The sequence below is a fragment of the Sphaerisporangium dianthi genome, assembly GCF_042654065.1.
GTDB classification, from domain to species: domain Bacteria; phylum Actinomycetota; class Actinomycetes; order Streptosporangiales; family Streptosporangiaceae; genus Sphaerisporangium; species Sphaerisporangium dianthi.
Genome location: NZ_JBHSFP010000007.1, coordinates 230,686 through 288,356, shown reverse-complemented (window position 1 = coordinate 288,356; position 57,671 = coordinate 230,686). Strand labels below are relative to the sequence as shown.

Here is a 57,671-nt window from a genome sequence, read left to right as displayed (position 1 = left end):
GGAACTCGGCGTAGCCGGCGTAGTCGGCGGCCAGGGTGCCGCGCGACTCATCGATGAGGCGCAGGGAACGTTCCCAATCGCCGGCGACCATGGCCTGCCAGCTCGGCTCGTAGGGCTCGTGGAAGTGCTGGGCGCGTTCGAGCTTCCACACCACGCCCTGGGCGCTCTCGTAGGCAGCCCTGAACTCGGGGCCGTACGCCTCTGGGGGCAGGACGACCGCGTCGACGTCGCGGGCCCGCTGGAGAACACGGCCATCGAGATGATTTTCCGTGACCGGGCCCATGAACCACTCCTCGTCGTCGGGTGCGGAGCCCGTGGCGGTTCCACGAGGCCGGCGGCGCCCTGATCGCGGGCAACGTGCGCCACCATGCCCGGACGTGCGCGAGCCGAAACCCGGGAATGACGACGGTCGGGAAGACAGGCCGATCATGAAACGGCTGACTGGAGGCGTCAAGGCCCAAATCGCGAAGCGGCCGCGCGCGGCCGGTCCGCGGAACGTTCCCGTGGAGGCGCGTCCCGTGGCGTCACGAGCCCGGCGAGCCGGTGACGCGCCCGGCTCGCCGGTGCGGCGGCCGGGGCGTCACCGGCTCGAAACGAGGGGCGTCGGCGGCTCGCAACGCCGGGGTGTCGCCGGCTCGCAACGCCGGGGTGTCGCCGGCTCATGACGCCGGGGCGGCCGGCACGGCGACGGCGGGGCGCGGCCGGCTCAGAGGCGGCGGCCGACGCGCGGCCGGCGGTGGTGGCGGCGGTGGGCCAGCCCCAGCACGGCCATGACGATCCAGATGAGGAACAGCACCTTCAGCACCCCCAAGATCGGCGCCACGGACCCGGAGACCACGGCGGCGATCAGGACGACCGCGAGGATCACGAGCGGTACCGGCGGCCCGCCGTGGCGCCGGCCCCGCCGGCCCATGTGCTCACGGCGGACGGCGGCCATGTGCTCGGCCCAGACCGCCGGGCCGGCCTGCGGCGGCGGCCAGCCGCCGCCCGGCCACCCCTGAGGCCCGTGGCCGTCGCCGGGCCGCAGGCCGGCCCGGCCCCCCCATGGGCCGGGCCATGGGCCGTGGTGGCCCTCCATCGCGGGAGCGCGGCCCTGCGCGGCGGAGCGGTGGGCGGCGGACCCGGGAAGGTCGGCCGTCACCTGCCGCAGTTCGCCCGCGGTGCGGGCGGCGAGGGCCGTGTCGAGCCGCTCGTCAAGCTCTTCGTGGGTGAGCCGGCCCTGCGCGAAGTGCTCGCGCAGGGCGGCCGCCACCTCGTCGCGCTCCGCGTCGCCGATGCGCAGATCGTCCCGCGATGTCATCGAGGCTCACTCCTCCGGGGTGTCGCCGTCGGCCAGGATCTGGTAGAGCTTGCGCCGGGTGTCGGCCAGGATGGCCTTCGCCTGGACGACCTGGGCGTCACTCCCAGTCTGCGCGATCTGGAAGAGCGCCGCGGCGGCCTGGCGGCTCAGATCGAACAGTTCGTAGACGCCTTCCTCGAGGTTCGGCGTCATCTCCTCCCATGGGGAGCGCACCTCGTCGGGGTGCTCGGCCACGTAGGCCAGGCCCGCCTCGGTGAGCTGGAAGGTCTTGCGGCCCTCGGTCTCCTCGGCCCGCACGAGCCCCTCGTCGGCGAGCTGCTGGAGCGCCGGGTACACCGCGCCGGGGCTGGGCTTCCAGCCGCCCTCGCTGCGCTCGGCGATCGCCTGGATGATCTGGTAGCCGTTGCGCGGCTCCTCGGCCAGCAGCGCCAGGATCGCGGCGCGGACGTCGCCGCGCTTGGCCTTGCGCCCGCCTCTGCCGAACGGCGGCCGGCCGCCGCCGAACCCGAACGGGAAGCCCGGCCGGAACGGCCCCGGGCCGAAGTCCCAGGGGCCCGGCCCTCTGCGGCCGCCCCGGGAGCCCCGGTGGCGGCGGTCCTGGCCCGGGCCGTCCTCGTCGTCGCCGTGCCGGCCGTGGTGGTGGTGATGGGCCTGCCGCAAGGCGGCGATGGCGCCCAGGGCGCCGAGCGTCGGGTGTCTCATGCCGTGCGGGAATCCCCAGGGCGCGTCGCCCATCGCGAATGCCGTCATCGCGCTCTCCTCTCGTGACGATCGACCGTCGACCGTTCTCGATGCTTCAAAGATATATCGCGAACGTTCTAAGAGCAACCCTTGAGAAGACGTGCGGAGAGGCCGCCGGACGGCCGTGGGGTGGGGCCGCGGGGGCGGCCGGCGGCCACCGTGGCGCGGAGGCCGCGAAATGAGTGACGCACATCACGCTCACCGGGGAACACATGCCGAGATGCGAGCGTTATCAGGAGTCGGACGGGTCGTTCCGCTCTGAGAGGGCTGGGGGGTGCTCTTGGAGCGGAACGGCCCCGTCCTTTTCTTTTTTTCAGGGCCGCTGATGTGCTGACCGCATGGCCGGACGCGAGGCGACACGCCGCATGCCGGGCAGGACACCTCCGCCGTTTGACGGGGGTTTTGCCGTAGGGTGCCGCATCGTGATCTACGCATGATGGGGCATACACACGCGCTGAGCGGAGCGGCGGCCTGGCTGCTGGTCGCTCCCGGCCTCGTCGCGCTGCCGGGCCTGACGGCGCTGTCCGGGCTCACCGGCGACCTGACGCCGATCGTGGCCAACGCGCTGTCCCCGGCCGAGGTGGTCGCCGGCGCCCTGGTGTGCGCGGGGGCGGCGATGCTGCCCGATCTCGACCATCCGCACGCGACGATCGCCCAGACGTTCGGACCGGCCACCTGGGTGCTGAGCAAGGCGGTCAACTGGGCCAGCGGCGGCCACCGGCACGCGACCCACTCGCTGGTGTTCGCGATCGCCGCCGGCCTCGGCGCGCACCTGCTCGCCGACCGCTTTCCCATCGGGCGCGACATCGTGGTGATCTTGATGATCGGCCTCGCGCTGAGGGCGGTGGGCATCGGCATTCCCGGCAAGACCATCACCTCGGCGATGGTCAACATCGGCCTCACCGCCATGGCGTTCATCCTGCTCCGCTCCGCCCACGTCGGATACCTGTGGCTGGGCTTCGCGATCACCTTCGGCTGCCTCGCGCACGTCGTCGGCGACTGCCTGACCGAGCGCGGATGCCCGGTGCTGTGGCCGCTGCGGCACCGGTGGCTGCTGCCGTGGAAGATCGGCATCAAGACCGGCAGGGCGTTCGAGATCAAGATCCTTGGCCCGGTGCTGTCGGTGATCGTGATCGGCCTGTTCGCCGCGCGGCTCATGCCGTCCCTCTAGGCCGCACGCGCCTCCTCCCGAGACGGCCGTCCGTCCTCGCGCCGTCCCCGATCCCGGCCGCGGCCCCATGTTACTTTGAAGTAACTTGATGTCGAGATATGTCAGGCGATATCTTGATGTCGAGAGATCCGTGCGAGCGGACGTGGCTGAGCCGACCCGACTGGCGGCGGCACTCCACCGGTGCGGCAGGATCTATGGGGCGAACCAGGCACAGTCTGCGACCCATCATCAGTGGCGATGAGCGTGAAATGAGGGAGGCGAGTCTCCGTGTCCGCGAACAGCTTCGGCAGCCGTGACACCCTCCGCGTCGGTGACGCGGCATACGAGATCTACCGGCTGGACGCCGTCGAGGGGTCGGCGCGCCTCCCGTACAGCTTGAAGATCCTTCTTGAGAACCTGCTGCGCACCGAGGACGGCGCCAACATCACGGCCGACCACATCCGCGCCCTCGGCGGCTGGGACCCGGCGGCGGCCCCCAGCGTGGAGATCCAGTTCACGCCCGCGCGCGTGATCATGCAGGACTTCACCGGCGTGCCCTGCGTCGTCGACCTCGCCACCATGCGCGAGGCCGTGCGCGACCTGGGCGGCGACCCCGCGAAGATCAACCCGCTGGCGCCGGCCGAGATGGTCATCGACCACTCGGTCATCGTCGACTTCTTCGGCGGCCCCGACTCCTTCCGGCGCAACGTCGAGCGCGAGTACGAGCGCAACCACGAGCGCTACCAGTTCCTGCGGTGGGGCCAGACGGCGTTCGACGAGTTCAAGGTCGTCCCGCCGGGCACCGGCATCGTGCACCAGGTGAACATCGAGCACCTCGCCCGGGTCGTGATGACGCGAAACGCCGAGACCGGCGGCGAGGCGGTGCTCGCCGCCTACCCCGACACCTGCGTCGGCACCGACTCCCACACCACCATGGAGAACGGCCTCGGCGTGCTCGGCTGGGGCGTCGGCGGCATCGAGGCCGAGGCCGCGATGCTCGGCCAGCCGATCTCCATGCTGATCCCCCGGGTGGTGGGCTTCAAGCTGACCGGCGAGCTGCCGGCCGGGGCGACCGCCACCGACCTGGTGCTGCGCATCACCGAGATGCTCCGGCAGCACGGCGTCGTCGGCAAGTTCGTGGAGTTCTACGGCGACGGCGTCGCCGCGGTGCCGCTGGCCAACCGCGCGACGATCGGCAACATGAGCCCCGAGTTCGGCTCCACCTGCGCGATCTTCCCGATCGACGGCGAGACGGTGAAGTACCTCAAGCTCACCGGCCGCCCCGCCGAGCAGGTCGCCCTGGTCGAGGCCTACGCCAAGGAGCAGGGGCTCTGGCACGACCCGTCCGCCGAGCCGGTCTTCTCCGAGTACATCGAGCTGGACCTGTCGACGGTCGTCCCCTCCATCGCCGGGCCCAAGCGCCCGCAGGACCGCATCGCGCTGACCTCGGCCAAGGAGACCTGGCGCCGTGACGTGCGCGTCTTCGTCCCCGACGACGAGGGCGCGGACGAGGAGGGCAAGGAGTCCTTCCCCGCCTCCGACGCGCCGGCCTCCAACGCCCAGGCCGACGGGCACGACAAGCGGCAGGACAGGCCGCACGCCGCGGCGCCGGCCGCCGAGACGCTCGACCGGCCGAACAGCCCCGTCCCGGTGAGCCTCGCCGACGGCGGCTCCTTCGAGCTCGACCACGGGGCCGTGGTGATCGCCGCCATCACCTCCTGCACCAACACCTCCAACCCCTACGTCATGATCGGCGCGGCGCTGCTCGCCAGGAACGCCGTGGACAAGGGCCTCACCCGCAAGCCGTGGGTGAAGACCTCCCTGGCGCCCGGCTCGCAGGTCGTCACCGGCTACTTCGAGCGCTCGGGCCTGACGCCCTACCTGGACAAGCTCGGGTTCAACCTGGTCGGCTACGGCTGCACCACGTGCATCGGCAACTCCGGCCCGCTTCCGGAGGAGATCTCGGCCGCCGTCCAGGACAACGACCTGGCCGTCACCGCGGTGCTGTCCGGCAACCGCAACTTCGAGGGCCGCATCAACCCCGACGTCAAGATGAACTACCTGGCCTCCCCGCCGCTGGTCGTCGCCTACGCCCTGGCCGGCACGATGGACATCGACCTGGACACCGAGCCGCTCGGCACCGGCACCGGCGGCGAGCCGGTGTTCCTCAAGGACATCTGGCCGTCCATGGAGGAGATCTCGGAGGTGGTCGGCTCCTCCATCGGCGAGGACATGTTCCGGCGCGACTACGCCGACGTGTTCAAGGGCGACGACACCTGGCGGTCGCTGCCGATCCCGACCGGCGACACCTTCGAGTGGGACCCGGCCTCGACCTACGTGCGCAAGGCGCCGTACTTCGACGGCATGCCGAGCAAGCCCGAGCCGGTGACCGACATCGCCGGGGCCCGCGTGCTCGCGCTGCTCGGCGACTCGGTGACCACCGACCACATCTCCCCGGCCGGTTCGATCAAGGCCGACTCGCCCGCGGGTCTGTACCTCAAGGCCAACGGCGTCCAGCTCAAGGACTTCAACTCCTACGGCTCCCGCCGTGGCAACCACGAGGTGATGATCAGGGGCACCTTCGCCAACATCCGCCTGCGCAACCAGATCGCGCCGGGCACCGAGGGCGGCTTCACCCGCGACTTCACCGAAGAGGGCGGCCCGGTCTCGGCCATCTACGACGCCTCGGTGAACTACCAGGCGGCCGGCATCCCGCTGGTCGTGCTGGCCGGCAAGGAGTACGGCTCGGGCTCCTCGCGCGACTGGGCGGCCAAGGGCACGGCGCTGCTCGGCGTCCGCGCAGTGATCGCCGAGTCCTACGAGCGCATCCACCGCTCGAACCTGATCGGCATGGGCGTGCTGCCGCTGCAGTTCCCCGAGGGCGAGAGCGCCGCCTCGCGCGGTCTCACGGGCGAGGAGACCTTCGACATCACCGGTGTCGAGCAGCTCAACGCGGGCTCCACGCCGGCCACCGTCACGGTCAAGGCGGGGGACAAGGAGTTCCAGGCCGTCGTGCGCATCGACACGCCCGGCGAGGCGGAGTACTACCGCCACGGCGGCATCATGCAGTACGTCCTGCGCTCGCTGCTCGCCAAGAGCTGAGCTCCGCCGCCCGGCCCACGGGCCGGGCGGCGCACGGGCCTCCCCGCCGCCCGGAGACTCGATTCCGGTCCGCCGATAACCCGTTGCGCCAGGTGGGCGGCCCCCGTCTACTGTGCGACGCATGGGCGTTGAGGTGTTCTATGTACTGATCGGCGGGCTGGCGGTGTTCGTCGGCGCCGTCGTGCAAGGAGGGGTCGGTTTCGGGCTCGGGCTGGTGGCGGCGCCGATCATCGCGGTGCTCGACCCGACCGTGATGCCGGGGGCCGTCCAGATCGTCAACCTCACGCTGCCGCTGTTCACCCTGGCCGCCGAATGGCGCACGATCGACTGGAGAGGGCTGGCGTACGCGCTCCTCGGCCGGCTGCCCGGCAGCGCCGTCGGCGCGTTCGTCGTCGTGTACGTCAGCACCCAGGCGCTGGGCGTCCTCGTCGGCGTCATGGTGCTGGTCGCGGTGGCGGTCACCGCCTCGTCGGTGGCGATCCCGCGCAACGGGGCCACGCTGGCCGGCGCGGGGTTCGTGTCCGGCGTCACCGGCACGGCGACCGGCATCGGCGGCCCGCCCATGGGCATCGTCTACCAGCACGCCAAGGGGCCGCAGATCCGCGCGACGCTCGCCCTGTACTTCGTCCTGTCCGCCGGGCAGAGCCTCGGGCTGCTCGCCGTCGTCGGCAAGCTGCCCGCCCGATCGGCGCTGGCCGGAGCGGTGCTGATCCCGTTCATGATCGCCGGCTTCGCGGCGTCCGGCCCCCTGCGGCGGTTCCTGGACGGCGGGCGGGTCAGGGCCGGAATCCTCGCGGTAGCGACCATGTCAGCCCTTGTCTTGATAGGGCAGAGCCTGGCCAGTTAAGGGCACGTTTCCCGATTGTTACCGGCGACAACAAACTTAGGCCGCCTCAGGTCTGGCATCCGGACGTGGGACGGAATACGTTGCCGCAAACAACATTCAAACAACGGCCAAACCCGAGACCCGGTCACGGCCGTGATCTCCCCGGCCAGAGCTCGGCCGGGCACCTCCCAAACAGACCCCCTGTGCCACGCCGTCAGTGGCCATCTCTGTAGAAAGGACCCGGTGCACCCATGCGCAAAGGGATCCTCGGCCTGACCGCCGCCGCGGCGGCACTGTCTCTCGGTCTCACCGCCTGCGGGGGCGACAGCGGTGGCACCGAGGCGGCCCCGAGCGGCGCCGCCTCGTCGTCCGAGGCCGCCAAGCCCGGCAAGATCGGTGTCATCCTCCCCGACAGCAAGTCCTCCCCCCGCTGGGAGACCGCGGACCACAAGTACCTCGAAGAGGCGTTCAAGACCGCCGGGGTGGCCTACGACATCCAGAACGCGCAGAACGACAAGACCGCGTTCCAGACCATCGCGGACCAGATGATCACCAACGGCGCCACGGTGCTGCTGATCGTCAACCTGGACAGCGGCACCGGCAAGGCCGTCATCGACAAGGCCAAGGCGCAGGGCGTCCCGGTCATCGACTACGACCGCCTGACGCTCGGCGGCGGCGCCTCGTACTACGTCAGCTTCGACAACGTCAAGGTCGGCCAGCTGCAGGGCGAAGGCCTGGTGAAGTGCCTGACCGACAAGAAGGTCGAGAAGCCCATCGTCGCCGAGCTGAACGGCTCGCCCACCGACAACAACGCGACGCAGTTCAAGGAGGGCTACGACGGCGTCCTCAAGCCCAAGTACGACGCGGGCGAGTACCAGAAGGGCCCCGACCAGTCCGTTCCCGACTGGGACCCGGTGAAGGCCGGCACGATCTTCGAGCAGATGCTGACCTCCGAGTCCAAGATCGGCGGCGTCCTCGCCGCCAACGACAACCTGGGCAACGCGGCCATCACCGTGCTCAAGAAGCAGAAGCTCAACGGCAAGGTCCCGGTCACCGGGCAGGACGCCGGCGTCCAGGGCCTGCAGAACATCCTCGTCGGTGACCAGTGCATGACGGTCTACAAGGCGGTCAAGAAGGAAGCGGACGCCGCGGCCGAGCTGGCCGTCGCCCTGGCCAAGGGCGAGAAGCCGACCGTCAGCGGCACGACCAAGGACACCCAGACCGGTCAGGACGTCCCCGCCGTCCTGCTGGACCCGCTGTCGGTCACCTTCGACAACGTCAAGGACGTCGTCGCCGACGGGTTCGTCACCAAGGAAGAGCTGTGCAAGGGCGAGTACGCCGACAAGTGCACCGAGGCCGGGATCCAGTAGGACCCAGGTCCGATACGGCTCGCGCTCCGGGGAGGCCTCCACAAGGGGCCTCCCCGCCGGGGTGCGCGTGGCGTACCGTCAATCTCTGAGGAGCAACGTGTCATCCCAACCCGTCCTGGAGATCCGCGGGCTCGACAAGAGCTTCGGTCCCGTGCAGGTCCTGCACGATGTCGCCTTCTCCGCCTACGCCGGTGAGGTCACCGCGCTGGTCGGCGACAACGGCGCGGGCAAGTCCACCATGGTCAAGTGCATCGGCGGCACCTACGCCAGCGACGCAGGGGAATTCCTGTTCGACGGCCGGCCGGTGCACGTCACCAGCCCCCGCGACGCCGCCGAGCTCGGCATCGAGATCGTCTACCAGGACCTCGCGCTCTGCGACAACCTCGACATCGTCCAGAACATGTTCCTCGGCCGTGAGAAGAAGAGCGGCCTGGTCCTGGACGAGGCGACGATGGAGGAGATGGCGGCCAAGACGCTCGACAGCCTCTCGGTCCGCACCGTCAAGTCGATCCGCCAGCTCGTGTCGAGCCTGTCCGGCGGCCAGCGGCAGACGGTGGCCATCGCCAAGGCCGTGCTGTGGAACAGCAAGGTCGTCATCCTGGACGAGCCCACCGCCGCGCTGGGCGTCGCCCAGACCGCCCAGGTGCTGGAGCTGGTGCGCCGCCTCGCCGACAACGGCCTGGCCGTGATCCTCATCTCGCACAACATGAACGACGTCTTCGCCGTCTCCGACCGCGTCGCTGCGCTCTACCTCGGGCGCATGGCCGCGCAGGTGAAGACGGCCGACGTCACCCACTCGCAGATCGTCGAACTGATCACCTCCGGGCGCAGCGGCGAGCTCGGCCTGCAGAACCTCAACGGAGTCACCGCATGAGCACGACGACGCTTCCCGGTCAGAAGACAGCCGCGCCGCCTCCGAGCATCGGCGGCAACTTCCGGGCCTACATCGGCCGGGTGCGGGGCGGCGACATGGGCGCGCTGCCCGCCATCCTCGGGCTGCTCGTGCTCTGCGCGGCCTTCGCGTGGCTGCGGCCGGTGTTCCTCTCGGCGATCAACTTCGCCAACCTGTTCACCCAGGGCGCCGCGATCAGCGTGATCGCCATGGGGCTGGTGTTCGTCCTTCTGCTCGGTGAGATCGACCTTTCCGCGGGGTACACCAGCGGCGTCTGCGCGGCGGTGCTCGCGGTCCTGCTGACGAGCCAGGGCCTGCCCTGGTACGTGGCGATCCCCGCCTCGATCGGCACCGGCGTGCTGATCGGCTTCCTGCTGGGCACGCTGGTCGCCAAAGTCGGCATACCGTCGTTCGTGGTGACCCTGGCGGCCTTCCTCGGTTTCCAGGGCCTGCTGCTGGTGCTCGTCAACGAGGGCAACAACATCGCCATCCGCGAGCCGATCATCATCGCGATCGAGAACAGGTACCTGCCGCCGGCCCTCGGCTGGATCCTGTACGCGGTGTGCGTGGTCGCGTACGCCGGCATCCAGCTCGTGCGGGCGCGCCGCCGCGCCGGCCGCGGCCTCGCCGCCGACCCGCTCGGCCTCATCGCCGTCCGGGTGGGCGCCCTGGTGGTCCTCGGCGGGCTCGCGGTCTACGCGCTCAACCTCGAGCGCAGCCGCAACGCGCTGCTCGTGTCGCTCAAGGGCGTGCCGATCGTCGTGCCCATCGTGCTCGCCCTGCTGATCTTCTGGACGTTCGTCCTGCGCCGCACCGCCTACGGGCGCCACATCTACGCGGTCGGCGGCAACGCCGAGGCGGCCCGCCGGGCGGGCATCAACGTGGACCGCATCAGGGTCAGCGCCTTCGTCATCTGCTCCGGCATGGCCTCGATCGGCGGCATCATCCTGGCGTCCCAGGCCAGCTCGGTCGACCCCAGCACGGGCGGCAGCGACGTGCTGCTGTTCGCGGTCGGCGCCGCCGTCATCGGCGGCACGAGCCTGTTCGGCGGCAAGGGCAGGGTGCTGGACGCCATCCTCGGCGGCGCCGTGGTCGCGGTGATCAACAACGGTATGGGCCTGATGGGCTACAGCGCCAGCGTGAAGTACATCGTGACAGGGCTGGTGCTGCTGCTGGCCGCGGGCGTGGACGCGCTGTCCCGTAAGCGGGCGGCAGCCTCTGGGCTGAGGTGATCCACGGTCCGGTGCCCCCTCACCTCCCACCCGGACCGGACGAGCAACAGGCGAAGGACCATCGATGATGCGCGCGGGCCCCTCACAGGAGGAGATCCGGCGCCACAACCTCGGCGTCCTGCTGCGCCACGTCCACCTGGACGGCCCGACCTCCCGTGCCGAGCTGACCACCAGGATGGGGCTCAACCGCAGCACCATCATGGCCCTCACCGCGGACCTGACGGCGGCGGGGCTGGTGCGGGAGGAGCTGCCGAGAGAGACCGGCAAGGCGGGACGCCCCTCGCTGGTGGTGCGTCCCGAGTCGGCGCGCGTGTACGTGCTCGCGTTCGACATCGGCGTCGACCGCCTGGTGGCCGCCAGGGTCGGGCTGGGCGGGGTGGTCCTCGACCGGCGCGAGGCCACCAGGGAGCGCGGCGTCTTCGTCATGGAGGACGAGGTGGAACGCCTGGCCGCGTTCACCGGCCAGATGCTGAAGAACACCGGTCCCGACGCCGTGTGCGTCGGCGCCGGCGCGGCCTTCGCCGGTGGCGTGCGCCGTTCCGATGGCTTCGTCCGCTTCAGCCCCAACCTGGGCGTGGCGGACATCCCCCTGGGCGAGGAGCTCGAACGCAGGCTCGGGCTCGGGGTGCCGGTCGCCGTCGGCAACGACGCCAACCTCGGCGCGCTCGCCGAGCAGGCGCGCGGGGTCGGCGTCGGATGCCGAGACCTCATCTACCTGCACGGGGACGTCGGCATCGGCGGCGGCATCATCACCGGAGGCCAGCTGCTCGGCGGGAACGGCGGCTACGGCGGCGAGGTCGGCCACATGGTGGTGAACGCGGGCGGGCGGCCCTGCGGCTGCGGGTCGCACGGCTGCCTGGAGGCCGAGGTGGGGGAGCGCGCGCTGCTGGAGGCGGCCGGCCGGTTCGGCCCGCAGATCGGGCGCGACGCCGTGCGCGCCGTCGTCGACGTCGCCGACCGGGGGGACGTCGTCGCCCAGGAGGCGCTGGCGCGCGTGGGCGACTGGCTCGGCCTCGGCGTGGCCAACCTCGTGAACATCTTCAACCCCGAGATCGTCATCTTCGGCGGCATGTTGCGCGAGATCTACCTGGGCGCGGCGGCGCAGGTGCGCAGCCGCATCACCACCGACGTGCTGCGCGCCTGCCGTGAGAGCCTGCGCCTGCGCACGCCGCTGCTCGGCGAGGACACCACGCTGGTGGGCGCGGCGGAGCTGGCGTTCGCCCAGGTGCTCGCCGACCCGCTGGACGCCCTCGCCCGCGTCGGATCCTGACCTGCGCCACGCGAGTGGCACGGGGGCGCCGCGCTAGGCGGGGGTGGAGGCCACCATCGCGGCACCGGCGGCCCAGGTGTTGCAGGCGCCGGGGCCGGCGGCCTTGAAGCCGCGGCTCAGCCAGTTGGCGATGTTGCGTCCCTTGCCGTGGTCGCGCACCTTCGCGCGCTCGTCGCCGCTCTCGCGGGTGGCCTCCAGCAGGTAGTCCCAGTCGTCGGAGGTGCGGTCCAGAGAGTTCCAGATGCTGCCCACGAAGGCCCCGGCGAGGCACTCGGCCTGCAGTTCGAGCCTGCGGTACTGCTCGTAGTACTCCGGCTTGCCGCGGTAGGTCAGGCTGTTGAACGCCGCCTCGATGCCGGCCAGGTTCTGCACGTGGTGCCCGTACTCGTGGGCGATCACGTCCAGCAGGAACAGGTCCTCGGCCTGCTCGGTGAGGTGCTTGTCGAGCATGATGACGATCCGCCGCTGCGAGGGGCAGTACAGCCCCTGGGCGTTCTTCGGCCACTTGTGACCGCAGACGCGCCCCGGCCGGGTGATGAACTGCACACCGGGCTTGGAGAAGCGGATGCGCGCCTTGGCGAGCTGGGCCTTCCACGCCTCGCCGAGGCAGTCCAGCAGCGGCAGCACGTACCTCCTGGCGGAGCTCACGCTGCCCGGCGTCACGGGCTTCTCCGGGCAGTCCGCCGTGGGAAGCCTGCCGGAGGTGTAGAGGGGACTGCGGGTCAGGGCGGCGCGGTTGACCGGGTAGGAGGCCGCGGCCGCGGGGGCGCCGTGCGTCGAGGCCGCGAGACACAGAGCCGTCAGTAGTCCGGCCGACAGCGTGGTGGAGCGCTTTCGACTGATCACAGCAGAGGAGAGTAGCCGCTATGTGCGCGTAAGAGCCGACAAACGAGGCAGATCGCAGACCGGCCCGCCGGGGGACGCCCGCGTCCGGCGGCCCGCCGCGGTTCTAGGCGACCGCGGCGGCGGAGGCGGTCCAGGTGTTGCAGACGGAGGGCGAGGCGGCGCGGAACCCGCGGTCCAGCCAGGCGGCGATGTTGGCGCCCTTGCCGTGGTCGCGCACGTAGGAGTTCTCGTCGCCGGAGCGGCGGCCGGCGTCGAGCAGGTCCTTCCAGTCGCCGCGGCCGCGCTTCAGCGAGGGCCAGACGCCGCCGATGAAGACCCCGGCCAGGCACTCGGCCTGCAGCTCGTGCCGGCGGGTCTGCTCGACGGCCTCGGCCTTGCCGCGGCTGTCCAGCCCGTCGTAGGCGCGCGTGATGCCCGACAGGTTCTGCACGTGGTGGCCGAACTCGTGGGCGATCACGTCAAGCAGGAACAGGTCCTCGGGCGTGTCCACGACTCCCTGGTCCAGCAGCAGGGTGATCTGGTGGTCGCCGTTGCAGTAGAGCGCCTGCACGTCCTTGCGCCACTTTCCGCCGCACGCCCGCTGAGGCCTGGTGATGAACCTCACACGCGGCATGCTGAACGGTATCCGGGCTCTTTGGAGCTGGACCGACCACACGGCGCCCAGGCACCGCACCAGCGGCGCCAGGTAGGCGCGCACGGAGGCGACGTCGCCGGCCCGCACCGGCCGCTCGGGGCAGGAGGCCCACGGCAGGCGGCCGGTGGCGTACAGCGGGCTCCTGGTCAGGGCATCCGCGTTCGTGACCGGGTAGGCGGCCTGGGCGGCCTGGGCGGGCGCGCCGCCGAACAGCAGACTCGCGATCAGGGCGAAAAGGATGACCAGGGTGCACGTTCGCATGATCCCGCGAGGGTACGCGAGCTGCGCACTCGACGTAAAACCGATCTAATGTGGACAAGTTGTGGAGGTTTCACGAGCATGTCCCAAAGGGCGCCGCAGGGGTGGGACCCTGGGGCGAGCAGGAGGGGTGAGGCCCTCAGGTGAATAGACTCGATGCGCGTCGGTAAAAGGCGGAGGAGATGATTCCGTGAGCGAGCGGACCCAGCGAACCGAAGGTTCGGGCGCGGAGAAGGCCGACCTGTTGGAATCGGTGAAGGGTCCGGGTGATCTCAAGCGCCTGGAAGCCGGTGAGCTGGTCGTCCTGGCCGCGGAGATCCGCGACCTGCTGGTGTCCACCACCTCGCGTTTCGGCGGCCACCTCGGCCCGAACCTCGGGGTCGTCGAGCTGACCATCGCCCTGCACCGCGTCTTCGACTCCCCGCGCGACCGCATCCTGTGGGACACCGGCCACCAGGCCTACGTCCACAAGATGCTCACCGGCCGGTCGGCCGACTTCACCACCCTGCGCCAGGAGGGCGGCCTGTCCGGCTACCCGTGCCAGGCCGAGTCCGACCACGACGTCATCGAGAACTCCCACGCCTCGACCGCCCTGTCCTACGCCGACGGGCTCGCCAAGGCGTACAAGCTGCGCGGCGAGACCGACCGCACCGTCGTCGCGGTCATCGGCGACGGCGCCCTGACCGGCGGCATGGCCTGGGAGGCGCTCAACAACATCGCCGGCCACGCCAAGGACCCCGACCTGCCCCTGGTGATCGTGGTCAACGACAACGGCCGGTCCTACTCGCCCACCATCGGAGGCCTGGCCTCCCACCTGTCGTCCCTGCGCATGACGCAGAAGTACGAGGACCTCCTCGAGTCCGTCAAGCGCAACCTCAGCCGGGTGCCCATGGTCGGCCCCCCGCTGTACGAGACGCTGCACGGCGTCAAGAAGGGCGTCAAGGACATCCTCGCCCCGCAGGTGATGTTCGAGGACCTCGGCCTGAAGTACGTCGGCCCGATCGACGGTCACGACGAGCAGGCCGTCGAGGCCGCCCTGCGCAAGGCCCGCGACTTCCGCGGGCCGGTCATCGTGCACGTCCTCACCACCAAGGGCCACGGCTTCTCCCACGCCGAGAACCACGACGAGGACCGCTTCCACTCGCCCCAGCCGTTCGACCCGCTCACCGGCGAAGAGCAGCCCAAGCCGCACAGCTGGACCAACGTCTTCGGCCAGGAGCTCGTGCGCCTCGGCGCCGAGCGCCGCGACATCGTGGCCATCACCGCGGCCATGCTCCACCCCACGGGCCTGGCCGCCTTCGCCGACGCCTACCCCGACCGCATCTACGACGTCGGCATCGCCGAGCAGCACGCCCTCACCAGCGCCGCGGGCCTGGCACTCGGCGGGCTGCACCCCGTGGTCGCCATCTACGCCACCTTCCTCAACCGGGCCTTCGACCAGCTCCTCATGGACGTCGCCCTGCACCGCCTGCCGGTCACCGTCGTGCTCGACCGCGCCGGGGTCACCGGTGACGACGGGGCCAGCCACAACGGCATGTGGGACATGTCCATCCTCCAGGTCGTCCCCGGGCTGTCGATCGCCGCGCCGCGCGACGGCGCCCGGCTGCGCGAGTTGCTCGCCGAGGCCGTCGAGGTCGACGACGGCCCGACCGTGGTGCGCTTCCCCAAGGGAGCCGTCGGCGCCGAGATCCCCGCCACCGGCCGGCTCGGCCGCATGGACGTCCTGCGCGCGGGCGGCGAGGACGCCGACGTGCTGCTGATCGCGGCCGGGCCGATGGCGCAGGTCGCCCTGGACGCCGCCGTGCTGCTGGACGCGCAGGGCATCTCGGCCACCGTGGTCGACCCGCGCTGGGTCAAGCCGCTGGACGAGGCCCTGGCCGACGCCGCCGCGGCCCACCGGCTCGTCGCCGTCGTGGAGGACAACGGCCGGGTCGGCGGGGTCGGGGACGCCGTCGCCCGCCTGCTAAGGGACGCCGGCGTCGACGTCCCGGTGCGCACGTTCGGCATCCCGCAGCGGTTCCTCGACCACGCCAAGCGGCCGAAGATCCTCGCCGAGGTCGGCCTCACCGGCCAGGACCTCGCCCGCGAGATCACCGGGGCGGTGGCCGGCCGTTCGGCCGTGCTCGAACGCGACCCCGCACACTGACCCCGAGCCCTGTGACCTCGGCGAGCCGTCCCCCCGGGCCTCATGACCCCGGCAGGGGGGACGCCGTGCCGCCCGGGAGGAATGTTCACCCCCGCCGGGGGTAGGCATGGTCTGCGCTTTCGTGGAAGGCGTCCTCTCGCGGTCAGTCACGATCAAGGGGCTCGCGTATGTCGATCTTCCGGACGAAGTCGGTGGAGCGGTCGATCGAGGACACCGAGGCGCCGGAGCACAGACTCCGCCGCAGTCTCAGCGCGCTCGACCTGACCGTCTTCGGGGTCGGCGTGATCGTCGGCACCGGCATCTTCGTCCTGACCGGCCAGGTCGCCCGCGACACCGCGGGCCCGGCCGTCGCGCTGTCGTTCGTGGTCGCGGGCGTCGTCTGCGCCCTCGCGGCCCTGTGCTACGCCGAGTTCGCCTCCACCGTGCCGGTGGCGGGGTCGGCGTACACCTTCTCCTACGCCACCATCGGCGAGTTCCCCGCGTGGATCGTCGGCTGGGACCTGATGCTGGAGCTCGCCCTCGGCGCCGCGGTCGTCGCCGTCGGCTGGTCGGGGTACTTCAGCGAGCTGATGGCGGCGCTCGGCGTGCACCTGCCGGCCACCTTCGCCGGGGAGCACGCGACGTTCAACGTGCCCGCCGTCGTCGTCGTGCTCGCGCTGACCGCCGTGCTGGTGGCCGGCATCAAGCTGTCCGCCCGGTTCAACCTGGTCATCGTCACGATCAAGGTGGCGGTGGTGCTGCTGGTCATCGTCGCCGGTCTGTTCTTCGTCAAGGGCGCCAACTACGTCCCCTTCGTGCCGGACGCGCAGCCGACGCCGGCCGTGGGCGGCCTCAAGGCGCCCCTGATCCAGGTGATCTTCGGCCTCACCCCGGTCGCCTACGGCGTGCTCGGCGTGTTCGTGGGCGCGGCCGTCGTCTTCTTCGCCTTCATCGGCTTCGACGTGGTGGCCACCGCCGCCGAGGAGACCCGCGAGCCGCAGCGCGACCTGCCGATCGGCATCATCGCCTCCCTGGCCCTGTGCACCCTGCTGTACGTCGCGGTCTCGCTCGTGGTCGTCGGGATGCAGCCCTACGACCGGCTCAGCCGCTCGGCCCCGCTCGCGGGCGCGTTCCGCGTCGTCGGCCAGAACTGGCTCGCGACCATCATCAGCATCGGAGCGCTCGCCGGGCTGACCACGGTCGTGATGATCCTCATGCTCGGCCAGAGCCGCATCTTCTTCGCCATGAGCCGCGACCGGCTGCTTCCCCGGGGCCTGGCCGCCGTGCACCCGAGATTCGGCACGCCCTACCGCATCACGATCATCATCGGCGTGGCCACCGCGTTGCTCGCCGGGTTCATCCCGCTGTCCGCGCTGGCCGAGCTGGTCAACATCGGCACGCTGTTCGCCTTCGTGCTGGTCTCGGCCGGGGTGATGATCCTGCGCAGGACCCGCCCCGACCTGCCGCGCGCGTTCCGTACACCGCTGGTGCCGCTGGTGCCTATCCTGTCCATCCTGGCCTGCCTCTACCTGATGCTGAACCTTCCGGTCGAGACCTGGCTGCGGTTCGTGATCTGGATGGCCGTCGGCGTCGTGCTGTACTTCGCCTACGGGCGGCGTCACAGCCGGGTCGAGCAGCCGTCGCCGGCGCGCTCCGAGTAGCCGGCCGCGGGCCGTTCGCCGGGCCGTACGGATGCGCGCAGGCCCGCGCGGCCGGGGGATGCGGCGCGGGCGCGACCGTGTGCGCGGTGCGGGCGTGACCGGGCACGCGCCGAGCGCCGCACAATTGGCCGCACAATTGAGGGAGGGGCGCGCAGGGGGATGAGGAGGGCGCCATGATCACACTTGAGGACGTCGCCAGGCACGCGGGCGTGTCGCTGGCGACGGCGTCGCGGGTGCTCAACGGGAGCAGCCGCCAAGTGGGCCTGGCCTTGCGCACCCGGGTGGAGTCCTCGGCCGCCAAGCTCGGCTACCGCGTGGACGCCGCCGCCCAGACCCTGGCGCGGGGCGCCAGCAACGTCGTGGGGGTGATCATCCAGGACCTGACCGACCCTTACTTCGCCGCCATCGCCGACGGCGCCATCCGCGCGGCCGACCTGCACGACATGGTGGTGACGCTGGGCACCACCTACCGCGATCCGGAACGCGAGATCGCCCTGGTCGCCACGCTGCACGCCCAGCGCGCCCGCGCGGTCCTGATCACCGGGTCCCGGGTCGCCGACGACTACATGATCGGCAAGTTGCGCGCCGAGCTCGACGTGTACCGCTCCTCCGGGGGCCGGGTCGCCATGATCGGGCAGGACCTCCTCGGCACCGACACCGTGGCCCCGCTCAACCGCGAGGGCGCGCGCGAGCTGGCCCTGGCCATCGCGGGCGAGGGGCACCGCCGGTTCGCCGTGCTCGCGGGGCCGCCCCACCTGTTCACCGCCGCCGACCGCACGTCCGGCTTCGTCGAAGGCCTGTCCGAGCTGGGCCTGCCCGCGCCGGTCATCGTGCACGGCGGGTTCGACCGCGACGGCGGCCTGGCCGCCGCCGACGAGCTGCTGGACATGCGCGCCGACGTCACCTGCGTGTTCGCCGTGAACGACGTCATGGCGATGGGGGCGCTGGCCGCCTTCCGCAGGCGGGGGGTCGCCGTGCCGCGCGATCTGTCGCTGGCGGGGTTCGACGACATCCCCTCGCTGCGCGACGTGGTCCCCGAGCTGACGACGGTGCGGCTGCCGCTGTCGCGCATGGGCACGCTGGCCCTCGACCTCGCCCTCTCCGGTGAGGCCGAGCGCCGCGTCGAGCAAATCGCCGGGCAGGTCGTGCTCCGCGAGAGCGTCGGCCGGCTGGGCGACGCGCCCGTGGACACCGGCGCCGTCGCACCGCCGAGCGTGGTCGCCTCCTGAAGGCCCCGTCGGCGCGCGGGCCGTCCCGGCACGGGCGGCGCCCGCGCGGCGGCTCAGCCGCCGACGTCCTCCTTGGCCGCCAGGCGGATCAGCGCCTTGGACAGCGGATGGGCGGCAAGGGCGATCTGCCACTCGCGCGCCCCGAGCCGGCGCAGCCGCTCGGCCACCGCCTCGTCGCCCAGATCGTCCGGCGGCTCCCAGGTGAGGCGCCGGACGGCCTCGGGCTGCAGCAGGTTCTCGGTCGGCATGTGGTTGGCGTCGGCGAGGGCGGCCACGGCCGCCCGGGCCGCGGCCAGCCGCCGGGCCGCGGCGGGGTCGCGGTCGGCCCAGCGGTTAGCGGGCGGCGGCCCGTCACCGGGACCGCTCGGCTGCGGCAGCTCGGTCTCGGGCAGCACGCGCGCCCGGCCGATGGCGTTCAGCCAGTCGCGCAGGTGGCGCCGCGCGCTGCGCCCGGTGAACGGGGGGATCTCGGTCAGGGACTTGGTCGTGCGCGGCTGCTCGAGCGCGGCGGTCACGATGGCGGAGTCCGGCAGCACCCGGCCGGGCGCCAGGTCGGCCTCCCGCGCCAGCTCGTCGCGCAGCGTCCACAGCTCGCGCACCACCGCGAGGCCGCGCACTGAGCGCACCCGGTGGATGCCCGAGGTGCGCCGCCAGGGGTCGGTGCGCGGCGGCGCCGGGGGAGCGGCGAGGATCGCCGCGAACTCCTCCTGCGCCCAGGGGAGCTTGCCGCTGCTCTCCAGCTCCGCGTACAGCATGTCCCGCAGCTCGATGAGCACCTCGACGTCCAGGACGGCGTAGCGCAGCCAGTCTTCCGGCAGCGGGCGGTGGGACCAGTCGGCCGCCGAGTGCCCCTTCTCCAGGCGCAGGCCGAGCACGTTCTCCACCATCGTGCCGAGGCCGACGCGCTCGTAGCCGAGCAGCCGCCCGGCCAGCTCGGTGTCGAAGAGCCTGCGGGGGACGAAGCCGATCTCGGCCAGGCAGGCCAGGTCCTGGGTGGCGGCGTGCAGCACGATCTCGGCGCCGGCCAGCGCGGCGTCCAGCTCCGACAGGTCGGGGCAGGAGATGGGGTCGATCAGCGCGCTGCCGGCCCCGGCCCGGCGCAGCTGGACCAGATAGGCACGGCCGCTGTAGCGGTAACCGGAGGCGCGCTCGGCGTCGACGGCGACCGGGCCGGTGCCCTGGGCGAACGCGTCTACGGCCGCGGCGAGCGCGGCCGGGTCCTCGATGACCGGCGGGATTCCCTCGCGGGGCTCCAGGAGCGGCACTATCTCGGATGTGGGGATGATCTCTTCGTCGGTCACGTCCTGAAGGACTCCGGGTCTTCGCGACGCGCGGCCCGCGGCGGCAGGGCCGCGACGTCAGGTGGCAGGGGTGGGATGCCCGCGGCGAGGCAGATGAGGTCGCACCAGGCGGCGACGTGGGCCGACAGGTCCTCCTCGAGGGGGGACCACGAGGCGCGCAGCTCCAGCTCGGTGGTCACCGGGTCGTCGGACTTGTTGCCGAACCCTTCGGACACCGCGCGGGTGACGGTGCCCCCGGCGGCGGCGTACAGCGCGTGGTGGGAGTCGAGGGACTCGGTCAGCCAGCTCCACGCCACCGGGCCCAGCATCGGGTCGGAGGTGATCTCCGGTTCCATGTCGGCGCGGACGTAGGCGACCAGGCGGAACGGGCCGTCCCAGCCGCGCTGGCCGTCGGGGTCGAACAGCATGATCAACCGGCCGACGGCGAGCTCGTCGTCGTCGCGGTAGACCGACGCGCCGACCGCGCCGGAGTAGGGGGCGAGCCGCTGGGGGGCGGGGATGTCCTCCAGCTCGATCTCGGGCCTGACCTTGGCGGGACGCAGACTCGACAGCGCCCGCCGGAATGCGGCGGGAGCCGGCGGCGCGTCACCGATGGTCATGATGGCAGCGTAGGCCGGAGCGGGCGGGGCCGGAAGCAGGGGGGTATGCGCGAAGGACACCGGAGGTGATCAAGCCGCCATCACCGGTGTGCCGCCACGCTCCATGTAGACCCGGTCGTGGCGAAGGTGGGGGCGGGGTCGCTCCTCGAACGGCCGCTCGCCGGCACGGAGCGCACAACGCACAGTGCGGTGCTCGCAGGAACTCCACATCGCGGTCATCGCGGGCCTTTCGTCGGGTCCCAAGATCGAGTGCTCGCACGGACAGCGCACGCCGCCGCCTGGCCGGCGCTTCCCCGCGCGCGCCTTGTCCGTGAACTCGAGGGCTGGTCCGACGTTGACACGTCACGGCGACATTTCCCCGCAACGCGCTCGGCGTGTCCCGAAAGTGGTCACCGAATCAGCGCCGCGCGGTGATTTGAGAAGCTTTTGAACCAGCCGCGACATGATCACGAACCTCGCGTGAGACGTACTGTACCTGCGCTTGGCCGCTGGTTGACCCGGCCGGCGGCCATCCCGGCACGGGCCTTCCCCTACCGAACCAGACATAGTGTACGGATCGCGGCGTCATTCCTCATGACCGGACATCGGCCTGGCAGGTAACTTTTTCGCGGCAAACTTTGCGGTCCGCCCGCAAGACGGGAACGGACCTCTTCCGCCGGCACCGCGATGCGCCTACCGCGGGACCCCCATGGCAATCTGGTCGGGTGAATCCAGAGACCGCCGAGTCACCGTTCATCCGCGCCTGCCGGCGACTGCCCGTTCCGCACACCCCCGTCTGGTACATGCGCCAGGCGGGACGATCGCTGCCGGAATACCGCGCCGTGCGCGCCGAGGTGCCGATGCTCACGGCGTGCGCCACCCCCGACCTCATCGTGGAGATCACGATGCAGCCCGTGCGGCGCTACGGCGTGGACGCGGCGATCTTCTTCAGCGACATCGTGGTGCCGCTCAAGGCCATCGGCGTCGACCTGGACATCCAGCCCGGCGTCGGGCCGGTCGTCGCCGACCCGATCAGGGACGCCGCCGCGGTCGCCGCGCTGCGCGACCTGTCGCCCGGCGACGTGCCCTACGTCACCGAGGCCATCGGGGCGCTGACCAAGGAGCTCGGCTCCACGCCGCTCATCGGCTTCGCCGGCGCCCCCTTCACGCTGGCCTCCTACCTCATCGAGGGCGGGCCCTCCAAGAACCACGACCACACCAAGGCGATGATGTACGGCGAGCCCGCGCTGTGGCACGCGCTCATGGACCGCCTCACCGAGATCACGCTGGCCTACCTGCGCCTCCAGGTGGACGCCGGCGCCTCGGCCGTCCAGCTGTTCGACTCCTGGGTCGGCGCCGTGGCCCCCGACGACTACCGCGAGTTCGTCCTGCCCTACGCCGGCCGCATCTTCGCCGGCCTGGCCGACCTTGACGTGCCGCGCATCCACTTCGGCGTGGGCACCGGCGAGCTGCTGGCGCTGCTCGGCGAGGCCGGCGCGGACGTGGTGGGCGTCGACTGGCGCGTCCCCCTGGACGAGGCCGCGCGCCGCGTCGGCGAGGGCAAGGCCCTGCAGGGCAACCTCGACCCGGCGGTTCTGTTCGCGCCCTTCGAGGTCGTCGAGCGGCGGGCGCTCGACGTCCTCGCGCGCGGGCGGGCGGCGGAGGGCCACGTGTTCAACCTCGGCCACGGGGTGCCGCCCACGACCGACCCCGACCAGCTCGCCCGCCTCACCGACCTCGTCCACGAGGCCTCGGCCCGCTGACCGCCGAGGCCCGCTCGCCCCGCCGGCGTCTACCCGGGCCGGCCGGGTCCCTCGTCCCGGCCCGGCGCGTGCGGCGGGCCGGGCTCACCGGGGCCGTCCGCTCCCGGTACGCCCGCCCCGCCGGGACGCCCGGACTCCGCGTGCGACTCGGACTCTTCGTGCCGTTCGGGTTCCACGTGCCGTTCTGGCTCTTCGTGCCGTTCGGGTTCTTCGTGCCGTTCTGGCTCTTCGTGCCGTTCGGGTTCTTCGTGCCGTTCTGGCTCTTCGTGCCGTTCGGGTTCTTCGTACCGTTCGGACTCTTCGTGCCGTTCGGGCTCCGTGTGCGGCGCGGGATCCGCGGACCGCGCGGGGTCGTCGGACGCGACGGTGTCCGGGCCCTTCCGCACGGACCGCACGAGACGGCGCACGGCCGCGTACGCCGCCCACAGCACGCCGAGCACCACCAGCCACGGCAGCAGCGCGCCGAGGATCGCCAGGCCGATCCGCGCCGTCTCCTTCAGGGTCTTCCAGCCGGACCGCAGGCCGGTGAAGAAGTTCGGCGGCTCCGGCTTCGGCGAGCGCACGACGGGCGAGGGGCGCACGACGCTCTCCAGGTGCACGGTCAGCGTGCCGGAGGAGGTCTTCTCCGCCAGGCTGCGCTGGCGTGCCTGCAGGGCCTCCAGGTCGGACTCCCTGCCGGAGATCTCGCGCTCGACCTTCAGCACCTCGGTGACGTTCTTGGCCCTCTTGAGGAACGAGCGCAGCTGCTCGAGCCCCGCCTTGGCCGACTTCACCCGGCTGTCCACGTCGGCGACCTGCTCGGTCACGTCCTCGGTGTCCAGCTTCAGCGACAGCCGGGTGCCCAGCTCCTTGCCGAGCCGGTCGGTGACGGCCGAATAGCGGTCCGGGGGGATCTTGAACACGAGGATGGCGGTGTCCTGACGCCCGAGAGAGGCGGCCTGCTCGCTGTCCAGCCGCCCGCCGGACGCGAGGACGATCTGCTTGGCCTTCTCGGCCGCCGCCGTGACGTCCGTGGCCCGCACCCGCACCTCGCCGGTGTACACGATGGCCCGCTCGGCCTGCTCGACCTGATCGGCCGGCTGGGACCGGGGACGGGCGGCGTCGTCCGCCGCCGGTCCCTTCTGGTTCCCGGCGTCCGGCAGCGCCTGCGTCTCCACTCTCTGCGCGGGCGCGGCGGCCGGGGCGCCGCCCGAATCGAAGGTTCCTGAGCCGCCGCAGCCCGAGAGGGCGAGAGCGACCGCCGCCAGGGCCACGGCGAGGGCCGGGCGGCACCGTAATTCGTTCATGCCCTGGTTGACGAACCGTTTCCGGCACGGGTTTGGCGTTCGGCGTCACAATGCCGTCACGGTCTCCGGCGGAGGCCGCCGGCCGCGCGGTGGCCCCGCGCGCACGGGACCCGGCGAGCGGTAACGTCTGGAGACATGGAACCAACTCGGCGGCACGTCGTGGTCGTCGGCGGGGGCATCGCGGGGCTGGCCGCGGCCTGGCACCTCCGCCACGAGGACGGCGACATGGCGGTGACCGTGCTCGACGGCGCCTCGCGCATCGGCGGCAAGCTGCACACCTCGCAGGTCGCCGGCATCCCGGTGGACGAGGGCGCCGAGGCCATGCTGGCCCGGCGTCCCGAGGGCAAAGAGCTGGCGCGCATGGCCGGCGTGGGCGGCGAGCTGGCCGACCCCGCCGCGGTAGGGGCGTCGATCCTCAGCAGAGGCGCGCTGCGGCCGATGCCCAAGGGGCAGGTCATGGGCGTCCCCTCCGACATCACCGGCCTCGTGCGCTCCGGAGTCCTGTCGCCCGGCGGCCTCGCCCGGGTGCCCCTCGACCAGATCCTGCCCGCGACTTTGATCACCTCCGACGTCTCGGTCGCCGCCTACATCAGGGCGCGCATGGGCGGCGAGGTCCTCGACCGGCTGGTCGAGCCGATCCTCGGAGGCGTCTACGCCGGGCGGGCCGAGATGCTGTCGCTGGACGCGACCATGCCGGCCGTCGCGACGGCCGCCCGCACCGAGCGTTCGCTGCTCCAGGCGGCGCGGGCCATCGCCGCGAAGGCCCCGAAGGACGCCGGCCCGGTGTTCACGACGCTGAGGGGCGGCATGGGGGGCCTGCCCGAGGCGGTCGCGGCCGCCTCCGGCGCCGAGGTGAGGACCGGCGTCATGGTGCGCGAGCTGAGCCGCACGCGCGAGGGCTGGCGCCTGGTGACCGGCCCGGCCCGCGCCCCCGAGACGATCGACGCCGACGCGGTGATCCTCGCGGTTCCCGCCCCGGCGGCCGGCCGGCTGCTGTCGGGCGAGGTGCCGAAGGCCGCCGCCGAGCTGGCCCGCGTCGAGTACGCCAGCATGGCGATCGTCACCCTGGCCTACCCGCGCGCGGCGTTCCCCGAGCAGCCGTCGGGCAGCGGCTACCTCGTGCCGCCGGTCGAGGGCCGGGCGGTCAAGGCTGTGACGTTCAGCACTGTCAAGTGGCCCCATCTGGCCGAGGCGGACCCCGGCGTGCTGGTGCTGCGCTGCTCCATCGGCCGTCTGGGGGAGGAGGCCGTCCTCCAGCGCGACGACGGCGAGCTGGTCGCCCTGGCGATGGCCGAGATGGCCGAGGTCATGGGGGTTCGCGGCCTGCCGCTGGACAGCCGGGTGACCCGCTGGGGCGGGGCGTTGCCGCAGTACGAGGTGGGCCATCTCGACCGCGTCGCGCGTGTGCGCGCCGCCGTGGCCGTCCAGCCGGGGCTCGCCGTGTGCGGGGCCGCCTACGACGGGGTGGGGATCCCGGCGTGCGTCGCCTCCGCCCGAACGGCCGCGGCGGCCATCCTGGCGCACCTGCGTGAGCGGCACGGAGGAGAATGGCGTGAGGACCAGCCGGCGGCCGGCGGCCGCTGAGCGGCGTGCAGGGCCCGGCCGGCGCGGTGAAGGCATTTCGACGGAAGCGAGCTGAACTGTGAGCGACGAGAAGGCGCGGCCCAAGGCACGCGATCTCAACGAGGTGATCCGCTACACCATGTGGTCGGTCTTCCGGGTGCGCGACGAACTGCCCGGCGAGCGCCAGGACCTGGCGCACGAGGTGGAGGCCCTGCTCTCCCAGGCCGCCGAGAAGGACGTGGTGACCCGCGGCCTCTACGAGGTGGCCGGGTTCCGGGCCGACGCCGACTACATGTTCTGGTGGCACGCGCAGAGCCCGGAGGACCTCCAGGAGGTCTACGGCCGCTTCCGCAGGACCTCTCTCGGCCGGGCCAGCGAGCCGGTGTGGTCGGTGATGGCCCTGCACCGTCCCGCCGAGTTCAACAAGTCGCACGTCCCGGCGTTCCTGGCGGAGGAGGAGCCCCGAGGCTTCGTCTGCGTCTACCCGTTCGTGCGCTCCCTTGAGTGGTACCTCCTGGACGACTCCGAGCGCCGTAAGATGCTCGCCGAGCACGGCGCTCTGGCCCGCACCTTCCCCGACGTCCGCGCCAACACCGTGTCGTCGTTCGCGCTCAACGACTATGAGTGGATCCTCGCCTTCGAGGCCGATGACCTGCACCGCATCGTCGACCTGATGCGCCACCTGCGCGCCGCGGAGGCCCGCAGGCACACCCGGATCGAGGTGCCCTTCTACACCGGCACCCGCAAGCCGGTCGGGGAGCTGGTGACCGCGCTGCCGTAACGGCCTAACCCGGCAAATCGGGCATCTGTCACTCAAGCCTCAAACGGCGCATCTATCACATTGACGGAACAACCGGCGCGAGGATGCGATCTTTGGCATACTCAGGGAGATTCCCGTGTCGAAGTGAGGCAGAGGGTGACCAGGGGCAAGAGTCTGGCACGGTCCAGGCGAGGGGGACATCGGCGGCGCAAGGCCCGCCGTACACGCGTTCTCGAGGGGTTCTTGGGACTCGCCGCCGTCACGGTGGCGGTCCTGGCGGTCGGCGGGGTGTTCCTGCGGCCGGACGGCGGTCAGGCCGCCTCCGGCGCGGCGCCCACCCCGCCGAAGGTCGCGTCCGCGCCCGCGGCCACGCCGGCGCAGGCCGGGGGAGGCGCGCAGGTCAGGGCCGCCGGCGCCAAGGCCAAGAAGGCCCGCGACCCGGCGAGGACCGCGTCGGGCCCTTCCGAGCACACCGACGTCGGCGCGGTGAGCTACTTCAAGCAGCGCTGGGTCCGCGACAAGGCCGTCAAGCGGATCACCGACATCAGGACCGTCGGCAAATACCTGCGCATCTACACCGACCTGCCCGAGTCGGCGCACAACTCCAGATCGGCGATCGACCTGTGCAAGCGGGGCCTTGAGTACCTCGTCCAGGAGGTCGGCGACCAGCATCCGGTGGTGTTCGTCCAGGCGGAGTTCGGTCAGAACGGCAACCCGGTGCTCGCCAACATCCTCGGCGCGGGCGACAGGTCATGCCGCCTGACCCACCCCGCCCCGAACTGACCGTCCGCCGCCCCGGCCTCGGGCGGGGGCGGCGGGCTGCTCACGCGCACGCGGGTCTTGCCGCAGACCGCGCAGCGCTGTATGACCACCTGGCCGATGGCCTCGATCGTCTCCCACCTGTGGCGAAAGTGCACGCCGCTCCAACGCGAACCCGGACCCGGGCTCCCGCGGAGGCGGGGAGCCCGGTTGTGGCTCTACCCGTACCGGGGCATGAATACTCGCTGACCGTTACATTCCGCTGGCTTTCCGTTACGAATCGGGCATATGGGACCGTGAAGGAAGCGCGGGGGCACCGGGTCAGGAATCGGCGGGGACCAGCCGCAGGGACACGGAGTTGATGCAGTAGCGATCGTCGGTGGGGGTCGCGTAGCCCTCACCGTGGAAGACGTGCCCGAGGTGGGAGTCGCAGCGCGCGCACCGGACCTCGACGCGCGACATGCCGAGAGAATGATCTTCGATGAGGACCACGGCGTCGGACTCCGACGGCTCGAAGAACGACGGCCACCCGCAGTGCGACTCGAACTTGGTGCCGGACCGGAACAGCTCGGCCCCGCAGGCGCGGCAGGAGTAGACCCCCTCGGTCTTGGTGTCGACGTACTCGCCTGTGTAGGCGGGTTCGGTGCCGGCCTGGCGGAGCACGCGGAACTCCTCGGGGGACAGCTGGACGCGCCATTCGGACTCGCTCTTGACCACCTTTTCCATGTCCCCAAGCCTATGCGGGCGCCGGCGGGGGCGATCCCCCGGAGCGGGGACGTGAGCACTTCGTGAGCGGGCGCGGCGCGCCCGCCCGCCCGGTTCCTGTCGGTGCCGCGGGGTACGGTCGGGACATGGCGTCGCCGTTCATCGAGCTCAACGTCGGGGGCCGCACCGTCAAGGTCACCAACCCCGACAAGATCTACTTTCCCGGCATAGGCGCGACCAAGCGCGAGCTGGTCGAGTACTACGTGTCCGTCGGCGAGGGCGCGCTGCGCGCGCTCAGAGACCGGCCCACCTACCTCAAGCGCCATCCCGACGGCGTGCTCACCGAGGCGATCTACCAAAAGCGCGTCCCGCCCCGTCACCCCGACTGGCTGCGGACCGTCACCGTCCGCTTCCCGAGCGGCCGCAGCGCCGACGCGCTGCGGGTCACCGAGGTCGCCGCCATCGCCTACTGCGCCAACCTGGGCACGATCGACTTCCACCCCTGGCCCACCCGCGCCGACGACGTCGAGCACCCCGACGAGCTGCGCATCGACCTCGACCCCCAGCCGGGCACCGACTTCGAGGACGCCCGCGCGACGGCGTTCGCCGTGCGCGAGATCCTCGACGAGCTCGGCATGCGCGGCTTCCCCAAGACCTCGGGCACCCGGGGCATCCACATCAACGTGCGCATCGAGCGCCGCTGGTCGTTCACCGAGGTCCGCCAGAGCGCCATCGCCCTGGCCCGCGAGGTCGAGCGCCGCCGCCCCGACCTGACCACCACCGCCTGGTGGAAGGAAGAGCGCGGCGAGAAGGTCTTCATCGACTACAACCAGAACGCGCGTGATCGCACCATCGCGAGCGCCTACTCCGTGCGGGCGAGGCCGAACGCCCCCGTCTCGACGCCGCTCACCTGGGATGAGCTGTCCGACGCCGATCCACGCGACTTCGACATCCGCACCGTTCCCGCGCGCTTCGCCGAGCTGGGCGACGTGCACGCCGAGATCGACGACCGCGCATTCTCCATCGAGCCGCTGCTCGAGTGGTACGCCGAGGACGAGCGCGGAGACATGCCCTATCCGCCCAACTACCCCAAGATGCCCGGCGAGCCCAGACGCGTCCAGCCCAGCAAGGCCAGGCCCGACACCGGTGAGCCCGGTTCGAGCTGACGCGCGGCCGCCCGCCGCTCGGTGAGCGGCGGGCGGCCGGGTGACGCCGGGCGAGGTGTCACCAGTTGGCGGGCAGGCCGGGGGTGGTGGGCGGCAGGGGGCGGTTCGGCGGGTGGATGACGTACACGATGCCGCGGCTGCTGGAGCCGCGCAGCCAGACGTTCTCGAAGTTCGCCCTGGGGTACACATGGCGCACCGCGGCGTCGTCCGGCGAGGCCGGATCGTTGGCGATCACGTCGCCGGTCGCGGTGAAGCCGATGATCACCATGAGGTGGCCGTTGGTGCTGTACCCGGCTCCGGGCAGCTCCTCCTTCTTGAACGACTGCGAGGTCACGACCGGGACGCCCGCGGCGATCAGGCGCTCCATCTCGGTCAGCGAGCGCAGCCGGGTGACGAACCCCTCCATGCCGTACCGGCCGGCGTAGGCGGTGTTGAACGGCCAGTTGCCCGCGCCCTCGTAGGCGTGGTCGTAGGTGTACCGGGCCGCGTGGTCGACCTCGGGATCGGGGTCCGCGGGGTCCACCCACGCGGTGTCACGCGGGCTCGGCCACCTGCCCCAGTAGCCGAGGACCATCGTGGTGGAGGTCGGGCTGCACCACGCCTCTCCGCCGCCGTCCCACTCGGGATAGTGGCCGGCGTGGACGTTCTGCGAGCGGCGCGGCACGTTCAGCTCGACCCCCCACGCGGCGCCGCCGGGGCTGACCGGCACGGTCGCGCGGTCGGGGGCGGCCGAGACCATCGCGCCCAGCGCCCGCACCTTCGGCCTCACGTGGGAGCCCGGCGTGCGGTACAGCGTGAGGCGCAGCTGGTAGCTCGTGATCGGCCGGTCGTCCGCGGCGACGAAGGTGTCGACGGAGACGTAGCCGTCGTCGTCGCCCTGGCTCGGCACCGAGGTCCGCAGGATGTCGCCCTCGGCGTAGGACCAGCGGCCGAGCACGTACCACTTGGTCTGCCCGGCGGAGTTGCGGCCGCGCATCTCGACCTGCAGCCAGCTTCCCGAGGGGACGTCGGCGTTCCAGGAGGCGACGGCCTCGGTGGCGGCGAAGCCGATCGGCCGCTCCTTGCCGGTCCAGCGGGCGTACTCCCAGTTCTTGGTGCCGAGGGCGTCGGTGTAGGAGGTGGTGCCCACGGGGTGGGCGAAGGAGAGGGTCGCGCCGGGGGCGACGCCTTCGGCCTTGCCCTGGTGGAACGAGGCTCGCTGGTAGGTCACGTTCACCGTGTCGGCGGCGGGGGCGCTCGCGGCCCCGGCGGGGCTCGCGGCGTAGGTCGCGGTGAACAGGACGGCGGAGAGGAACACGGTCAGCACGCGCATGGGCTCACCTTGCCTGTCGGTCGGTTGGCCGCTGACGGTAGATCCTTCGACCGCCGCTCGCATCGGATGGTTTACGTATGAGTAGACAAAGGTGACGTCCCGGCCACATCGCCCCGCGTAGGCCGCCGGGTGACGCGCCGCGAGGCCGGACACGCCCGTGCGGGGCGGTGAGAGCGCCCGGCGCCGCCGCGAACGTTCAGCCGGCGTCCTTCCCGGCGGTCTCGCTCGCGGTCTCCTGCGGGCCGGCCGGCGCGGCGGCGCCCGCGACGTCGGCGTGGCGGGACATGGTGGCGGCGGCGCGGCGCACGGCGCCCACGGGGACGGCGGGCACCAGCGTGTCCAGGAAGGCGTACCTGCGGGCCAGCGAGTCGATGTAGGCGCCGCTGTGGCCGCTCGCGGAGGCCGCCCGCACCTCGTGCCACCAGTCGGCGATGTCCCCCCAGCCGGGGGCGGCGAGCGAACCGCCGAACTGCTGGACGGCGAGGGCCGAGCAGACCCCGGCGAACGACAGGCGGTCGGCCAGCGGCCAGCCCGACAGGGTGCCGAGCACGAGGCCGGCCCCGAAGACGTCGCCGGCCCCCGTCGGGTCGAGCGCGGTCACCCGCAGGGCGGGGGCGTAGGCCTCCTCGCCGGTGGTGGAGTCGATGGCCATCGCGCCGTTGGCGCCGTCGGTCACCACAGCGAGCGGCACCCGGTCGGCGATGGCGTACAGGGCCTCGCGCGGGGTGTCGGTGCCCGTGTAGGCCATGGCCTCGACGGCGTTCGGCATGAAGGCGTGGCAGACCGAGAGCTGGTCGAGCACCGTGGCCGACCAGGTCTCCGAGGGATCCCAGCCGACGTCGGCGAAGACCAGCGCGCCGTCCTTGCGCGCCAGATCGGCCCAGCTGCACTGCTCGTCGCCGGAGCCGAGAGGCTCCTCCGCCGACAGCGGTGCGATGACGGCCCGCGAGCGGGGCGGGCGGCCGATCATCTGCGTCATGGGCATGGGCGCGGGATGGCCGTGGGTGACCATGCTGCGGTCGCGGTCGACGGCCATCGAGACGGTCACCGGGGAGTGCCACTGCTGGAACCGGCGCGAGCGCGACAGGTCGACCGACTCCTGCTCCGACAGGATGCGCCAGTTGAAGTCGGCGTAGTCGTCGTCGCCGAACGCGGCGGCCATCGAGGTGCGCAGCCCGAGGCGGCTGGAGGCGATGGCGAGGTTGGCGATGCCGCCCGGGCAGGACCCCATGCCGTCCGCCCACACCTCGGCGCCGGCGGCCGGCATGGCCAGAAGGCCCGTGAAGACGATGTCCAAGAAGACGGTGCCCGCTGTGAACACGTCGAACTCCGGCCCGTCCGGGCTGCGTCGTCCGGCCAGTGGGTCGTATGCCTGGGCTGACACGGCAGGGGTCCTCCTCGACGTGCGAAGATGTGAGACTCTTGCATGTTCCGGCCGTCCATATCAAGGCGGACGACCGTGGTGCGGCAGGTCAAGGCGGGCGCCGCCGGCCGGCGGGACGTGGCGGGGACGATCATGCGGCCGGATCGAGGCGCTCGATCATCCATCGGCACCACGCGGCGCGGTGGCGTTCGTAGCTGAGGCCGCACCACAGGGTCGCGTAATTTCCGAAGGCCGGCTCGCCGGGGTCGGGGGTGCGCTCGAAGCTCGCCTGCTGGTGCTCGTAATGGGCGATGCGCTCCTCGTGCAGGGCCAGCTGGACGCGGAACAGCTCGGCCATCTCGGCCGGGTCGGCGAGCCAGGAAGCGAAGGTCTTCAGGACCAGCTCGTCGCGCTCGGTGCGGGCGCGCGGCGGCTCGGTGACCCACTCGCGCAGCACCGCCCTGCCCTCGGAGGTCAGGTGGTAGACCTTCTTGCCCTGCGGCCCGGGCCCGTGCTCGGCCTCGAACCGCACCAGGCCGTCGGTGAGCAGTTTCTGCAGGTCGGCGTGGATCTGACTGTGGCGGGCCGTCCAGAAGTAGCTCACCGGGCGGTTCATGACCGCGGTGAGCTCGTAGCCGGTCTTCGCGCCCTTGGCCAGCGCGGCCAGGATCGCGAAACCAAGTGTTGATGGCATCGCCCACCGAGTGTAGTGTGCGGCTCTATGTCAGTTTAGACATAGAGCGAGGTGGTCATGCGAGCGATCGTCGGCTTGGCGGTACTGGTCACGGTGCTGAGCGCGTGCGGCGGTGAGACGGGCACGACCAGCGCGAACGGGCCGGCCGCCGGCTCCGGTCCCGCGGCGTCCGGCACACCCGCGTCGACGCCGGCGGTCACGGCCTCCCCGGCGTCCACCCCATCGCCGTCCCCGGCGCGCCCGATCCCGAAGGGGCCGAACCTCTCGGGGTGCTACACCAAGGACGACGGCAAGATCTTCACCTACGGCAAGGAGGACCTGCCCGGCGTCGTGATGGGCAAGGGCTCCACGGGCGTCGTGATCTCCTACGAGCGCGGCGGCAACGCGTGCACCTGGCGCCCTCTGGCCGACCGGCTGGTGGCCTCCGGCTATCGCGTGCTCCTGTACGCCCGTGACCTTGAAGCCATCCCGGAGGACAACATCGTGGACATGGCGGAGCGGCTGGGCAAGGAGCGCGGCGTGCGGCGCCTGGTCCTGGCCGGCGGCTCGATGGGCGGCACGCTGTCGGTGAGCGCCGCCCTGAAACTGGGGGACCGCGTCGCCGCGGTGGTCGCCCTCGCGGGCGCGCCCCTTCCCGACGAGGCGGCCCGGCTCACGGTGCCGCTGCTGCAGATCGCCGGCGCCTACGACGCCGACCGGCCGAAACGCATGCGTGAGGCCGACGACGCGGCCACCCGCGCGCCCGACCGGCAGGCCGTCGTCATCGAGGACGAGTCGGCGCACGCGTCGTGGCTGTTCGACACTCCGCACGGGCCGCAGGTCCTGGACACGATCATGACGTTCGTGGACCGGCACCGGGGGTGAGCCCCGGAGCCGGCGCGCGGGCTCGTGCGGGGGCCGGGCCCGCGCGTCCAGGCGGCCTGGCCGGTGGCCGCCGAGGCCGGTGGCGGTGTCACGGGGGCGCGGCGGCCCGGGAGGCGGTGTTCAGGCGGCCTGGCGGAGGAAGCCGAGGCCCGCGGCCAGGTGACGGAAGTCGACGCCGCCGGCGCGCATGATGCGCACCGATCGGCCGGCGCCGTCGGCGAGCAGGCCGCACAGCAGGTCCTCGCCGCTCACCCGGCAGGCCGGCCCGCGCCGGTGCATGGCGACCTCCACGACCTTCCTGGCCTTCGCGGTGAGCGGCAGGTCGTGGACGGGCCCCGAGAGCGTCACGCGCAGCGGGCGCCACCGCGACCGCCGCAGGGACCAGCGCGCCGGATCGTCGGTGCGCGCGAGCCCGGCCACCCGCCGCCGCACCTCGTCCAGATCGACGCCCAGCGTGGCGAGCAGCTCGCGGTCGCCCGGCGCGGACCCCATGGCGGCCCGGACCGTCTCGGGGGTCAGGCGGAAGCCGTCCAGGGGCCCGTCGAAGGGCCGGGTCTCGGCCAGCGCCAGCAGGATGACGTCCTCGTCGAGGTCGGCGCGGCCCGCGTCCACGGCGAGCAGGCCCGCCCTGATCATGGCCTGCCGCGCCGCCGGGGCGAACCTGACGAACATGCTCATCTCTCACTCCCTGAGGTGTCGCCGGTGAGCCGGTGGGCGTGCTTCCTGTGCGCCGTCTGCCGCCGGACGCCGAGGGCGGCGGCGATCGCCTCCCACGACCAGCCCTGTGCCCGGGCGTTGCCGACGTGCGCGGCCTCCAGCTCCTCAAGGAGCCTGCGCAGGGCGGCGACGGCGGCAAGGCCCGTGGCGGGATCGCGGCTGTCGGCGGCCGCGGCGAGCTCGGTCGATGCGCTCATGGTGTCAGCATAAGCTGACGCGGCGCGTTTGTCAGCATCGGCTGACGGCGATCAGCGGGCCAGGATGTCGTCCAGGTTGTAGCCGACCGGCGTTTCGAGCTGCGCGTAGGTGCAGGACTCGGGCGTGCGGTCGGTGCGCCAGCGCCGGAACTGGGCCGTGTGCCGGAACCGGTTGCCCTCCATGTGGTCGTAGGCCACCTCGACCACCAGCTTCGGGTCCAGCGGGACGAACGCGAGGTTCTTGCCCGCGCTCCAACGGGAGATCGCCCCCGGCATGCGCTGGGCGGTGCCCTCGTCCTGCGCCATCCACGAGCTCCAGGGATGCCCGCCCAGGTCCTCCAGCAGGTGCGGCTTCAGCTCGTCGATCAGCTCGGCGCGGCGCTTCATCGGGAACGACGCCGCCACGCCCACGTGGTGCAGCACGCCGGAGGTGTCGTACAGGCCGAGGAGCAGCGACCCGACGATCGGCCCCGACTTGTGCTCGCGGTATCCGGCGACGACGCAGTCGGCCGTGCGCTCGTGCTTGACCTTGAACATCGTGCGCCGGTCGGGCTCGTAGGGCTGGTCGGTGCGCTTGACCACGATGCCGTCCAGCCCCGCGCCCTCGAACATCTCGAACCACTCGCCCGCGCGCTCGTCGCTGGCGGTGACGGGGGTGAGGCGGACGCGGTCGCCCGCGCCCGCCAGGGCCTCGACGAGCCGGGCGCGGCGCTCGCCGAACGGGGTCTCCATCAGGCTCTCGCCGCCCAGCGCGAGCAGGTCGAAGGCGACGAACGAGGCCGGTGTGCGCTCGGCGAGCAGCTTGACCCGCGAGGCGGCCGGGTGGATGCGCTGCTGGAGGGCGTCGAAGTCGAGGTTCTGGCCCTGGCGCAGGACGATCTCGCCGTCGACGACGCACCGCTCGGGCAGCTCGCGCTTCACCGCCTCGACGAGCTCGGGGAAGTAGCGGTTGAACGGCCGCTCGTTGCGGCTGCCCAGGTACACGGTGTCGCCTTCGCGGAAGACGATGCACCGGAAGCCGTCCCATTTCGGCTCGTACAGAAGGGTGCCGTCCTGCGCGGGCAGCGCCTTGACCGCCTTGGCCAGCATCGGCGCCACCGGCGGCGGCACCGGCAGGTCCATCTCGGGCGGCGGCACCGGCGGGGCGGAACGGGCGGCGCGGGCAGGCGGCTGGTTGGGGAGGGTCATCTCGGCTCCCGGGTGTACTTGCAGAAGAGGAATCCTTCTTCCTCGAGGAGGTGCGCGAGGCGGAGCGGGACGTGCGAGGCGGGCCCGTTGAGGATGCGGGCGGCGTCGCCGCCGGTCAGGACCGGGCTGATCGTCAGGCACAGCTCGTCGACCAGGCCGGCCGCCGCGAGCTGCCCGTTGATCCTCGGGCCTCCCTCGCACAGGACGCGGCCGAGTCCGCGCTCGCGCAGCGACGCCACGGCGATGGACATGTCGACCCGCTCGTCGCCGGCCACGATCACCTCGGCGTTCCTGCCGGCCTCGTCGCGGCGGTCCTTGGGAGCGCGTTCCGTGGTGATCACGATGGTCCTGGCGTGCGGCTCGGCCTCGGTGAACAGCGGGCTGGCCAGGTCGAGGTCGAGACGCCGGGTGATCACGGCGATGGGCGGACTGGGCGGCCGCCCCAGGCGCAGCTCGCGCCAGGAGGAGCGCGGGCGGGCGGGCCCGTACGCCTCGGTGCGCACCGTGGCGGCGCCGGCGAGCACCACGTCGGCAAGGCCGCGCAGGACGCCGAAGACGCGCCGGTCGCCTTTGCCGGAGAGGCCTTCTGACACGCCTTTGAGCCAGGCGCCGCCGTCGGCGCCGGCCACCATGTTCAGGCGCAGCCACTCGGGCCCGGGGTAGGCGTAGGCATGGGCGAGATCGACGTCGTCCGCGGGGCTGGGAAGGATCCGTCGCACGGTTCCTACCTTGGCACAAGCGGACGGGCAGGTCGGGGAGGGGGCGGCAAGGTCGCCGGACTAATAGTTCGGCCTATATAGCCATATGTGAGATATGCGATGCGTAGCGTTACCCGGCCGTGCCGAGATGTAGGGGAGGGGAACGGCGTCCTTTCGGATCGGAGTGGCGAGTGCGGCTGGCGGCTGTGGCGATGTGGCTGGTTACGGCGGGGTTCGGCGTCTATCTACTGTTCCGGTGGCTGGCCGGGGGAGGGCTGCGCCAGCAGAAGACCAAGGTGACCCGTTTCCCCGCCACGCTCGTCTTCCTGCACCCCGTCCTCGGGGTCTGCTCGCTCGTCGCGTGGGCGGGCTTCCTGCTCAGCGACCGGCGCGGCTACGTCTGGCTGTCGCTGGGCCTGCTCATCCCGGCCCTCCTGCTCGGCTTCACCATGTTCACCCGATGGCTCGGCGCCGGCAGGCACGCCAGAGGCGCCGAGCAGGGCTTCCCGGTCATCGCGGTCGCCCTGCACGGCCTCGCCGCCCTGACGACCTTCGTCCTGGTCCTGCTCGCCACCACGACCCGCTAGTCAAGGTGCCGGCCTGGCGCGGTTCGAGCCCGAAGTCGCGCCGGATCCGCCCGATCGTGGACCTCGACAGGCCGCTGCGGGCGGCCACCGGGGCCCGCGACCAGTACGTGGCGTTCTTTGAAGCTGCGCCCGACTCGCGATCTTGCTGTATTCAAGCGTCCCAGGTACCTCTGCCGTCGCTCTGGCTGGCCATGATCGCTCACTGTGACCAGTGACTAGCTGATCGCGTATTGACAGGCTTCGTGACGCTGGTCATGATTATCCCCGTTTTACCTTCTTTATGTTTTCTTTATGGCGTCACTGAGTGGCGGCGCCGCTGGTCGACGGGGCTTTTCGGAGGAATGTCGCATGCGTTTTCGGCGTGCTCAAATTTGGTCGCTCGCGATTCTCGCCGTCGCGTTATTGGTCGGCAGTGTTGGTGTCGTCACCGGTTGGGCGTCGTCTTCTCTGCCCGATGCCACCTCCGGGGAGCGCTCGGTAGCGGGCCATCCGATCCCGAAAGTGGCGGATGTCCATGGCGCGGAGGATGCCCCGCCACCGGTGAGAAAGGCTGCCGCGGTCGTGTGGCCGAGCACGGGCTCAGCCGAGGTCGCCGTCGGCGCCGCTCCCGCCAAAGTGCCCGGGCTGCCGGTCGCGGTGGGCAAAGCGGGTAACGCCACCCCTCCGGGCAAGGTGCGGGTGGAGACCCTGGGTGCGGATGTCGCCAAGCAGTTGGGCGGCGTGGCCCTGGGCGTACGCCTGTCGCGGACCGACGGTGGCACGGCGCCCGGCCGGGTCCAGGTCAGCCTGGACTACTCCAGCTTCGTCAGTGCCCTTCCCGTAGGAGCCGTCGCTCGACTCGGTGTGATCGAGATGCCGGCCTGTGTGCTCGCCGCCCGCCCCCACGCGGCGTGTGTGAAGGCGGCGGAGAAGGCACGCGTGGTGCCGTCCCGCAATGACGTCGCCTCGCGTCAGGTGGTGGCGGAGGTGGAGGCTGCTCCGTCCTCCTCGGCGACCGGCGGCGACGTGTACGTGCTGGCGGCGGCCGCGGCGGCGGGGGATCCGGGTTCGGGGACGGGCAACTTCGCGGCGACCGATCTGAAGGCGGCCGGTTCCTGGCAGGTGGGGCTGTCGGGTGGCGGGTTCTCCTACTCCTATCCGATCCCGGCGCCGCCGCCGGTGGCCGGCAACGCTCCCGAGCTGGCGTTGTCGTATTCGTCCTCGGCGATCGACGGGCTGACCAACTACACCAACAATCAGGCGTCTGTCGCGGGCATGGGGTGGGAGGTCTCCACCGGGTTCATCGAGCGGCGGTTCCGGCCGTGCTCGGATGATGTGGCCGAGACGAACAAGAATCCCGATCAGCGCAACTGGAAGCATCTGTGCTGGGAGTCGCCGGATGAGAACGACGGTGATTCGGCGACGACCGACTACACCACCTCGCACCTGACGTTGTCGGTGGACGGCAAGTCCTCGGCGATCGTCAAGGACCGGACCACGGGCGGGTGGAAGACGGTCGAGGACTACGGCTGGAAGATCGCCTACGTGGTGGACGCCGGCTCCGGGCTGGCGTCCTGGGTGGTCACCACCGTCGACGGCACCACCTACCGGTTCGGCGCGACCCGGGACGCCAACTGGCAGACCGCCTATGTGGGGGACGACACCGGTGAGCCGTGCCGGTCCAGCTATTCGGCCAGCGGCACGCCGGGGCTGTGCAACGCCACCTGGCGGTGGAACCTGGACCAGGAGATCGACCCCAACGGCAACGTGGTCGACTACACCTACACCCGCGAGCAGAACTGGTACTGCAAGACCGTCGGCGCGCTGTGCCAACCCAGCAGCGTGTGGGACCCGACGCCGTTCCGGGTGGCCTACGACCGCGGCGGCTACCTGGCCCAGGTCGCCTACGGCCGCAACACCAATGTGGCGGGGTCGGCGCACACCGCCCGGGTGACCTTCAACGCCGTCGACCGCGGACAGCCGCCCGCCTCAGGGGTTCCGTGGGACAACGACACCCCCACCGACCTGGACTGCCCGTCGGGTTCGCCGGAGGTGATCCAGCCGTGTGACACCCCAGGCCCGGCGTTCTACATCTCCAAGCGGCTGAACACCGTGGTGACCTCGGTGTACAACCCGGCCACCACAGCCTGGGACCAGGTGTACCGGCTGGAGGCCGGCTACAAGTGGGTCTACACCCAACTGCTGCAAGGCCTGCCGCCGGCCGGTCCGGTGCTGTGGCTGGACACCCTGCGCCCGGTCGGCCTGGCCGGCGACGGCCCCGACATCGCCCTGCCACCGGTGGACTTCGAGGCCACCCTGCTGGACAACCGCGCCGACTACGACGAGGCCCAGGGCAAGTCCCGGCTGCGCATGCCCCGCATCTCCTCGGTGTACAACGGGCTCGGCGGGCGCACCGATGTGTTCTACGGCCAGGCCAACCCCTGCCCCTACCCCTCGGGCTACCCCACCACCGGCTGGGATGCCAACACCCGCGACTGCTACCTGGCCACGCTGGGCGGCTACTACGACGCCAACGGCATCTCCCGGACCAGTCGCGCGGTGTACATGAAGTGGCTGGTCACCCAGACCGTCGAGAAGGACCTGGTCGGCGGCTCACCCGACATGCCCGTCCGGTACGAGTACCTCGGCACCCCCGCCTGGGCACGGCCCTTCAACTACATGCGCGCCACCACCCTGTCCGGGGTGCTGTGCAACCCGCCGGTCAGCGGCTACTGCAAGACGCTGTCCGAAGATTGGGACGAGTTCCGCGGCTACCAGACCGTCCGCACCATCAAGGGCGCCGGCGCCGGCCCCGATGACCACAGCGTCACCACCACCTCCTTCTACCGCGGCATGTACGACGACCCCCGCGCCGACGGCACCACCAAGAACACCCAGGTCACCGACTTCGAGGGCAACACCTACAACGACCGCCGCGCCCTGGCCGGACGCACCCTGCAGGAACAGACCTGGCGCGCCACCACCCTCAACGGCGCCCGCACCGCCGCGTCCGCCGCGGCTCCGGCCGCGGCACGACCGGCCGCCGCCGGGCCCATCGCCCCGCCGCGGGCTTCCGGCGCCCGCCCGCAACCTCTCGCCGCCGCACAAGCGCAGGACCGGCGGAAGATCACCACACCGAGCGGCGTCCGCCTGATCACCGCCGCCCTCGCACCGGCCCGCACCCTGCTGAACGGCCTGTACGACCTGCTCGGAACACGGGACGCAACCGCGAAGGCCGTCCTGGCCTGCACCTACCCCACCTGGCAGCGGTTCGCCTCCTACTCCAAGGGCGCCAAGGTCACCTGGGTCAACCACCACTGGGAAGCCCTGCAGGCCACCGTCAGCGCCGAACCCGGCGTGGTCACCAGCGTCTGGAAGGACCTCGGCAACTGCGCCGTCACCCCGACCCCGACCCCGACCCCGACCCCGACGGTGACGCCGACCGTCACGCCCACGGTCACCCCGACCCCCACCCCGACCCCCACGCCTCCCGGCGGCCCCACCCTCGGCGGGTACGTGGAAGTGGGCTCCATCCGGTACGAGTACACCACCGTCTCCACCGGCGACGGCCCCGGCGTCTACGACCCCCTGCTCATCAACACCACCCGCCAGGTCACCCGCGAAGCCGTCACCAGCGGCTTCCGCTACACCGACCGGCGCACCGCCTACGACGCCTACGGCCTGCCCACCAAGGTCAACGACTACGGCCAGACCGGCGACGCCACCGACAACACCTGCACCACCACCACCTACGCCCGCAACACCACCAAATGGCTGCTGAATTATTCCGCCACCGTCGAGAGCCGCGCCGGGGACGCCTGCAGCACAGGTGCTTTGCTCGGCCGGGTCGTCAATCTCTACGACGGCGCGACAAGCCCCGGCACTTCACCGGTCAAGGGCAACCTCACGGAGGCGCGTGGCTACTCCAGCGACTCCGAATCGGTCGCCACCAAGGCGGGTTTCGACAACTATGGTCGTGCCGTCTCGGCGACCGATGCGTCGGGGAAGACCACGACCACGGCCTACAGTCCGGCTGTCGGGTATCCCGCAGATGGGGTGAGAGTCACCAACGCCTTGAGCCACGTGACCATCACCTGGCCTTCGCCCTGGAATGGCAAGCCGGTCGGCCTGCAGGACGCCAACGGCCATGCCGTCAACATCGACTACGACGCGCTGGGCCGGACCACCACCCTCTGGACGGCGGAGAGACCCAAGGGTGGCGCCACGCCCGCTGCGAAGATCTCTTACTCCATGCCCTATGACGGCAATCTCGGCCAGCCCACATCGGCGGCCGGTAATACCGTCGCCAGGCTGCGATCGGGCAGCGGCGCCACTGCTGTCTGGCAGTCCGACGTCACCTACATGGACGGGCAGGGACGCCCGCGGGAGCGGCAGGGCGGTTCCCCGGCCGGTGGACGTATCGTCACTGCCACCATTTACGACGGCCGTGGCCTGACCGCCACGACGACCAGCCCCTTCCACAACACCGCAGCCCCGGGCTCTGGTCTGGTCAACGCGTCTCTCGCTGCCGTACCCCAATGGTCCAAGATCGTCTATGACGGCGCGGAACAGGTCGTCGCCCAAGTCGATTACGCCGGCTCTGCCGAACTACGCCGTACTTCCACCGGCTACTTCGGGGATCGATACGAGACCCAGCCGCCGACCGGGGGGAAGACCGTCTACCGCACTGACGCCCACGACCGGGTCGTGAAAATCGAGGAGTGGGCGAACCAGTCTGCACACCACGACACCACCTACGCCTACGACTTCAACGGCAACCTCGTCAAAATGACCGATCCCAATGGGAACGTCCGGACATTCACCTTCGACTTGCTCAACCGTCGCATCGCCTTCTCCGATCCTGACGCCGGCAGTGGCCAGGCGGCTTACGACGGTGCCGGCCGGTTGGCCTGGAGCAAGAACGGCAAGGGGCAGAAGATCTCCTATGGCTATGACGACATAGGGCGTAAGACGGCTCTTTGGTCGGGCGACCCCGACAGCGGCACCAAACTGGCCGAATGGGTATATGACACCCTCGCCAAGGGCGAACTGACCTCGTCGACTCGTTACGTCGGCGGCGACGCCTACATCGACCGGGTCACCGGTTACGACCTGATGGGACGTCCCACCGGTTCTGTTGTCACCATTCCTCAGTCGGCGGGCGCGCTGGGACGCGACTACACCTTCACGACCACGTACACGCCTTCTGGAGAGGTCGCCGAGCGTGGCATGCCCGCCGCGGGCGGTCTGCCAGAGGAGAAGATCACCTACAGCTATACGGATCTGGGGCTCTTCAAAGGGATGGGTTCGGACCTCGGCGGATTCACCTACGTCAGGGATAGCGTCTACACCCCGACCGCCCGCCTGGCCGAACGCTCGTATGGACCTTCAGGTAAGGTCAAGCGCGTGTTGAGCTGGGACAACACCACCGGACTGCTCTCACGTGTCACGACCACCACCAAGGCGGACACCTCCGCTCCCCAGCTCGCCCAAGACGACCAGTACTTCTACGACGTCTCCGGCCAGATCGCCCGGGTGCTCGACGCCGCGTCCGCCACTTCCGGCGGCACGGCGGCCCAGTCGGAGTGCTTCTCCTATGACGGGCTCCGGAGACTGTCGGCCGGGTGGACCACCACGGCCACCTCGTGTGCCGCCGGCGAGCCCGGAGCCGACGGACTGGGCGTGGACCCCTACCGGCAGACCTACGAGTACGACGGGGTCGGCAACCTGACAGCGTTGACCGACAACAGCCAGAAATCCACCTATCGATACCCTGCGGCCGGTAGCACGGCGGTTCGCCCGAACGCGGTGACCGCTGTCGACCGCCCGGGGGGCACTACCGACACCTACGCTTATGACGATGCGGGCCAGATGACCACTCGCCAGGCAGCCGGCAAGGGCAGCACATTCGAGTGGGACGAGCTGGGGGAGCTCACCAAGGCCACCGTCGCCGGTGCGGACACCACCATGGTGTACGACGCCGACGGCGAGCGTCTGCTCCGCCGGGAGCCGGGAGGCAAGGTCGCCCTCTACCTCGGCGAGATGGAACTGGAGTTGTCCGGCGGTCAGGTCACGGGCAAGCGGTACTACACCACCGCCGACGGTGCCATCGTCGCCATGCGCGCGGGCGGCGCCGGACTTACCTGGCTCACCGCCGGCCTGCACGGCAGTCAGCAACTGGCCATCGACGACTCCACCGGACGCATCTCCCGGGAACGGTACCTGCCCTACGGGGGGCGACGCGGCGACGACGATCTGCCCTTCACCGACCGCGGTTTCCTTGGCAAGGTGGAAGACGCCTCCACCGGTCTGGACCAGCTCTCCGCACGGTACTACGACCCCGCCTTGGCGAAGTTCATCAGTACCGACCCGCTTCTGGACACTCAGCACCCGCAGTTGTCCAATCCCTACGCCTACTCGGGGGGAAACCCCATCGGCCTCTCCGATCCAACCGGTCTGGCGGCCCAGGGGGGCGACCCGGGCGACTGCTCGAACGCGAAGAACAACTCACAGGAATGCGTCAAGTGGCGTAAACAGCAAAAGAACAAGCAAGAGTGTGAACGAAAGTGGGGGAAAGAGAAGTGTGCCAAGCACAGAGAGAAAGAGACCATCCGCCAGCTCAAGTTGAACTGGGGTTGTAGTCCTGACTCTCCGCAGGGAACTCCCTGTGACGGTCAGTACTACCCAGATTGGAGCGCGCTGCTCCCGTGGTGGGACGAGATCGAGGCGGCCGCGTCGGAAAACGGCATCGACCCTGCGGTTCTAGCGGCCCTGTTGCTCATCGAAGGCAAGGGCTGGCTCGAGTATCAGGCAGGAGGGATCTCCAAGCTGGTAGGAAAGTACGGACCGGGTGAGACCACCGGGATCGGCCAGATGCGCGCGGATGTGGCTCAGTATCTGCTGTCGGAGTACTACGGGAAAAAGGTCAGCAAGGCAAAGGCGTGGGACATGCTCCTCAATGACAACAATTGGGGGATAAAGCTGGCCGCCGCCTATCTCAGAGACCTGAAATCAAAACTGCACATCTCGGACTCCGAGGCGTTCATCGCCTATGCCACAGGAGAGGATACGTACAAGAAACTGGCCAAGGCGCGCTGGAACCCGAAGCTGCGTTCCGCATACCCGAAGGCCTTCGAAAGGCGCGAGCTGTGGAAGTATTACGGGCCGAGAGGCAGGGAGTTCTGGACCATGGTTCAGAGGTACAAAGTATGGTGAGGGGCGTGAGGCATCGACGACTTCGAGACATCGCGGCGATCACGGCCGGCCTGCTCCTCCTCTCTGCCGTCACTGCCGGATGCACGGGCACCGTGCGCGTGGACGACCGCGTGCGTGACGAACTGGCCGCCGGAGGGAGACTGGTGGCCTTCGCCGAAGACAAGACGAATGCGAGCGACCCGATATTCGAGTACGAATACCTGGTGCTCGACGCCGGCCCCGACGTCGGCGGTGCCGTCGGCCATGTCGTCTCTCACCTGAAGTCCAAAGGGTGGTCGGAGCAGTCGGCGGATGACGAGACGGTCACCATGGAGTCGTCCCGCTGGCAGACGATGGCCTACGTCGAGCACTTCGCGGCCTTCTTGAAGAGCTGGAAGGGAAAAGGAGGCATCGAACCAGAGGAAAGGGTGGCGGACAAGCTCGGCTCCGAAGTCCGCTCACCCGATTCGCTCGTCATAGTCAAGCTTCGGCATTTCGGATGACCGATCGTCACCCCGCCGGCGTGAGCGCTCGACCGCCCGCGGCGCCGCGGCGGCGGCGCGCCGTCAGGGGCGGGTGGTGGAGCGCAGGATCTGCATGGACCGGCTGGTCACCGCGACCAGGGAGCCGGGGCGGTGCACCGCGCCCGAGGGGTTGGTCAGGTCGACGCGTTCCTCGGCGGTGTCCAGGACGGGCTGCCAGCCGGGGCCGAACTCGCCGCCGGGAAGCGTGAAGGTGATGTTCTCGTGGTGGGCGTTGACCAGCAGCAGGAAGGAGTCGTCGGTGATCCGCTCGCCGCGCGGGCCCGGCTCGCTGATCGCCTCCCCGTTGAGGAAGACCGCCATCGCCTTGCCGAAGCCGCTGTGCCAGTCGCCGGAGGTCATCTCCTTGCCCGACGGCGTCAGCCACACGATGTCGCGGACGTCGCCCTCGGGCACCCGGCCGAGGAAGAAGCGGCGGCGGCGGAAGACGGGATGTCGCTTGCGGAACGCGGCGAGCGCGCGGATGAAGTCCAGTAGCCCGGACTCCGACCGGAGCAGCGACCAGTCGACCCAGGACACCTCGTTGTCCTGGCAGTAGGCGTTGTTGTTGCCCAGCTGGGTGCGGCCGAGCTCGTCGCCGTGCGACAGCATCGGCACGCCCTGCGACACGAACAGGGTGGTCAGGAAGTTGCGACGCTGGCGCCGGCGCAGCCGGATGATCGCGGGGTCCTCCGCCAGCCCTTCGGCCCCGCAGTTCCAGGAGCGGTTGTCGTCGGTGCCGTCGCGGTTGTTCTCGGCGTTGGCCTCGTTGTGCTTGTGGTCGTAGGAGACCAGGTCGGTCAGCGTGAAGCCGTCGTGGCAGGTGACGAAGTTGATGGAGGCGACCGGACGGCGGCCGCTGGTCGCGTACAGGTCGGAGGAGCCCGCCAGGCGTGAGGCGAACTCGGGCAGCACCGACGGGCCGCCACGCCAGAAGTCGCGCACGCTGTCGCGGTACTTGCCGTTCCACTCGGTCCAGAGCGGCGGGAAGTTGCCCACCTGGTAGCCGCCTGGACCCACGTCCCACGGCTCGGCGATGAGCTTGACCTGGGAGATCACCGGATCCTGCTGGATCAGGTCGAAGAACGCCGACAGGCGGTCCACGTCGTGCAGCTCGCGCGCCAGCGCGGCGGCCAGGTCGAACCGGAAGCCGTCGACGTGCATCTCCATGACCCAGTAGCGCAGCGAGTCCATGATCAGCTGCAGGGCGTGGGGGGAGCGGACGTTCAGGGAGTTGCCGCAGCCGGTGTAGTCGAGCAGCAGGCGCCGGTCGGAGTCCAGCAGCCGGTAGTAGGAGGCGTTGTCGATGCCGCGGTAGGCCAGCGTGGGGCCCATGTGGTCGCCCTCGGCGGTGTGGTTGTAGACCACGTCGAGAATGACCTCGATGCCGGCCTCGTGCAGGGCCTTGACCATCGCCTTGAACTCCAGCACCTGCCCGCCCCGCCCGCCGGAGCTCGAGTAGGCGTTGTGCGGGGCCAGGAAGGCGATCGTGTTGTAGCCCCAGTAGTTCGTCAGGCCGCGGGCCACCATCGCGTGCTCGGGAACGAACTGGTGCACCGGCATCAGCTCCACGGCCGTCACGCCGAGGGCGACCAGGTGGTCGATCACGGCCGGGTGCGCCAGGCCGGCGTAGGTGCCGCGCTGTTCGTGGGGCACGTCCGGGTGGCGCATGGTCAGGCCGCGCACGTGCGCCTCGTAGATCACCGTCTCGTGGTACGGCGTGCGGGGCGGGCGGTCGGACCCCCAGTCGAAGAACGGGTTGACCACCACGTTCTTCGGCATGTAGGGCGCGCTGTCGTCGGTGTTGCGCCGGGACGGGTCGGAGAACTGGTAGGCGAACAGCGACTTGTCCCAGCGGACCTCGCCCTCGATCGCCTTGGCGTAGGGGTCGAGCAGGAGCTTGCCGGGGTCGCAGTGGTGCCCCGCGGCCGGGTCGTACGGCCCGTGCACGCGGTAGCCGTACCGCTGGCCGGGCATGATGCCGGGCAGGTAGCCGTGCCAGACGAACCCGTCGACCTCGGGAAGGTCGATGCGGGTCTCTTGGCCGGCGTCGTCGAAAAGGCAGAGCTCGACCCGCTCCGCGACTTCGGAGAAGAGCGAGAAGCTCGTACCCACGCCATCCCAGGTGGCGCCCAGAGGGTACGGCTCACCAGGCCAGACCTCACGCATGTAGCCTCATTGTGGTCGTGGGACGGTTCGCGGTGCAGTTCGATCGTGCGGCTGTTGCTCTGTCGTGATCCGGGCGCCCGTGATCTCCTTTCTTCGGGACTCCGTTGCCGCAGACCTGGATGCTTGCGTTCCGGCTCTACAGTCGAGTTTAGGGCCGCGCGTCTGATTTACCAGATCTTTCCCGCCACAGAGGGCGTCGCACGGGCGGCGGCGAGCGCGACGCCCGGCAAGGCGAGACCCCCGCGCGATCGTCGCACGCGGGGGTCGGAGGCGCCCTGTCAGCCGATCAGCTCGGCGTTCAGCGTGATCGTGGTGCCGGCGAGGGCCTTGCTCACCGGGCAGCCGGCCTTGGCGGTCTCGGCGGCGGTCTGGAAGTCCTCCGCGGAGATGCCGGGCACCTGCGCCCGCACACTGAGCACGATGCCCGTGATGCCCTCACCCGGCTGGAAGGTCACGTCGGCCTTGGTCTCGACCTGCTGCGGCGGCGTGCCCGCCTGGGCGAGCCCGTGCGAGAGCGCCATGGAGAAGCACGAGGAGTGCGCGGCCGCGATGAGCTCCTCGGGGCTGGTCTTGCCGTTCGCGTCCTGCGAGCGCGAGGCCCAGGTGACATCGAAGGCGCCCACGCCGGAGGTGTTGAGCGAGACGGTGCCCGAGCCGTCGATCAGCGCGCCCTTCCACTGGGTCGTCGCGGTACGTGTCGTCGCCATGGCGATCTTCCCTTCAATACTGAGGTGGTTGCATGCCCGAACCTACACGCGCGCCTGATGCGCGCGGTGCTCGGCTCGGACCAGATCCTCCACCTCGGCGCGCAGCGCCAGGAACGCGGGCGAGCGCTTCACGGGGAGCGTCCGCTCCACCGGCAGGTCGACGGCGAGGTCGCGGGCGATCCTGCCGGGGTCGCAGGACAGCACGAGCACCCTCTGGGCGAGGAAGACCGCCTCCTCGACGTCGTGGGTGACCATGATGACGGTCGTCGGCTCCTCCTGCCACACCTGGCGGACGAACAGCTGCATGTCCTCCTTGGTCTGCACGTCGAGCGCGCCGAACGGCTCGTCCAGCGACAGCACGCGCGGCGAGCACGCGAGAGCCCGCGCGATGGCGACCCGCTGCTGCTGGCCGCCCGACAGCCTCCCCGGTAGCGCGCCGGCCAGGTGGGCGAGCCCGACCTCGTCGAGCAGCCGGCCGACCCGCTCGTCGCGCCGCGCGCGGGGCAGGCCGAGCGCCTCCAGCCCGAAGGCGACGTTGCGCGCCACGCTGCGCCACGGGTAGAGCGACGCGGTCTGGAACACCAGCCCGCGCTCGGGCCCCGGCCCGGTGACCTCCTCGCCGTCCAGCAGCACCCGCCCGGTGGTGGGCCGGGTCAGCCCGGCGATCAGCGAGAGCAGGGTCGACTTGCCCGAGCCGCTGGCGCCGACCACGCAGACGAACTCCCCGGGCGCGATGGTGAGGTCGAGGTCCGCCAGCACCGGCCGCCCTGGCGCGAACTCCTTGCCGACCCCGTCGAGACGCAGCGTCACGCGGCCCACCTGCCGATGCGGGCGCGCAGCACGCGGAGCAGGATGTCGATGGCCAGGCCGATCAGGCCGATCACCACGAGGATCGCGAAGATGCGGTCGGTCTGCAGGAACCGCTGCGCGCGGGTGATCCGGTATCCGAGCCCGGACGTGGCCGCGATCAGCTCGGCCACGACCACGAAGTTCCAGGCCGCCGCCGCGTTGACCCGCATCGCGTCGATGACGCCGGGCAGCGCGTACGGGAACACCACGCGGAAGGCGACCCTGAGGCGCCGCGCGCCCAGCGTCGCCGACACCTCCAGCAGCCTGCGGGGCACCCGCCGCACGACGTCGGCGGTCATCAGCGTGTTGAAGAAGACCACCCCGAGCACCAGCAGCGCCACCTTGGACGCCTCGCCGATGCCCAGCCAGATGATCAGCAGCGGGATGAAGGCCGAGGCGGGCAGGTAGCGCAGCAGGCCGATCAGCGGCTCGGCCAGGGACTGGGCCCAGGGCAGCGCGCCCATCGCGAAGCCGAGCGGCACCGAGATCAGCACGGCGAGCGCGAACCCGAGCCCGATGCGGCCGAGGCTCGCCACCAGGTCCGACCAGAGCTCGCCGCAGGCCGCCATGTCCGCGCCCGCCGCCCAGACGGCGGCGGGGGAGGGCAGGAAGGTCGGATTGACCAGGCCGCTCGCGCTGAGCGCCTGCCAGGCGGCGAGAGGGAGGAGCACCGACAGCGCGCGCAGCACCCACGCCGTCCGGGCGGAGACGGCGCTGTCGAGCAGCCGCACCCGCCCGGCCCTGCGTGGCCCGGCCCAGGGACGGCCGTCCGATGCTCCCGGCGAAGGCCCCGGCGCGGCGGCTCCCGGCGAAGGCCGTGGCGCCGAGGCTTCGGGGGAAGGCTGAGGCGCGGCGGCTTCGGGGGAAGGCTGGGGCGCGGCGGCTCCCGGGGAGGAGGGCCGGGGCGTCGGGGCCTCGGGGGAGGGCGGGGGCATCGGTGCTCCCGCCGGGGCGGGGACGGGGGTCATGGCTGCACCGCCTGGACGAACTTGGGTTCCAGCAGGCCCTCCAGCGATGGAGCGGCGTCGACCAGCTTGCTGGAGACCAGGAACTCGGAGATCTGCTTGGCGCGCGCGGGCAGCTCGCCGGCGAACGCCGTCCGGTTCTCCTCCAGCGTGAAGATCGTCGTGCCCTTCTCGTAGGTCTCGTAGTCGGCGACGCTCACGCCGGCGCGCTCGGCCATGATCTGCACGGCCTCGGCCCGGTTGGCGCCGATCCAGGTGATGGTGTCGAACCAGGTCTTCACCAGGGCCTGCACGGCCTTGGGGTCCCTGCCCAGCAGGTCGGCGGTGACCACCAGATGGTCGGGAATGGCGCCGGGGAAGTCCTTGGAGCTGGCGATCGTGGTGCTGCCGGCCCGCTTGAGCGCGGTGGTGGTGAAGGGGGCGAAGACGCCGACCGCGTCGACCCGTCCCGCGACGAACGCCGCGGCGGCCGCGTCGGTGGGCAGCGGCTGGAACTCCACGTCCGCCTCGCTCAGGCCCGCCTTCCGCAGGGCGAGCAGCAGCAGGTAGTGGTCCACGGTGCCCTGCTCGGCCGCCACCGTCCTGCCCTTGAGGTCGGCCAGGCTCTTGACGCCCTCCTTTGCGATGATCTGGTCGTTGCCGGTGGAGTTGTCGTTGACCAGGACGACGGTCTCCTTGGCGCCGCCGGCGACCGAGGCCAGCGTGTCGTTGAGCGTCTGGCTGTTGGCGTCGATGTTGCCGGTGGCCAGGGCGTTGAGGCTGTCGGTGTAGCTGTCGAAGTATTTCAGCTCCACCTTGACGCCGTTCTTGGCGAACAGCCCCTTCTTGTCGGCGACCTGCCAGGGGAACCAGCCGGGCCAGGCGCTGAACCCCAGCTTGACCGTCGGCACGCCGGAGGCGGCGGGCGTCGCGGCGTCCGGCGTCGCGGCGCAGGCGGTGCTCAGGGCGAGGAGGACGGCGGCGGGCAGGATGAGGCGTCGGAGCATCACACGGCTCCCCTCTCAGGCTTGCGAAGCGTTGACGTTCGTGCCCGTGGGCTCGGGGCCGCCGGGCCGGGCGCCGGCGCGCTTGGGAAGGTGGCCGGCGCGGACGAGGCATCCGAGGGTGTCGCAGATGACCCGGGTCGCGATGAGGGCGGTGATCTCGGCGTTGTCGTACGGCGGCGCGCACTCGACCACCTCGATCCCGGCGAGCGGCCGGGCGCCGGCGATCAGCTGGATGAACTTCAGCACCTCGCGGGGGAGGAAGCCGCCCGGCTCCGGCCAGCCGGTGCCGGGGACGAAGGCGGCGTCCAGGCAGTCGACGTCGAACGACAGCCACACCGCCTCGGCGCCGTCCCAGGCGACCTCCAGCGCGCGCTCGGCGGCGGCCTCGATGCCCATCTCGACGCAGTCGGTGACGGTCATGATGGTGGTGCCGCGCTCCCTGCCGACCTTGACGCCCGGCCGGGGCGCCTGCCATCCGCCGATGCCGATCTGGACGAGGTTCTTCGCGGGCACGTTCGGGATGTCGGTCGCGTGGAACCAGGGCGTGGTGTGCATCCGCTCGTCGAGGTCGGTCTCCTGGGTGTCGACGTGCCGGTCGAAGTGGATGATGCCGACGTTTCCCTGGACGTGCTCGGCGATGCCGCGCACCGTCGGGTACCCGATCGAGTGGTCGCCGCCCAGCACCACGGGGAACGCCCCGCTGGCGTAGACGTGCGACACCGCCTTGCTGATCTGGTCGAAGGTCTTCTCGATGTTCGCCGGGATGGTGAAGACGTCCCCGAGGTCGGCGATCGTGATGGACTCGCGCAGGTCGACGCCCAGCTCGAAGCTGTAGGGGCCGTAGAGCGCCGAGATCTTGCGGATGCCCTGCGGGCCGAAGCGCGTGCCCGAACGGTAGGTCGTGCCGCCGTCGAACGGCGCGCCGAGCACGGCCACGTCGTACTCGCCGCAGCGCCGCACGTCCTCGACGTAAGGCGCCTTGAGGAAGGTGTTGATCCCGGCGAAGTGCGGCAGCTCCCCTCGGGAGAAGGTCGGGATCGTCCGGTCGACGATCGACTCGGCGCCCGGCAGGCCGTATTCCAGGCCCCGTTCGATCTCGCGCCGGTGCATGGTGTCAGGAAGCGCGGCTTCGCGTTCGACGGCGTAGCGGGCTTCGGGTCCGTAGTGGTCGTGGAGGTGACCCACGGCACTCCCTTTCGGAAACGCCTCACAGGAGGCAGCCGACATGACTGTCTCCCGGGTTTTTGTCCCGCCGTGGAACGGCCGGAGGCCGCCTGCCCCTCTCGGACCAGCCCCTCGCGGCCGGCGAGGGCGGAACCCTAGGTGCGCCTCACCGGCAGGCCGGTGAGTCCCCTTCATGACAGCCGTGAGCTGTTTCCACGGTGTTTCCCGTCCGTAGCGGATCGGTGACGTACTACGTACGTACCGCCTCCGGCGGGACGGCCGTGCGGACCGGCGACGGCTCGCCCGTGCGATTTTCGTCCCCGCCGGCGTGGTGACGCACCGTGTGCGGGCCCTCACGGCGGCGACCGTGCGGCGGATCAAACCCGATGCGGGTGGGCGCGTCAATGCGGCAGGACGCCGGAGCGGTGGCCCGGCGTCGCCGATTCGCCCTGTCACCTGGGGGTTCGCGCCGTAAGTGTTCTCCATGTGCTCGTATCGGCCGTGAAAGGTTCACATGGCGGCAACCGGTGCAGATAACGGAAACATCGCGACAGCGTGACGCGCCAGGCGGAAACTATCGCAAACTTTCGGAAACCTCGGCGGCGACGGGCCCGAACGGCCGTGACGGGACACAAAGCCAGGTTGACTGGCCGTGCGGGAGTTGACCACAATCTTGACGTGCCCTTGCGGGACTCCTATATTTCCGCAATATTAACGCGATGCCTCGAAAATTTCGGGGCCGCCATCGTGGTACTTGCCCGCGTCGCCGCGGACGTCGCCGGCGCGGACGGCGCCGGCGACGGCCGAGGGGATGGCATCAGTGATCAGCCGCCGAACGATCCGAGCCCAGTTGACGGCAGGCGCATGGTGAAGGGCCACCAGCGGTGGTCATGGCCGCCGGCGCGAATCCACCGAGTGAGACCGAAGGCGCGAGGATGAGCGCCACCAGAGTGACCGGCGCCTCGTCCGGCACTCGGGATCCGCGCGGCGCCACGCCCGGCGCGGCACGCGGAAAGCGCTATCCGAAGCGCACCTGGCGTCAGGCGCTGCGTCACGACTGGCAGCTGTACTCGCTGGCGATCGTCCCGCTCGTGTTCTTCGCGATCTTCCGGTACCTGCCGATGATCGGCAACGTGATCGCCTTCCGGAAGTTCCAGCCCGGCGGCAGCGTGCTCGGCGAGGAATGGGTCGGCCTGCGCTACGTGCGGCTGTTCCTGAACGACCCGACGTTCTGGCACGTGTTCACCAACACGCTGACCCTCGGCGCGCTGACCCTGCTGTTCTGCTTCCCGCTGCCGATCATGCTCGCGTTGCTGATCAACGAGGTCAGGAACCGGAGCCTCAAGCGGTTCGTGCAGTCGGTGTCCTACCTGCCGCACTTCCTGTCGATGGTGGTCGCGGCCGGCTTCGTCATCGAGCTGTTGTCGCTCGACGGGCCGGTGAACCAGCTGCTGCGCGTGGTGGGCGACGACCCGATCGCGTTCCTGCAGCAGCCGGAGTGGTTCCGCGCGATCTACGTCTCCTCGGAGGTGTGGCAGACCGTCGGCTGGGGGACCATCCTCTACCTCGCGGCGCTCACGACCATCGACGACCAGTTGTACGAGGCGGCCCGCATCGACGGCGCGGGCCGGTGGCGGCAGGTCTGGCACGTGGCGCTCCCCGGCATCCGGCCGACCGCGGTCACCCTGCTGATCCTCAACATCGGCACGTTCATGGCGGTCGGGTTCGAAAAGGTGCTCCTGCTCTACAACCCGTTGACGTACCCGACCGCGGACGTGATCTCCACGTACCTCTACCGCATGGGCGTGGAGTCCAACAACTTCAGCTACGCCGCGGCCATCGGCCTGTTCGAGGCCCTGATCGGGCTGACGCTGGTGCTTTCGGCGAACCTGATCTCCCGCCGCACAGTGGGGACGAGCCTGTGGTGACAGTGGACAACAGCAGGGCCTACCGCGTGTTCCGGTGGGCCAACGCCGTCATCCTCGGCGGCATCGTGATCGTGACCCTCTACCCCTTCGTCAACATCATCGCCCGCTCGTTCAGCGACGAGAACGCCATCCGGTCGGGTCAGGTCAACCTCTTCCCCCGCGGGTTCACCTTCACGACCTACCAGTACGTGCTCTCCGACCCGACGTTCTGGACGAACTACCGCAACACCGTGGTCTACACGGCGGTCGCCACGGTCATCGCGATAGTCCTGACCACCTGCTACGCCTACGTCCTGTCGAAGAAGCATCTCCGGGGCCGCAAGCTCCTCATCGGCATCGCCGTCTTCACCATGTTCTTCTCCGGCGGCATCATCCCCAACTATGTGCTGATCACCGGAATCGGACTGCGGGACAGCATCTGGGCGGTCGTGCTGCCGAACGCCATCAACGTCTTCAACCTCCTGGTCATGAAGGCGTTCTTCGAAGGGCTGCCGGTCGAGCTGGAGGAGGCCGCCGCGATCGACGGCATGAACACCTACGGCATCCTGCTCCGGATCGTGCTGCCGCTGTCGAAGGCGGTGATCGCCACGATGCTGCTCTTCTACGCCGTCGCCTTCTGGAACTCGTGGTTCGCCGCCTTCCTCTACATGAGTCAGTCGGACCTCTTCCCGGTGACCGTCTTCCTGCGCAACCTGATCGCCGGCGCCACCACCGCGACGTCCGTCGGCGCCGACGCCAACGATCTGACGGTGGCGGCCAACATCACGTCGGTGACGATGGTGCTCACCATCCTTCCCATCGTGGGGATCTACCCCTTCGTCCAGCGGTACTTCGTCTCGGGAGTCATGCTCGGCGCGGTCAAGGGATAGCCCGGCAGGCTCGCCCGCGGTCCTCCTCAAACACCCCCCGTCCTCGCGAAAGGACTGCCATGTACCAGATGAACCGGCGTCAGGCGATCGTCGCCCTTGGCGCGTTCCTCGCAGTTGCCGCCTGCGGCAGCGACGATGCCAAGAAGAAGGGTGACGACTTCTCGGCGAACCGGGACGGCGCGATGCCCGACTACGGCGCCGGCAAGCAGTTCAAGGCCGCCGCGCCGCTCTCGTTCACCGTCTTGTACAACAACCACCCGTTCTATCCGATCAAGAACGACTGGCTGTTCTGGTCGGAGGTCACCAAGCGGACCAACGTGACCTTCCAGCCCAGCGTGGTGCCGCTCAGCGACTACGAGAAGAAGCGCAGCCTGATGATCGGCGCCGGCGACGCCCCGTTCATCATCCCGAAGACCTACCCGAGCCAGGAGACGCCCTTCGTCGCCTCCGGCTCCATCCTCCCGGTCAGCGACTACCTCGACCTGATGCCGAACTTCAAGGAGAAGGTCGCCAAGTGGAACCTCCAGCCTGACCTGGACACGCTCCGGCAGTCGGACGGCCGCTTCTACGTCCTTCCCGGGCTCCACGAGGACTACTGGGTGGACTACTCCCTGGCGGTCCGCGCCGACATCCTGGACAAGCTCGGGCTCCAGATCCCGAAGACCTGGGACGAACTGCGCACCGTGCTGAAGGCGATGAAGGAGGAGTACCCCGACTCCTATCCCATGACCGACCGCTGGGGAACCCTCCAGCCCGGCGCGAACCTCCTCAACATCATCGGCGTCTCCTACGGCGCTCCCGGAGGCTGGGGCTACGGAGAAGGGGTGTACTGGGACGCGGCCACCCAGAAGTTCGCCTTCAACGGCGCCATGGACCAATACAAGCAGATGCTGCAGTACCTCAGCACGCTGGTCGCCGACAAGCTGCTCGACCCCGAGAGCTTCACCCAGACCGACGACCTGGCGATCCAGAAGCTCGTGTCCGGCAAGTCCTTCGTGATGAGCACGAACGCGCAGACGCTGGTCAACGAGTACCGGCCGCCGCTGGCGAAGGCGAACCCGAAGGCCAGGCTGGTCAAGATCCCGCTGCCCGTCGGGCCGCTCGGGCCGATCAAGTACGGCGCCGGGAACACCCGCCTGGAGAACGGCATCATGATCTCCAAGAAGGCCCGCGACAGCAAGAACTTCGTCGCCATGATGCAGTTCATCGACTGGCTCTGGTACTCCGACGAGGGCCAGGTGTTCGCCAAGTGGGGCGTCGACGGGGTCACCTACACCAAGGAGGCGTCCGGGAAGTACAAGCTGGCCTCGGACGTCGACTTCGTCGGGCTCAACGCCGGGGCGCCGAAGCACCTGCAGAAGAACTTCGGCTTCTCCAACGGCGTGTTCGCCTACGGCGGCAGCACCGAGCTGCTCCAGTCGACCTTCTCCGAGGAGGAGGTGGCGTTCCAGAAGGAGATGAACGCCAGGAAGGCCCTGCCGGTGCCGCCTCCGCACCCGCTCACCGACGACGAGCGCGAGCAGATCACACTGTGGCAGACGCCGCTGAAGGACCACGTCACCCAGCAGACCCTGAAGTTCATCCTCGGCAAGCGCGACTTCGGCGAGTGGGACGCCTACGTCAAGGAGCTCGAGGGCAAGAACATGAAGTCGTTCGTCGACATGGTCAACGGCGCCGCCGAGCGGTACAAGAAGGAGCACGGCTGACCGTCCCCGTGCCGGCCGGCCCTGAGGCGGGGCCGGCCGGCCCGGGTGGCGGAGCGACGGCCGGCGCGGTGAACGAAGGACGATGATGCGCAACCCTTTCCTGGACGTGACGAACGACGCGGATCCGGCCCTGCCCCTGGACGTGACGAACGACGCGGATCCGGCCCTGCCCCTGGACGGCGATCCGGGGTCCTCCCGATGACCGACGCGACGGCAGGGCCCCGCTTCGGCGAAGGTCCCCTCTCGCGCGCCTCCGCGCTCGTCTACACCCTGCTCGTGGTCGAGCTCCTGTTCCTGGGCACCACCCTGCCCGGCCTGGCGTGGCTCCTCCTGCTCGACCGGACGGCGGCCGGCGTCCCGCTGGCGGCGGTCTGCCTGCTGCCGGTGGGCCCGGCGCTCTCAGCCGCGTTGTACGCCGTGCACCACCGGCGGCTCGATCTCACCGACCTCCATCCGGCGGCGGCGTTCTGGCGCGGTTACAAGGCCGGCTTCCGCGGGGTCGTGAAGCTCTGGATCCCGTACCTGGCCTGGATGACCATCATCGGGATGAATATCGCGCACTTCGCCGCCGCAGCCGTCCCGGGATGGTGGGCCGTGGTGTCGCTCGTCATCGCGGTGGTGGCGACCCTCTGGTGCGCCAACGCATTGGTGATCACATCCCTGTTCGCGTTTCGCGCGAGGGACGTGGCCCGCCTGGCCGCGTACTTCCTCACCCGCTCTCCCCGGGGCTCCTTGGGCAACGCCGGCCTGCTGGTCGTGGCGGCCGGCATCACGCTGGTCGCCTCCGAGGCGGTGCCCACGCTGCTGGTCTCGGTGTTCGCCTCGGCGCTGCTCCTGAACGGCCGGCCGATGATCGCCGAGGTGCGCGAGAGTTTCACGGCCTGAAGTCGTGGGGCGCCCATCGCCCGGACCACACGTCCGGACCGGCGGCCCTTATGGTTCCTCCCGCCCGGCCGAAGGAGTTTCGTGACCATCCCCGCACCGACCGGCGTCCATCCGGCGTGGCTGCCCCCAGAGGCCTTCCAGCCGATCGGCTCGCGCCGGGCCCTCGTATCGGGGGAGGGTCTCCTCGTCGACACCGTGCACGACGAGGTCGCCCGAGCCTGCGCCCGGTACGGCGGCGGCGTGCGGCGCGCGGCGCCGGGCGGCGCACGCGGCCTGCCGGCGCGCGGAGACCATGCCGGCGGCCCGTTCGACCTCGTCCTCGCGCTCCGCGCGGCGGGGCCTCTGCCGGCCGTCGCCGAGCAGGTCGACGCCCGGTTCCGTGGACGGCGCGGGCGGGCCGATGACGCGATCGGCGACGAGGGGTTCGTCATCGCCCGCCGCGACGGCGTCACGGTGGTGCTCGCCGACGAGCCGGCCGGTCTGCTCTACGGCCTGTTCCACGTGGTACGGCTGGGCGAGCCGGCGTTCGGGGCGGCGCGCCCGGTGGAGCACCACCGGCCCGCCATGCGCCGGCGCATGCTCGACCACTGGGACAACGTCGACGTGCACCCGAAGTCGGGGCAGGTCGAGCGCGGCTACGCGGGCGGGTCGATCTTCTGGCGGGACGGCGCCCCGCGCGGCGACCTTCCCCGGGTGCGGTCCTACGGGCGCCTGCTGGCCGCGTGCGGGGTGAACGCGGTCGCGGTGAACAACGTGAACGTGCACGTCACGGAGGCTCACCTGCTGACGGACCGGCTCGGCGACGTCGCCGCGATCGCCGCGGAACTGCGGCCGTACGGGATCCGGACGCACCTGGCGGTCGACTTCGCCGCGCCGATCGTGCTCGGCGGGTCGCCGACCGGCGACCCGTGCGACGCGCGGGTGCGCAAGTGGTGGGCGGAGGCCACCGAGCGCGTGTACGAGACGATCCCCGACTTCGGCGGCTACGTGGTCAAGGCCGACTCGGAGGGGCGGCCCGGCCCGTTCGCGTACGGGCGCAGCCACGCCGACGGCGCGAACGTGCTCGCCGAGGCGCTGGCGCCGTTCGGCGGGGTCGTCCACTGGCGCGCCTTCGTGTACGACCACCGGCAGGACTGGCGCGACCGGTCCACCGACCGGGCACGCGCCGCACACGACCACTTCGCCCCTCTCGAAGGCCTGTTCAGGGACAACGTGATCCTCCAGGTGAAGCACGGGCCGATCGACTTCCAGGCGCGAGAGCCCGTGTCGCCCGTCATCGCGGCCATGCCGTCCACCCGCCTGGCCGTGGAGCTCCAGGTGACGCAGGAGTACACCGGCCAGCAGCGGCACGTGTGCTACCTCGCCCCCATGTGGAGCGAGGTGCTCGGCTTCCGGCCCTTCGGGCCCGCCGGGCCGGCCGTGGCGCGCATCGTCGCGGGCGCCGCGCCGGGCGGCGAACGGGGGACGCGCGGCGGGCGGGCGCCGGACGAGGGGGGAGGCCTCGTGGGGGTCTCCAACGTGGGCGACGACGCGTACTGGACCGGCCACCCGCTCGCCCAGGCCAACCTGTACGCCTTCGGCCGGCTCGCCTGGGCGCCGTGGACGGACCCGG

46 protein-coding genes and 1 riboswitch (2 of these 47 only partly in view) are annotated in these 57,671 nt (G+C 70.8%); of the genes, 24 read left to right on the top strand and 22 right to left on the bottom strand.

What is annotated here, in order from left to right:
- The 3 genes from ACFO60_RS14005 to ACFO60_RS13995 all read right to left on the bottom strand — a co-directional run.
- A protein-coding gene (locus ACFO60_RS14005; protein WP_380840571.1) for a DUF6879 family protein crosses the window boundary here: on the bottom strand, positions 1–283 show its 5' end (the start). Its footprint begins 380 nt before the window's first position; only the first 283 of its 663 coding nucleotides appear in the window; its start codon is at positions 281–283; its stop codon lies beyond the left edge, outside the window.
- 423 nt (positions 284–706) lie between these two features.
- Positions 707–1,300 carry a DUF1707 SHOCT-like domain-containing protein gene (locus ACFO60_RS14000; protein WP_380840569.1) on the bottom strand — a complete coding sequence of 198 codons (594 nt, stop codon included), beginning with the start codon at positions 1,298–1,300 and terminating at the stop codon, positions 707–709.
- 6 nt (positions 1,301–1,306) lie between these two features.
- A complete protein-coding gene (locus ACFO60_RS13995; RefSeq protein ID WP_380840568.1) occupies positions 1,307–2,050 on the bottom strand; it encodes a PadR family transcriptional regulator in 744 nt (247 codons plus the stop codon).
- A 424-nt stretch (positions 2,051–2,474) separates the two neighbouring features.
- Between ACFO60_RS13995 and ACFO60_RS13990 the strand changes: the two genes are divergently transcribed.
- The 7 genes from ACFO60_RS13990 to ACFO60_RS13960 all read left to right on the top strand — a co-directional run bounded on the left by ACFO60_RS13990 (position 2,475) and on the right by ACFO60_RS13960 (position 11,883).
- Positions 2,475–3,212 carry a metal-dependent hydrolase gene (locus ACFO60_RS13990; RefSeq protein ID WP_380840567.1) on the top strand — a complete coding sequence of 246 codons (738 nt, stop codon included), beginning with the start codon at positions 2,475–2,477 and terminating at the stop codon, positions 3,210–3,212.
- A gap of 267 nt (positions 3,213–3,479) precedes the next feature.
- A complete protein-coding gene (locus ACFO60_RS13985) occupies positions 3,480–6,293 on the top strand; it encodes an aconitate hydratase (protein ID WP_380840565.1) in 2,814 nt (937 codons plus the stop codon).
- Between the two features lie 121 nt (positions 6,294–6,414).
- Positions 6,415–7,140 (top strand): TSUP family transporter, encoded by a 726-nt coding sequence (locus ACFO60_RS13980; protein WP_380840563.1) that lies wholly within the window; start codon positions 6,415–6,417, stop codon positions 7,138–7,140.
- Between the two features lie 230 nt (positions 7,141–7,370).
- A complete protein-coding gene (locus ACFO60_RS13975) occupies positions 7,371–8,489 on the top strand; it encodes a sugar ABC transporter substrate-binding protein (RefSeq protein ID WP_380840562.1) in 1,119 nt (372 codons plus the stop codon).
- A gap of 97 nt (positions 8,490–8,586) precedes the next feature.
- Positions 8,587–9,363 (top strand): ATP-binding cassette domain-containing protein, encoded by a 777-nt coding sequence (locus ACFO60_RS13970; RefSeq protein WP_380840560.1) that lies wholly within the window; start codon positions 8,587–8,589, stop codon positions 9,361–9,363.
- A complete protein-coding gene (locus tag ACFO60_RS13965; RefSeq protein WP_380840559.1) occupies positions 9,360–10,613 on the top strand; it encodes a sugar ABC transporter permease in 1,254 nt (417 codons plus the stop codon). Before ACFO60_RS13970 ends, ACFO60_RS13965 begins: the two co-directional genes overlap by 4 nt.
- Before the next feature lie 67 nt (positions 10,614–10,680).
- Positions 10,681–11,883: an ROK family transcriptional regulator gene (locus ACFO60_RS13960; protein WP_380840614.1), complete on the top strand. Its 1,203-nt coding sequence runs from the start codon at positions 10,681–10,683 to the stop codon at positions 11,881–11,883.
- A gap of 33 nt (positions 11,884–11,916) precedes the next feature.
- Here the strand turns inward: ACFO60_RS13960 and ACFO60_RS13955 are convergent, their stop codons facing one another.
- The gene (locus tag ACFO60_RS13955; RefSeq protein WP_380840558.1) at positions 11,917–12,729 is read right to left on the bottom strand and encodes a neutral zinc metallopeptidase; all 813 of its coding nucleotides are present in this window, start codon (positions 12,727–12,729) and stop codon (positions 11,917–11,919) included.
- A 103-nt stretch (positions 12,730–12,832) separates the two neighbouring features.
- Positions 12,833–13,624, bottom strand: coding sequence for a neutral zinc metallopeptidase (locus ACFO60_RS13950; protein ID WP_380840557.1), 792 nt, complete (start codon positions 13,622–13,624; stop codon positions 12,833–12,835).
- Positions 13,625–13,811: 187 nt separating this feature from the next.
- Between ACFO60_RS13950 and dxs the strand changes: the two genes are divergently transcribed.
- From dxs to ACFO60_RS13935, 3 genes are all read left to right on the top strand, one after another.
- Positions 13,812–15,767, top strand: coding sequence for a 1-deoxy-D-xylulose-5-phosphate synthase (gene dxs, locus ACFO60_RS13945; RefSeq protein ID WP_380840555.1), 1,956 nt, complete (start codon positions 13,812–13,814; stop codon positions 15,765–15,767).
- Positions 15,768–15,934: 167 nt separating this feature from the next.
- A complete protein-coding gene (locus tag ACFO60_RS13940; RefSeq protein WP_380840554.1) occupies positions 15,935–17,407 on the top strand; it encodes an amino acid permease in 1,473 nt (490 codons plus the stop codon).
- Between the two features lie 173 nt (positions 17,408–17,580).
- On the top strand, positions 17,581–18,636 hold the full coding sequence (locus ACFO60_RS13935; RefSeq protein WP_380840553.1) for a LacI family DNA-binding transcriptional regulator: 1,056 nt from the start codon (positions 17,581–17,583) through the stop codon (positions 18,634–18,636).
- 53 nt (positions 18,637–18,689) lie between these two features.
- Here ACFO60_RS13935 and ACFO60_RS13930 read toward each other — a convergent pair whose 3' ends face one another.
- Positions 18,690–19,937, bottom strand: coding sequence for an HRDC domain-containing protein (locus tag ACFO60_RS13930; RefSeq protein ID WP_380840551.1), 1,248 nt, complete (start codon positions 19,935–19,937; stop codon positions 18,690–18,692).
- A complete protein-coding gene (locus ACFO60_RS13925) occupies positions 19,934–20,536 on the bottom strand; it encodes a DUF3000 domain-containing protein (protein WP_380840550.1) in 603 nt (200 codons plus the stop codon). Before ACFO60_RS13925 ends, ACFO60_RS13930 begins: the two co-directional genes overlap by 4 nt.
- A gap of 704 nt (positions 20,537–21,240) precedes the next feature.
- On the opposite strand from ACFO60_RS13925, the gene hemE reads away from it, so the two are divergent.
- Positions 21,241–22,278: a uroporphyrinogen decarboxylase gene (gene hemE, locus ACFO60_RS13920; protein ID WP_380840549.1), complete on the top strand. Its 1,038-nt coding sequence runs from the start codon at positions 21,241–21,243 to the stop codon at positions 22,276–22,278.
- A 29-nt stretch (positions 22,279–22,307) separates the two neighbouring features.
- On the opposite strand, the gene ACFO60_RS13915 is transcribed toward hemE, so the two are convergent.
- Positions 22,308–23,564: a DUF4349 domain-containing protein gene (locus ACFO60_RS13915; RefSeq protein WP_380840548.1), complete on the bottom strand. Its 1,257-nt coding sequence runs from the start codon at positions 23,562–23,564 to the stop codon at positions 22,308–22,310.
- A 135-nt stretch (positions 23,565–23,699) separates the two neighbouring features.
- Here ACFO60_RS13915 and hemG point away from each other — a divergent pair, with 135 nt between their 5' ends.
- From hemG to ACFO60_RS13900, 3 genes are all read left to right on the top strand, one after another.
- Positions 23,700–25,148, top strand: a complete 1,449-nt coding sequence (gene hemG, locus ACFO60_RS13910; protein WP_380840547.1) for a protoporphyrinogen oxidase — start codon at positions 23,700–23,702, stop codon at positions 25,146–25,148.
- Between the two features lie 58 nt (positions 25,149–25,206).
- Entirely contained in the window at positions 25,207–25,908 is a 702-nt protein-coding gene (gene hemQ, locus ACFO60_RS13905) for a hydrogen peroxide-dependent heme synthase (protein WP_380840546.1), read from the top strand.
- Between the two features lie 222 nt (positions 25,909–26,130).
- Positions 26,131–26,670: a hypothetical protein gene (locus tag ACFO60_RS13900; RefSeq protein WP_380840545.1), complete on the top strand. Its 540-nt coding sequence runs from the start codon at positions 26,131–26,133 to the stop codon at positions 26,668–26,670.
- Between the two features lie 297 nt (positions 26,671–26,967).
- Here the strand turns inward: ACFO60_RS13900 and msrB are convergent, their stop codons facing one another.
- Positions 26,968–27,372 carry a peptide-methionine (R)-S-oxide reductase MsrB gene (gene msrB, locus ACFO60_RS13895; RefSeq protein WP_380840544.1) on the bottom strand — a complete coding sequence of 135 codons (405 nt, stop codon included), beginning with the start codon at positions 27,370–27,372 and terminating at the stop codon, positions 26,968–26,970.
- 125 nt (positions 27,373–27,497) lie between these two features.
- Here msrB and ligD point away from each other — a divergent pair, with 125 nt between their 5' ends.
- Positions 27,498–28,517 (top strand): non-homologous end-joining DNA ligase, encoded by a 1,020-nt coding sequence (gene ligD, locus ACFO60_RS13890; protein WP_380840543.1) that lies wholly within the window; start codon positions 27,498–27,500, stop codon positions 28,515–28,517.
- Positions 28,518–28,575: 58 nt separating this feature from the next.
- Here ligD and ACFO60_RS13885 read toward each other — a convergent pair whose 3' ends face one another.
- The 3 genes from ACFO60_RS13885 to ACFO60_RS13875 all read right to left on the bottom strand — a co-directional run bounded on the left by ACFO60_RS13885 (position 28,576) and on the right by ACFO60_RS13875 (position 31,886).
- Positions 28,576–29,829 carry a C39 family peptidase gene (locus tag ACFO60_RS13885; protein WP_380840542.1) on the bottom strand — a complete coding sequence of 418 codons (1,254 nt, stop codon included), beginning with the start codon at positions 29,827–29,829 and terminating at the stop codon, positions 28,576–28,578.
- 196 nt (positions 29,830–30,025) lie between these two features.
- Positions 30,026–31,213, bottom strand: a complete 1,188-nt coding sequence (locus ACFO60_RS13880; protein WP_380840541.1) for a carbohydrate kinase family protein — start codon at positions 31,211–31,213, stop codon at positions 30,026–30,028.
- Between the two features lie 130 nt (positions 31,214–31,343).
- Entirely contained in the window at positions 31,344–31,886 is a 543-nt protein-coding gene (locus ACFO60_RS13875) for a PadR family transcriptional regulator (RefSeq protein WP_380840540.1), read from the bottom strand.
- Positions 31,887–31,943: 57 nt separating this feature from the next.
- Here ACFO60_RS13875 and ACFO60_RS13870 point away from each other — a divergent pair, with 57 nt between their 5' ends.
- The gene (locus tag ACFO60_RS13870; protein WP_380840539.1) at positions 31,944–32,750 is read left to right on the top strand and encodes an alpha/beta fold hydrolase; all 807 of its coding nucleotides are present in this window, start codon (positions 31,944–31,946) and stop codon (positions 32,748–32,750) included.
- A gap of 120 nt (positions 32,751–32,870) precedes the next feature.
- On the opposite strand, the gene ACFO60_RS13865 is transcribed toward ACFO60_RS13870, so the two are convergent.
- From ACFO60_RS13865 to ACFO60_RS13850, 4 genes are read right to left on the bottom strand one after another with little or no spacing between them, the layout of a single operon-like run.
- A complete protein-coding gene (locus ACFO60_RS13865; RefSeq protein ID WP_380840537.1) occupies positions 32,871–33,428 on the bottom strand; it encodes a hypothetical protein in 558 nt (185 codons plus the stop codon).
- On the bottom strand, positions 33,425–33,664 hold the full coding sequence (locus ACFO60_RS13860) for a helix-turn-helix domain-containing protein (RefSeq protein WP_380840535.1): 240 nt from the start codon (positions 33,662–33,664) through the stop codon (positions 33,425–33,427). Before ACFO60_RS13860 ends, ACFO60_RS13865 begins: the two co-directional genes overlap by 4 nt.
- Positions 33,665–33,715: 51 nt before the next feature.
- Positions 33,716–34,852 carry an ATP-dependent DNA ligase gene (locus tag ACFO60_RS13855; RefSeq protein WP_465269881.1) on the bottom strand — a complete coding sequence of 379 codons (1,137 nt, stop codon included), beginning with the start codon at positions 34,850–34,852 and terminating at the stop codon, positions 33,716–33,718.
- Positions 34,849–35,571 (bottom strand): pyrimidine reductase family protein, encoded by a 723-nt coding sequence (locus ACFO60_RS13850; protein ID WP_380840534.1) that lies wholly within the window; start codon positions 35,569–35,571, stop codon positions 34,849–34,851. Before ACFO60_RS13850 ends, ACFO60_RS13855 begins: the two co-directional genes overlap by 4 nt.
- Before the next feature lie 170 nt (positions 35,572–35,741).
- Here ACFO60_RS13850 and ACFO60_RS13845 point away from each other — a divergent pair, with 170 nt between their 5' ends.
- From ACFO60_RS13845 to ACFO60_RS13835, 3 genes are all read left to right on the top strand, one after another.
- On the top strand, positions 35,742–36,137 hold the full coding sequence (locus ACFO60_RS13845) for a hypothetical protein (RefSeq protein WP_380840532.1): 396 nt from the start codon (positions 35,742–35,744) through the stop codon (positions 36,135–36,137).
- A gap of 540 nt (positions 36,138–36,677) precedes the next feature.
- The gene (locus ACFO60_RS13840) at positions 36,678–43,331 is read left to right on the top strand and encodes an RHS repeat-associated core domain-containing protein (RefSeq protein WP_380840531.1); all 6,654 of its coding nucleotides are present in this window, start codon (positions 36,678–36,680) and stop codon (positions 43,329–43,331) included.
- Positions 43,332–43,336: 5 nt separating this feature from the next.
- Complete coding sequence (locus ACFO60_RS13835; protein WP_380840530.1) at positions 43,337–43,813, top strand: hypothetical protein; 477 nt, start codon at positions 43,337–43,339, stop codon at positions 43,811–43,813.
- 63 nt (positions 43,814–43,876) lie between these two features.
- Here ACFO60_RS13835 and glgX read toward each other — a convergent pair whose 3' ends face one another.
- The 6 genes from glgX to ACFO60_RS13805 form a co-directional block, all read right to left on the bottom strand.
- Positions 43,877–46,000 (bottom strand): glycogen debranching protein GlgX, encoded by a 2,124-nt coding sequence (gene glgX, locus ACFO60_RS13830; RefSeq protein ID WP_380840529.1) that lies wholly within the window; start codon positions 45,998–46,000, stop codon positions 43,877–43,879.
- Between the two features lie 278 nt (positions 46,001–46,278).
- Positions 46,279–46,707: an OsmC family protein gene (locus ACFO60_RS13825; RefSeq protein WP_380840528.1), complete on the bottom strand. Its 429-nt coding sequence runs from the start codon at positions 46,705–46,707 to the stop codon at positions 46,279–46,281.
- Between the two features lie 42 nt (positions 46,708–46,749).
- A complete protein-coding gene (locus ACFO60_RS13820; protein ID WP_380840527.1) occupies positions 46,750–47,517 on the bottom strand; it encodes an ABC transporter ATP-binding protein in 768 nt (255 codons plus the stop codon).
- The gene (locus tag ACFO60_RS13815; RefSeq protein ID WP_380840526.1) at positions 47,514–48,287 is read right to left on the bottom strand and encodes an ABC transporter permease; all 774 of its coding nucleotides are present in this window, start codon (positions 48,285–48,287) and stop codon (positions 47,514–47,516) included. The genes ACFO60_RS13820 and ACFO60_RS13815 overlap by 4 nt, the downstream gene beginning before the upstream one ends.
- A 233-nt stretch (positions 48,288–48,520) precedes the next feature.
- On the bottom strand, positions 48,521–49,507 hold the full coding sequence (locus ACFO60_RS13810; protein WP_380840525.1) for an ABC transporter substrate-binding protein: 987 nt from the start codon (positions 49,505–49,507) through the stop codon (positions 48,521–48,523).
- A 15-nt stretch (positions 49,508–49,522) separates the two neighbouring features.
- Positions 49,523–50,692, bottom strand: a complete 1,170-nt coding sequence (locus ACFO60_RS13805; RefSeq protein WP_380840524.1) for an agmatinase family protein — start codon at positions 50,690–50,692, stop codon at positions 49,523–49,525.
- Positions 50,693–50,738: 46 nt separating this feature from the next.
- A riboswitch (guanidine-I (ykkC/yxkD leader) is annotated at positions 50,739–50,841 on the bottom strand.
- Positions 50,842–51,606: 765 nt separating this feature from the next.
- On the opposite strand from ACFO60_RS13805, the gene ACFO60_RS13800 reads away from it, so the two are divergent.
- The 5 genes from ACFO60_RS13800 to ACFO60_RS13780 all read left to right on the top strand — a co-directional run.
- Positions 51,607–52,599, top strand: coding sequence for an ABC transporter permease (locus ACFO60_RS13800; RefSeq protein ID WP_380840523.1), 993 nt, complete (start codon positions 51,607–51,609; stop codon positions 52,597–52,599).
- Positions 52,596–53,468 carry a carbohydrate ABC transporter permease gene (locus ACFO60_RS13795; protein WP_380840521.1) on the top strand — a complete coding sequence of 291 codons (873 nt, stop codon included), beginning with the start codon at positions 52,596–52,598 and terminating at the stop codon, positions 53,466–53,468. The genes ACFO60_RS13800 and ACFO60_RS13795 overlap by 4 nt, the downstream gene beginning before the upstream one ends.
- 59 nt (positions 53,469–53,527) lie before the next feature.
- Positions 53,528–55,174: an ABC transporter substrate-binding protein gene (locus ACFO60_RS13790; protein ID WP_380840520.1), complete on the top strand. Its 1,647-nt coding sequence runs from the start codon at positions 53,528–53,530 to the stop codon at positions 55,172–55,174.
- A 198-nt stretch (positions 55,175–55,372) separates the two neighbouring features.
- Positions 55,373–56,059, top strand: a complete 687-nt coding sequence (locus tag ACFO60_RS13785; protein WP_380840519.1) for a DUF624 domain-containing protein — start codon at positions 55,373–55,375, stop codon at positions 56,057–56,059.
- 81 nt (positions 56,060–56,140) lie between these two features.
- Positions 56,141–57,671, top strand: the 5' portion of a protein-coding gene (locus ACFO60_RS13780) for an alpha-glucuronidase (RefSeq protein ID WP_380840518.1). The gene runs 623 nt beyond the window's last position; the window shows 1,531 of its 2,154 coding nt (coding positions 1–1,531); it begins with the start codon at positions 56,141–56,143; its stop codon lies off the right edge, out of view.

What these genes read in the sequence shown, in the direction of transcription:
- ACFO60_RS13790 (WP_380840520.1), top strand. Translation starts at nt 53,528, where the DNA reads ATGTACCAGATGAACCGGCGTCAGGCGATCGTCGCCCTTGGCGCGTTC.
- ACFO60_RS13865 (WP_380840537.1), bottom strand. Translation starts at nt 33,428, where the DNA reads ATGAGCATGTTCGTCAGGTTCGCCCCGGCGGCGCGGCAGGCCATGATC.
- glgX (WP_380840529.1), bottom strand. Translation starts at nt 46,000, where the DNA reads ATGCGTGAGGTCTGGCCTGGTGAGCCGTACCCTCTGGGCGCCACCTGG.
- ACFO60_RS13940 (WP_380840554.1), top strand. Translation starts at nt 15,935, where the DNA reads ATGTCGATCTTCCGGACGAAGTCGGTGGAGCGGTCGATCGAGGACACC.
- ACFO60_RS13870 (WP_380840539.1), top strand. Translation starts at nt 31,944, where the DNA reads ATGCGAGCGATCGTCGGCTTGGCGGTACTGGTCACGGTGCTGAGCGCG.
- ACFO60_RS13925 (WP_380840550.1), bottom strand. Translation starts at nt 20,536, where the DNA reads ATGACCATCGGTGACGCGCCGCCGGCTCCCGCCGCATTCCGGCGGGCG.
- ACFO60_RS13950 (WP_380840557.1), bottom strand. Translation starts at nt 13,624, where the DNA reads ATGCGAACGTGCACCCTGGTCATCCTTTTCGCCCTGATCGCGAGTCTG.
- msrB (WP_380840544.1), bottom strand. Translation starts at nt 27,372, where the DNA reads ATGGAAAAGGTGGTCAAGAGCGAGTCCGAATGGCGCGTCCAGCTGTCC.
- ACFO60_RS13915 (WP_380840548.1), bottom strand. Translation starts at nt 23,564, where the DNA reads ATGAACGAATTACGGTGCCGCCCGGCCCTCGCCGTGGCCCTGGCGGCG.
- ACFO60_RS13965 (WP_380840559.1), top strand. Translation starts at nt 9,360, where the DNA reads ATGAGCACGACGACGCTTCCCGGTCAGAAGACAGCCGCGCCGCCTCCG.
- ACFO60_RS13885 (WP_380840542.1), bottom strand. Translation starts at nt 29,829, where the DNA reads ATGCGCGTGCTGACCGTGTTCCTCTCCGCCGTCCTGTTCACCGCGACC.
- ACFO60_RS14000 (WP_380840569.1), bottom strand. Translation starts at nt 1,300, where the DNA reads ATGACATCGCGGGACGATCTGCGCATCGGCGACGCGGAGCGCGACGAG.
- ACFO60_RS13855 (WP_465269881.1), bottom strand. Translation starts at nt 34,852, where the DNA reads ATGACCCTCCCCAACCAGCCGCCTGCCCGCGCCGCCCGTTCCGCCCCG.
- ACFO60_RS13875 (WP_380840540.1), bottom strand. Translation starts at nt 31,886, where the DNA reads ATGCCATCAACACTTGGTTTCGCGATCCTGGCCGCGCTGGCCAAGGGC.
- ACFO60_RS13800 (WP_380840523.1), top strand. Translation starts at nt 51,607, where the DNA reads ATGAGCGCCACCAGAGTGACCGGCGCCTCGTCCGGCACTCGGGATCCG.
- ACFO60_RS13860 (WP_380840535.1), bottom strand. Translation starts at nt 33,664, where the DNA reads ATGAGCGCATCGACCGAGCTCGCCGCGGCCGCCGACAGCCGCGATCCC.
- ligD (WP_380840543.1), top strand. Translation starts at nt 27,498, where the DNA reads ATGGCGTCGCCGTTCATCGAGCTCAACGTCGGGGGCCGCACCGTCAAG.
- ACFO60_RS13960 (WP_380840614.1), top strand. Translation starts at nt 10,681, where the DNA reads ATGCGCGCGGGCCCCTCACAGGAGGAGATCCGGCGCCACAACCTCGGC.
- hemG (WP_380840547.1), top strand. Translation starts at nt 23,700, where the DNA reads ATGGAACCAACTCGGCGGCACGTCGTGGTCGTCGGCGGGGGCATCGCG.
- ACFO60_RS13995 (WP_380840568.1), bottom strand. Translation starts at nt 2,050, where the DNA reads ATGACGGCATTCGCGATGGGCGACGCGCCCTGGGGATTCCCGCACGGC.
- ACFO60_RS13785 (WP_380840519.1), top strand. Translation starts at nt 55,373, where the DNA reads ATGACCGACGCGACGGCAGGGCCCCGCTTCGGCGAAGGTCCCCTCTCG.
- ACFO60_RS13980 (WP_380840563.1), top strand. Translation starts at nt 6,415, where the DNA reads ATGGGCGTTGAGGTGTTCTATGTACTGATCGGCGGGCTGGCGGTGTTC.
- ACFO60_RS13825 (WP_380840528.1), bottom strand. Translation starts at nt 46,707, where the DNA reads ATGGCGACGACACGTACCGCGACGACCCAGTGGAAGGGCGCGCTGATC.
- ACFO60_RS13935 (WP_380840553.1), top strand. Translation starts at nt 17,581, where the DNA reads ATGATCACACTTGAGGACGTCGCCAGGCACGCGGGCGTGTCGCTGGCG.
- ACFO60_RS13810 (WP_380840525.1), bottom strand. Translation starts at nt 49,507, where the DNA reads ATGCTCCGACGCCTCATCCTGCCCGCCGCCGTCCTCCTCGCCCTGAGC.
- ACFO60_RS13975 (WP_380840562.1), top strand. Translation starts at nt 7,371, where the DNA reads ATGCGCAAAGGGATCCTCGGCCTGACCGCCGCCGCGGCGGCACTGTCT.
- ACFO60_RS13990 (WP_380840567.1), top strand. Translation starts at nt 2,475, where the DNA reads ATGATGGGGCATACACACGCGCTGAGCGGAGCGGCGGCCTGGCTGCTG.